Raw genomic sequence first — 57,671 nt, 5'->3', positions numbered from 1 at the left:
GAATGGCTCTTTCAATGATTGAATTGGTAGCATGTGTTGAAACCTCATGACCCACACTCGTTAAATACTCAGATAAGACCTCTTCATATTCTTCTAATGTGGTACATTCATCAACCTTTTCCCATACACTCATTGGAATATCTTTAAGCTCCTTTGAGGTTTGTTCACTTATACTTGCAAGGATTTGTGACAAGTAGTTTAATGTTTTTCGTGTGATATCGTCTTTTGATCCAAGACCATCAAGTAATATGACCTGTTGAAAGAAAACCTTTAACACTTGGCGAATGCTATCTTCATCCCTATTTATTACTAATGATGCTAAATGGCTAGCAGCGGTAAGATCTGTAGACATCAGATGATCAGTTTTTGCAAAGTCCTCGCGATTCGTTAAAGAGCTTATTTGAAATTCTTTTAGTGTAGAGCTGTATGCTGCATGCATCTCCTCAAATGACGATACTTTTGTGCTAATTCCTATTGCTAACTCGATATTTTGATATTCCTTTACCTCTTTGTGAATGGACCTAGCTATTTCCTCAGAATCTTCAATATTTGTTAATAATACCCATCTATTTTTAGGGTCTTTAAAAAGGAGTGAGTGCATATGATCTCGGATAACATCTTGCATAATATTTCCTATCACAAAAGTCTTTAAGTGATTTTCTTCTGTAAAAGGTTTCCCGTCAGGATAGCCCTTTACATCAAAAATAAGGAGTGAGAAGGATTTATTCGCTATCCAATCAATATTCCATAAACACAGTCTATGATAGAGATGTTCCTCAAGAGGTGTTCTTTTTAAACAAAATTCGACTAAATAGTTATCCCTCATAGAACGTGTTCCAATCTCTTCAAATGACTTCTGCTGTTCAGTATACTGAAGTTGTTCTTTTTCCTCTTTTATCATTGAAAGAGTCCTGTTTACTTTTTCTGTAAACTCCTTTGTGCTATATGGTTTCAATAAATAATCAACTGCACCGAACCGTATACTTCTCCTTGCATAATCAAAATCATCGAAACCGCTTACAACTATAACCTTTGGTTGGTAGTCACTATTTACAACCTCTTCAACTAAATCAAGACCAGATATACCAGGAAGCATAATATCAGTAATAATTAGTTCAGGATAGTGTTTAAAAATGACCTCTCTTGCATCTTCCGCATTATTTGAAGTATGCAATTCTACTTCAACATTTAGAGAATCAATAGCCTTTTTCATTCCCATTAAGGAATCTGGCTCATCTTCAATTAATAACAACCTCAATCTTTTACCCCTCCATTCAGTGGGAAATTACATATATATTAACTAGAACCGTTTTAGTGGTCAATTAAAATAAAAATATGTTCTAGAATTGATGAATTTGTGGGGAAATTTGGATGAAGAAATTCACTGATTTAAATAAGAATAACACTGGGGTTTAGTACTTATTAGAGAAGAACCAAGGCTTATTTAAAAAGCCTTGGATTCCTACAGAATACTATTTCTTAACAAACTTACTTTTTTTCAACTGCATGTCCACCAAATTCATTCCGAAGGGCAGCGACCACTTTCCCTGTAAAGGTGTCACTATCTAAAGAACGGTAACGCATCAAAAGAGACATGGCTATCACAGGGGTGGCTGCCTGTAAATCCAAAGCAGTTTCCACTGTCCACTTTCCTTCTCCTGATGAATGCATTATACCTTTAATTTTTTCTAAATTTGTATCTTTAGAAAATTGCATGTTCTGTTAATTCCATGAGCCATGAACGAATGACTGAGCCGTTATTCCATACTCTTGCCACTTTTTCATAGTCAAAATCAAAATCACTTTTCTCCAATACTTCAAATCCCTCGCCAATCGCAGCCATCATGCCATACTCAATTCCATTGTGGACCATTTTTAAGAAATGACCGCTGCCTGCTTCTCCAGCATATAAATACCCATTTTCCACGGCTGTGTCGCGAAAGATTGGTTCAGCAATATTCCATGCTTCAGCATCTCCTCCGACCATGTAACATTCTCCATTACCAGCACCTTCTACTCCTCCGGACGTACCAACATCCATAAAACGTATCCCATACTGCTTTAAGTGATGGTACCGTTGAATGGAATCTTTATAATGAGAATTACTTGCTTCAATCACGATATCTCCTTGACTTAGGTATGGAGTGATCCCATCAATAACGGAATCAACAACAGCATGAGGAACCATAATCCAGATCATTCTAGGGGCTTCTAACATTTCAATAAGCTCCTTCATACTCGAAGTTCCTATTGCTCCATACTTCACTAATTCTTCTACTACATGATGATTTAAATCAAAGGCAGCAACTTCACAATGATGGTCAATGAGGTATCTCCCCAAATTGAATCCCATTTTACCTAACCCGATTAATCCAACTTGCATCTTTTTTCCTCATTGAGTTTAACTTTGCAGAAAGTTCGATAAACCAGTCCTCATCACCAGTTGATAATGCCAAATCTATTAGAAAAAGAATTTGTTCCTTGTTTACCACTTTAGAAATCGACAATCTCTTAACCTGTTTACGTGAAATGGATATTTTTTTACCAATTGTTGTGGTATATACTTTGAAAAATGTAGTGAGTCCTGAAGTAATTTCATCTTGAAGCTGCGAATCTTGGATTTTTCCTTCTTCACTAATCGATGCGTCTGATGTGATTTCTGGTTTTTTGGCTGGAGGGACAAAATAAGGGACCTTATGAACAACATATGATTTGCCATCAGTTTTGACTGGAATAACAATATACTTTTCAAATGGTTCTGATTTTTCTTCTTTAGCCTTAGGGAGAGGTTTTTTATCTTTCTTTGCTTGCTCAACGGCTTTGGCATCTGGCGGTATGGATTTCTTTAAGGTGTGGTGTACTCGAAGGGTAATTAACGCTGTATTTTCTGACTTTTCTTCTATTTTCCATACTTGTGAATCCGATAACTCACTGCTCCATTCCATTCCTTCAAAAGTAAGACCTGCCTGTTCATCAAGTCCTTTGGCAAGGAATGACTGAAGGCGGTCGGCTCGTTTTTTTATTTCATCATCGGAATTCTCCCAATTGAAATACTCAACAGCAAAGTTCTCTGCAAAAGACTGTGCACCAACGCCTGCAGCAAAATTATCTTCTTTCATTACATCTTCATCTTGCTTATGCTGTATTGCACCCGCACCGGCATTTCCACTTCGTTCAATTGCCACTACTGACAGAAACAATACCAATATAAAAGCAGTCCAAAACATTCCTTTGATAACTTTTTTAAATAAGACTGTTCTAGGGTATTCACGTTTTTTCATAGTGCCTCCCTTCAAAGCTATAACTCTACTAAACTCTTATATTTCTCAAAATCTGTGAAGTACCCTCCCTATTAAAAGCAGGGGGTTTAACATTTTAGAGTCTTTACTATTTCATCATTTCATTCATGGCTTGCTTGGCGATCTTTTCTCTTTGCTTCTTCACCAAAAGCCCAAACCGCTATAAAGATGAATCCAAACATTCCGAGTGTTGCCCAGACCCCGTGTTCCGCGTAGAATCCTCTGACAAAAAATACGACATCATCGGCAGCTGCTGCAAAAGCCGGAAACGCATCATACGCAAATTGAAAAAGAAAATAACCGATAGCCGCCATTACGGCCATAATGATCATAACGACTGCAAGTCTTTTAATAAAACTTAACAACATCTCTTTTATGGAACTCTCCGTTGGTGTCGAACCGCGTTTCACCTTGTAGCCCACCTCTTATCACCTCCTCTCAAGTATCTTTTCTCTACCATTTTAGAAGTGTATTTTATTCAACTTTTTTATATAAACTGTATAATTTATTGGAATCTGATGAATTTTTCGCTTTCCAGATCTGACCGAACGGATCTGCAATAACGTCCTCATAAGTTCCAAACAATAAACTGCCGCCTATTTTTTCGATTTCACGAGAATCAGCTTTAAATGAGTTTTCCATGATTTTATTGCGCTCAGTATCGTTATTCGAGACGAATAATACACGGACGACACGTACACCTTCGCCAAAAATCTCATCATTTTCAAATGATCTTTTTTGAACATACTCGTTATAGCGTCTGATCTTGTTTAACGTGACATCCACTCGCTGCCTGCTTCTCTCGAGTTCTACAAAAAACAAAAACTTCACTTTCTGGCCGTTTATTTCTCTCTCCAATGTAAAAGCACCGTCTGGACGTATCACGGTTGTCGAAGATTGCTTTTTCTTTCCTTCCTTATCTTTGATGATTTCGCCATAATTGCGAAAGGCTCTGCGTTCTGAGAAAAACTCTTTAAATGTAAACTGATTATCTTTTTGCGAGGCATAGGCAGCCTGTATATGTGACATCCTCAATGAATGAAAAACATAAGTTGGGGTTCTCTGTGTCCATCTTGTATCCCAATCAGCTTCACCTAGAATTTCTTTTACTTCTTGAACACCTTTTGTATCAAGCGTATAAACGAGTCGGTCTCGCCCTTGCACGGCTGCTTTGGCAACCGGGAATGACTTGATATAGCCTTCTGCTTCCATCGCTCTCATTTGCTTTGAAATCCAGTACTTGCTGTAAGGCTTTCTATCCTCATGAACATATATATATTTTTCTAAATACTGAACATCTACAAATACTAAATCATGCAAAGATACAAACAATTCTTCTTCTAAATCGGTTATTCTTTTGGCCATATTTACTCCCCCTGCTACACCCATAAGTCATCGTTGCTGATGACTTTTTTTGTCTCATCCGTTTTTTTCTCTTTCTGCGCGTCTTCCTTTTCACTTGAAGATCGTTCACTATCTAAAGGGCAAGTTTCATGCTGCTTGGTTTTCTCTTTTAGTTCAACGATGTGATCAGCTGATTTCTCCGATCTATCATTTTCTTTAGGGTGATGATTTTGTTGATAAGATGACTTTAACTCCAGGGTATCTCCAAATGCTTCAATTGTTGCAGCGACTTCGTCTATCAGGCAATTAGGATGACTGGTATCTTGTATACCTTCTTCAGCAAGGTACGGTTCATAAGTTGCTTTTTCTTCGTCTTCAATTTGTTTCTCCTTAAACAAGGACCCTAAAGTAGTCTGCCTTTCAATTTCCATTGCATCTGCAATTGTTCTTTTCTTTAGCTCTGAAATTGAATCTGCATACAAAGCAGGCCCAGGTGCTTTCATACGAATTAGAAAAGGCCGGGTTCTCTCGTTTCCAACCTGCATTCTCATATACGCGTTATAAGGCTCAACTTGAAGGTAATCCGTTTCTTGAAGTACTTCAGACGACATGGAGCGATTCACATATTGGGCGTCATCAGGTTCTCCTAACCGGAAAGAAACAAAAGTTCCGAAGTTTCTGAATATAGCAGACGCAACTTCTCTCGGCAATTGATCTTTTATTCCCTGCATGCCTAAAATGATGGATGTTTTGTATTTCCTAAGCTCCGATGCAAAAGACTCAATCGCATCTATGCTGTGTTCCATCAAGGTTGGAGCCTCGTCCACCATCACAAAATGATAAGGTAGTTTGTGACGTTCTGATACGGGAGTGTCCGCCCTGCTTTTCCCGGCAAGTTCTGCATACGTCAAACACATCGAACCGATAAGCTTCTTCTCATCACTTGTAAGCTCAGATAAATCAAGCAGATTGATCATTCCCTGGTCCATGCTTTCATGAAAGCGCAGTCCATTCGTTTTAGCGCGAAGCATTTTCCCCAGCACGCCAGATAAGGTGATTTTCCGCAGCTTATTGAGTGTTGAATTCGTTTTTGCCTGCAGTTCACGATCTTGAAGCCCTTGCAGGTTTGCAAAGTACAGATAAAGATCATTCTCGATAGGATCGTCACGATTTAGACGTTCCAGGACATTTTCACGGTAGTCAGGATCACTGAGCAGCCTTTGCAAATTCGGAAGACTCGCTTCACCTAACCTCTGCAGAACAATTCCGCCATTCAGGAAATTATCATCAATATTCGGACCCCAAAAATCCTTCCAGGTCCTTTTTAATACATCCGCAACCGTCTGGGCAATTTTATCTTCTGCCGCCTGAAAATCAACATCATAAACGTTAAACGGTAACTCGCCTTCTGAAAATTTAATGTATCTGACAAGATACTGTTTTTCCGGCGGAATCCTTGCAGCGATATCCTGACACAAGTCACCATGCGGATCGATAATGGTACCGCCTATTGTAGTGCCGGCACCTTCAAGATTGATTAAATCCTCGACAAGGTTATACATGGCAGTTGATTTCTTCATACCTGACATTCCTATAAAAGCAGCATGATAACGCAAGGTTGCAAGATCAAACAAGACATCCGTCTGCTTTCCGTGATAACGGTGTTCTCCTAGACGAACGGATAAAGAAGGATCAAATTCCACATTCTTTAATTCTTTCGGAAGAGGCGTGGAGCGCATTTTTAGCCGGTTGAGTTTATTTTTCTGAACTCTTTCGCTTGGAAGCCGCATTATAGCAGCCATCTCTTCAGAACCTAAAATCACTCGCTTCTTCATAGGCCCTACGGAATAAATGCGATTCTTATACTCCCAGCGAAACAATGGCCGAATTGTACGGAACCACCACCATTCACGTCCCTTTAATTGATTTAACCGTCCGCTTGAAAAAGTACCGATAGACCCTTTAGCACTCTTAATCAACTCTTTGGAATCACGGTTGTCTCTACCAAAAGCAACAACTTTAACGCCAACCCTCGAAAGAACCCTCGTTGCCTTCCCCTCTATTGCGGATAAATACAGTTCATTATCCTTCTGGAGTGTCTCATCATACTCACCCTGTTTATGAAACTGGCGGACAATTCCCCGAAAGCTCTTTTCAGTATGATAAGCAGGCTGCACAAGAAATTGCATGTTAATCTCCTGGCCTTCTTCTAAACCATCTAGAAACTCTACAATTTCAGCCTGAGTATCCACTACTTCATTATGATACGTTTTTATGGGGATCGTCCAATGACTCTCGGTGAATAGCTTAGTACCCGCGTGAGGACGGCTAAAATCAACGGAGTAATAATCGGCCTCCACAATCTCTACATTCGAATGTTCGGTATAAAACTAGCTTTAAACGCTCTTCCAATATGTTCATCTGGGACCCAGACAAAGTACCGGATCTCATCTTTCGTAGCAGCAATCTCCCAGCTGATCCATTCCTGCTTAACCCATCTGCGATACCAGGGGAGCGTCAAAAAACTTAGCATCGTTGTCCAGGCAGTCTCATCCTTGAAATACAAAATCTTAGCATCCATCGTTGTCCTTAACTCATAAACCTTACCTTCTCTCGGAATCAAAAACGGCAACAAATGAAACCTCACACCCATTCACCCCTTCAAAACCAAACTGAAAAGTTTCTCAATTAATACAACAATTTCTCATTTAAATCCACCGCATCAAACTACCCCAAGAACATTCCCACTGCTCCTAAACCCTATCTGCTCCCTCTACCTTTACTGAACTTGAACTTAATCTTTGAATCTCTTGAACTACATCCCTTGAACTTACTCTCACTACTCACTTACTACACACTACTCACACTCTCTCTCCTCCTTACTACTACACTTACTTACTCTCTTACTCTTACTCTCTAACATACACACTCCTACCATCACACATTACACACTATATTTATTTAAGATGGGTAAGTGGATTAGTTATCTAAGGTCCAGCTAAATAGTCACGGAAAAACTCTCCATCATGCCGTGACCATTTAGCAGGACTGCACTTGACTTTTCAGGTATTCATAGTTGTATTTAATGTTGTATATTGAAATAACAGCTTTTACTACAGTAATTACAAGAGTTTTTACTACTTAATGCTACCATATTGGTAAATATATGGAAAGAGACTTTTTTCCTGTTTAGAGATCAAATGTTCTTATTTTGATATTTGCTGTATGAAATTTTCCCAATAATATTCATCATAAAATGAACTAAAAAACTTATTACTAATAATGAGTTGAAAATTTCCAGACTTCAAGTGATCCCCAATATAACTTACCTTCTTTAAACTTATTTTTAATTTTAAACCCTAAAGGTATGAGTTTGTAACATACCAAAACAGTAAAAAATAGCCAATGATTCATGAAGTAATTTATAATTATTATAATATAAAAAAGTTCTAAATATAGCTTGGTAACTGTATAGGACTATACAGCAGAATCTAGCAGCAGGAGAATATAGATATGTATTGGCAGACTGGCTTATTAATTTCAGCTTGTATTCTTTATCGGTGAAAATGGTCGTGAATCAATAAATATGTCTATTGCATCCTGTGATGAAAATGGTGTGTCGATCATGTTTATAACTAGCTGTATTTCTCGCCTTATTGTGGAAACACTGTCGACTAAAGTTCCAGCTGTCGATTGGTAAAGGTTTGTTTGCTTTTTACGCATATGCAGCAAACCTTTAAACAGCATACTCCTGCTGCTCAATTTTGTTACAGCTGCGCGGCCGCGGCCAACGGTTTTCTTAATAAGCCTGCTTGAACGATTGATCACCTCTTTTAAAGAAGAAACGGCCATACCAAAGGTTTCAGCAAGCATAACTAAAGAACCCTCTAGAAACGGCATTTCTGGGCTTTTATGCTCCTCTATGTATCTAATAATATCTTCTTCCCATTCATCATAATGAGATCGTTCTCTAACTTCACGCTCCTTTTTAAATTTATACCAGCCCTCTCTCCCCTGAAACCTGGCACTCCCATCAGACCACAGCTCAAGCAGACCTTCTACATAAGAGCGTTTGACGCCCTTGTATTTACCTGAGTAGGCGCTTTTTAACGTTTTCTCAAATTCAGACTTGCTTAATGGGTAATCTAAAAAGCTATTAAATTGATCTAGTTCATCATAAGCTTCTTCAAAAGAGCGCTCACTCGCGTAATTAGCAAGTGCAAGAGTCATTAATGCATTGTTGCGGCTCGCGCTGTTATGCCCTTTTTCAATATATGTTGCCTGGATCAATGCTTTGTACCAATCTGATGAGCAAAGATCCATTGATGAAGACTTGTTATTATAGACAACGCGTAGAAACTTCCTTTTTTCTTGTTCCTCGAATGTTTTTGACCAAGAAAGAAGCAGGTTTGTGTTAGCCGTTTCTTCATAGAAATCTAAAATGTTATCTTCTTTAGGAATCCGGTAAAAGCCAAAGGGAACACAATTCAAATCTATCGGAACATACTTGCATAAGGCTTTGCGAATATTATCAGATAGGCGTTCTGCTACTCTCAAAGACTTATAATCGTTTTGACTATGTACATAAAAAGGCGTTTCTAAAACAAAAAAGCACTGATATCCTCTTGGTGTCTCAAGAAGGAGGTTCGGCCTGGGTAGTTTCAGTTCTTCGCAGCCTAAATATAATCCGTAAAGATCCACTTCTTTTGTATCAATATCAAAACCAATCACATTGATTTGCTTTAAGTTTTCTCGTTTATGGCCTTTGATGATACGTTTTTTGAAATCATAATAGGTGCCGCCTCGATATGTGTTTGGCGTCCAGTGAGATAATTGCTGATACTTCTCCCCTAATGTTTCATAGGAAGTTACTACATAGCCTTTTCCCTCAACGAGATCATCTTTTGTTGGAGACACAAATACCGCACCTTTACGGTACGGATTTTTATTTTCTGTATTCTGATACACTGTTATTCTATCTAATGGGGCACGGGACCCTTTCTTCTTGTAGAGCAGCAGGCTGTTATGGGTCATGAATTGCATGATCTCAGCTGGTGAAACCACGCTCTTTGTCATTCTTTTAACTTCATGTTCTCCCATATCTAACACCCTCTCAAATCTCTTAAATTTATTGGAATATTTTGCTGTAATAAGTATATCGAAATCGAATATTGCCAAAGTCCGCTCTCTAAGCAAAATGCACCAAAATTAAAAATACCCCTGGAGCCTAGGGCCCCAAGGGATATAAAAAAAGTTTTATTTTTTTTGTTATGCAGGTTTCGCTCAACTTTTGCACCATTTTCTTATCAAATGCACCATTTTGAAGCATGTATCCTTTTTAAAATCTAGATAGAAAAGCTTTATCTATCAATTGATTGACAGAAACTCGAGTGAAAAATTTATACACAGGTTCCGCTCAACATACGCATGCGGTGGTGCATTTGTTGTACACAGGTTCCGCTTAAATTTCTTAATTACTTTACTTAATTTCACTATTTCATATTAATTTTTTAAAAGTGTCTGTGATAAAGACTGATTTATTGGGGTTTGTTTACTATACAGGTTCCGCTGATTATGAGTTATCTGAGAAACAATTGGTGCATTTTAATCTTATTTTTGTATACAAGTTCCGCTCAAATTATCATTTTGGACCATTTTGGACCATTTCTAACCATACATAGAGTAATCTTTATTGGACAAATTGAACACTAATTATCCGTAAATCATAATATAATTCAAAACTGGTGCATTTTCTGAATGTATACAACCTGTATTCTTTAAATTAGTCACTTTATTTCCAAAAATCCTTAAGTATTTTTTACAACTTAGCGGAACTTGTATGCTAACTGGTGCATTTTCTTTTATAAATTCATTTAATATAATTATAGTCTTCTAAAAAACCGATGTTTATGGTGAAAATCATGTCTTTTTAAGCAGATGTGGTGCATTTTATTGCTTTCTTGGCGGAACCTGTATGGTATTTGGTGCATTTAATATGTAAAAGAGCTTATTTTCTTGTTATAATGCTACTGAAGTGGTGCATTTTAAGGTGAAGAACTCGGTTTTCTTATACTGATTTAATTATCTTTATTATTTGCAACAGAATATGTATACATAAAAGGTGAAGTGGTGCATTTTTTACATATACGTTTTGATCTATCAGTATCAGAAAGAAAGGATGGTACTTTTAATGAATTATGAAGACATATCAGACCGCTTAATACTGAACTATGAATTATTAAAGATTGTTATATTCGAAGAATCAAAGTATTTATTTGAAGATCGGCCATATATTTTGGAAGATTGGAAAATGGAAGCCTATAAAATGAGTGATGAAGAGTTTAGGAGACAATCTCCCAGTGAAAAGATGAGGCCAAGCTTTCGAGCATTGTTCTTCTTATTTACTCAAACATTGTACTCTGAAAAACATATAACAAAAAAGATGATTAAAGACGCGGTAACTCAATATAAAGATACCATTAAGATACTATTAGCCGGTCATTTCTTAAATGAATACCCTAATGATGAGATTAAACGCAGTGTAAACGAAGAAAAAATTGATGAAGCGTTAAATCGTGATTATATATATGGAAGTATGGATATGGACTATCATTTAATGAGAGACATCGTTACCAAGAAAAAAGAGTTTAAAGAAAGTGAGACAGGACACTTGGCAACCGAGATCATAGACAACCGTGGAAAAGTGAAAGGCCTGGCAGAACTTAGACCCTATGAATCCCATGTTACTGAAGTAACATCAGATCAGCAGGCCATGTGGCTTGAAATGATTGGGTCTACGATAAACTCATTGGATGAAATGACAGCTGATCTGTTTGATTTAATTACATATTTATGGATGGTGACACCAAAAAGCAATGACGGTTATATCGAGTTTCACAGCAATGATGCCTTGAGATTAAGGAACTTGAAGAAACGGTCCTCTAACGGAAGAGAAATAGACTTCCGAGAAGAAGATCGATTCAACATTATGAAACGAGTTGCCGCGCTTTCAAGTATTTGGATTTCTCTTGGGGATCAAAAGGTAAAAGTGTTGAATACTCAGGAAATGAAGGAAAACGAACTCTATAACTTTAAAGATTTCCAAAGAATGTTTGAAATTGGAAAAATAAGAGTTGCATATGATAAAAAATCAGGCGAAGCCAAAGGAATTTATGCGGTTCAGGTTAAACCCACTTCTATACTTACTCCTTATCTGGTGGGACCTAACCGATCTATTGGCTTATTAGATCTTAAAGTATTTCAGTACAGTCATTACACACAGAGAGAACAAAAGCGATTAACAAGGTATTTGAATCTGCAATGGAAAATTAGAACGATTAAACGTTCCCTGCAGCAGCCATTTAAAGTTGCTACATTGCTTAAAGTAATGGATATTTCATCGCGTTACAATGGAGTTCAAGTAAGGGATAAATTTGAAACGGTATTAGATGAGCTTCAAAAAGATGATGTTGTAAAAAGCTGGGGATACACTGAAGAGATTCACGAAGAGAAAGTTGGCAAAAAGGGATGGCTTAAAAACTATTGGACCAAGTTAAGTGTGCTGCTTTTGCCGACTGACATCGTGATACAAGAAAACCAAAAAAACCTTTTGGCTGATACGAGCTATAGTGTAGAGGAAAAAATTATGAATAGCATGTATCAAATGACTCAGGAAAATACGGCAACACATTCAGCTGAACTTTCTTTTTCTCCCTTCTCAGAACTTGCACAAAATGAAACAGCAGCTGCTGTAGATATTGAATTTTCGCTGAACAAATCAGATCGTGAACCTATTCAGCAAGCATTCAAGTTCAATGATGATAGTTTTGATGAGGATAAAGAAATTACCCTTTCCCCTGAGGCGATGAAAGAAATGATAGATAAACTGAATGTGAGTATTCGTCAAACTGCCACGGATATAGGCATCTCTCACTCTACCCTCTCTCGATATATCAGGAAAGAGAATAAGCGACAAAATAAAAATAATGACCAAAAAATGCTTAATTGGTTAAAGGAAAACAAGAAAACTCTAATCTTAAAATGATTAGAGTTTTTTATCATTTTGAATACGGAGATTTCAAAATTAACATATATATACATATATAATAATATATACTACAACAACAAATATGTCATATCTGCTATTGCTAACATTGATAATATTTTAATGTTAATCTTACATTATATAATCGGAGGTTTTTTACTAAAAACTAACCCTCAGTAATTCAAACCAATTTAAATTAATCCTTATAAACTGATAGGACTTTTAGTGTTCCCTAATATATTTTCTTAGTCACCAAGCAAATTTAGTTTTTTAAAGATTTTAAAAGGGAGGCGTTAGGGAGACAATAGAGAAGTTGACATCAGAATTAGCTAATTTGTGGATGGCTAATCAAGAATAAACTATGATTCTCAAAATATTGGAGCATTTCATAGAGCACGCCAATGATGAAGAAAAAAAACTGTCACTGTCTCATTATAATGATGCTTCCATAAACGTAGAGATGAACCATTTATTGGACAAAAAAAACACGCATTTTCAGCGTGTTCAAGAATCCTTATCTTGATCGTGAAATTTCAAAACAGCGATTACAAACATGCCAAAACTAAGCATCAAGGACAGAACTTCGAATGTAGCCATTTATTAATCGCCTCCTTACTCCTATCCTTCCCTGAGCCAAGCTTGTCCCATACTATAGTATAAAAAAATAAATAAAACTGCTCACACCTATATAATTTTTTTAGCTAACGCTGTAAAGACGCTTAAAGATAAGCCGTTATTTAATTGAAGATCGTCCAACAATAATTTGCTGATTAGCTGAATAAAAAGTTTAATTAATGGATCCTTATCCATAAAACTTCACTTGAGAAGAGGCTACGCTTTGTTAAGCAATCGCACTCGTTAGTCAAACAAGGAAAAACCATACGTTAATTTAGCATCTAACGAGGCAATATAATTATGTGGGATATATGATAAGATGTTTTAATCAATATTTGGGGTTAGGGAGGATGTTACAATTGTCAGATGAAAACAAAAAAAATATAATTTATCTCATATCAGGTCCGCTCGGGGTTGGGAAATCAACAACTTCAAAAAAACTTGCTCAAACTGTTAAAAATTGCGTCCTTCTTGAGGGTGACTGTATACTACATATGTTTGAACACGGATCAGTTGCATCATGGGAGGACCGCTTAAGTCTAACTTGGGAGAATATCCTTGCTTTAACGAGGAATTTTATTCAACATGACTTCAATGTCGTGATTGACTTTGTTGTAGAAGATGAACTTGAGTGGTTTTGTAAACATATATCAGATTTACAGGTAACATTGAAATATATCGTATTAAGAGCAGATAAAGAAAAACTAAGCGAACGTTTACATATAAGGGGAGATTACGATTCATTAGAACGCTCATTGTTTTTGTTGAACAAACTGGAATCAACTCCCTCAAATAAACAATTTATATACGATAATACGCTAAGAAATACAGCAGAGATAGTAGATGTAATCATTAACGACAATGGATTTATTGTTAATATTAAAACCAGTTAGTCTTGAGCTAACGATAAAAAAATGATCATAAGAAAAAGGGGTACGGAAACGATTCGAGGAATAAGGGGCCACGTGTGAAAATATTTCCAATTACTATAAATTATTTTTTTCCATTTCTTTTAGTTTACGATAAAACGCTGCCTGACTTACCTTTGTAATTGCACAGATCTCTTTTACTGTTTTATCTGTTGTTTTTCGTAATTCCATAGCATGATTCATCCCTGGATGTTTATCTGTATATTTTTTTACCCTTCCTCGATATTTGCCCTTTTGCTTGGCCAATTTTATTCCTGAACGTTGCTTTTCTTTAATCATTTCACGATCTAGCTCACTAAATGCTGCCATTACCGTTAAAAAGAACTTACCAGTAGGTGTCCTTGTATCAATTCCTAAGTTTAGGATAACAAAATGAATGTTCCTTTCACGAAGTTGTTCAACTAATTACAGCAACTGAACCGTGTTTCGACCAAGCCGATCCATTCGCGTCACAACTAAGGTATCACCAGAAGCAATCTTGGAAAGAAGTTCATCCAATTGTTGCTTCTGTTTAGAAACACCACTGATTTTCTCCTTCACAATTTCATCTACTCCAAATTTTGTAAGCTGTTCAATTTGGGTATCAAGATTTTGATCTTGTGTACTTACCCTGGCATATCCATAGATCTATTTCTTCCTCTTTTAATATGTATTTTTGATAAGTGTTATTGAGAGTCTATCAAGCTAATGATATCAAGGAGCCAAGATAGTATCAATAAGGTGCACCTTATTGATAAAAAATAGACTGAACGATAAAAATCGATCAGTCCATAAATAATTGATTTGCTCCATTAAAGCCTTGAATAACTAATAAGTTTTTTATTAGCTAGTATTGAAAAGTTTGTTTATTAATCCTCATCAATCTCATCTTCAAATTCAGAATTTAATACAATAAATTCTTTTAAGTTAGAAGCTAATTCTTTACAGTTTCTGTTTCACAAGGACGCTAATCTCCGCAGCCGATGCCCAGCCGTTAACACCCGCCGTTGCTTCGAGCTTGACATATGATTCATCTGTCGGATCAAAAGTTGCTAATTTCTTCGAATTGTTGTTTGCCCAAGTTCCGCTTGCAACTTTAGTAAAGGTCACTCCATCTGTACTTACATAAACGTTATATCCTGTAATATTTCCGTTGATGCCTGATGGCCTTGGTAAATACGCGACCTTATCGATTGCGTAAGTTCCTCCAAGATTTAAGGTGATCGATTGGGAAAGAACAACAGATTTATCCCACTTTGTATGCCAAAACGTTTGAGTTTATAACTCAAGTCATGCTGTAATCCGTTTCCTCTATGCGGCAGAACATCATCGTTACCGCCCATAGACTTCAAATTCATAAATATTTGCTGTTCCTGTTTCCGCATAATTTTGCGGCGTCGTAATATAAAGCCTTACATACCTTGCGGTGGATTTCGTTATATACCTGTCTGTGCTGTTTGAAACATTTCCGGTTACTGAATCCAGATCAGTCCAAGTAGTTCCATCCAGGCTTCCCTGAAGCTTATAATTTTTTGTATTCAGGGATAAGGTATCTCCGCCTTCTCCTGCATGCTTTACTACCCACCTGGATATATCATAATTTTGTCTAAGATCGACCATCAGCCATTTGTCTCCGGTCGTATTGGAAGACCACTTTCGGCCGCTTTCAGCCGATCCATCTACTGCCTTGGACGGTTCGTATCCCGCCACACTTCCGTTGGCTGTAACCTTCTTATTCAGAACCAAATTTACCGGAGCAGGATCGAAAGCTAAAGTGGTAACTTTTAATGGGCTGCTGGCCGCTGAAACATTTCCTGCTGCATCCCTGGCTTTTACAGTAAATTGATAGGTCTTATTTGCTTTCAGTCCTGTCACTTTATAGTTCGTACGCCCTGTTGTGGATCCAATCAGTGTATCTCCATTATAAATATCGTAGCCTGTAACACCTACATTACCCGTAAAATTATCTGTAGCTGCATCCCAAGACAGAATGGCCATCTTGTTTGTTACTACTTTCGTTTTGATATTGGCTGGTGCGGTAGGCACTTGTTTATCTGCTGCAAGTGCATCCGCAGTATAATTATTTATGGTCCAGGTAGTTACCGTACTTTTTTTCGAGTAGTCCCTTCCATGTATTACCACCCTGTCAGCATAAACATCTAAAATCAAGCCTTGACTTGAATCCTTGATAGCTCCATCTCTCATCATTGTAAAGTACTGTTTATTATAGAAAGTACCCGGTAATGTGAGAGGATAATGTATATGTCCCGTTATGAAAACACTTTGAGGATATTTTCCAATAATGTCCTTTAACTTTTGATCTTGTACCTCGTCACTTTGATAAGGATCCCAAGGATATTCCTCATATACGGTATTATCTAGCGGCTGATGAAGGAAGATAAATATCGGTTTATCTAGACTTGCACTCTCCGCCAGCTTATCGCTTAACCACTTCATCTGGGTATCCGAAATATATGCACTGTCTTTATCATCAGCCTCCGTTGCCAAATAGATGAAGTGGTTTCCGTTTATCCACTTATCATAATAAACACCTGGCATACCAGTATGTGACAAAAATCTGTTTTTAGCAGTTTCAAATCCTCCCATCCACCTTACATCATGGTTCCCTAAAATATAGTTACGATCAAGTTGAGGATATTTATTCATTGTTTTCATAAATGCATTATATTCTGCATCGGTTCCATATTCAGTAAGATCTCCAACAACGCTAACAGATTGTACATTATTACTAATTGCGTCCTGCAATGCATTGTTAAGTGTCACATCGTTCTTATCACCTTGTGCATATGAATGTGTATCAGAAATGGACATAAAGCTGAATTTATAGCTGGTATCCTTCTCTGGTGCTGTTGAAGCAAGAACAGTCACATTGATGCTTGCTGACAATTCTATATTATTCGGATTTGTAACCCCTGCAGGCTTATCTACTGTTCCCGTAACCGTGAAACTCTGCTCGGTTTTTATGGACGGATCGTAGCCTGAATCAGCTATATCCCAGGTTACAGATGCATTTACATTACCGGCATCGGTCACAAGTACTACTGTGCTAGGCAGTCCAAGGGCCACCGCTGTAGGCGCTGTTCCGTTTACTACACCTGTAATCGCTGCAGGTGCTGTGATGCTGGTAAGTGTCTTTGGCTTTATTTCTACTGGATAAGTTACTGTTTTACCGCGTACTGTGACGGTTAGTATCTGGCTGGCTGCTGCAGCGGAACTGTTGAAGCCGCTTACGTCGGAAGCTCTAACTTCCTCCGCCCTAGTCGAACCGTCAATATATGTGCCAGTGACTTCCATACCCGTAATATCAAGGCTCTCTCCAATACGGTATACAGTCTTTGCTGGTTGTTTTGTAAGCTCAATGCTGTTCAATGTCTTTGAAAACTGAAACCAGTTGAGGTTGGCTACATATGTTTTTCCTGCCGCTACCTTGAATACAAGGTATACATCATGAATTCCGGTAACATTGGCGATATCGGTGGATTGAGTCTGATAGACACTCCAGTTGTCCGCTGCTGTAGCAGCGACGTTAAGTGTTCCCGCTAAAGGACCTGTCGGACTGTCAAGCCTGATTTCAATATTACCTCCTGCATTTGATCCCTTAACTGAAAGTCTTGCACTTAATTTCGTAGCGCCATTAACGTCGCTACCAAAGTCAATATTGTTATATACTAAATACTGGTTGTCATTAGTACCTCCTATACATTGTCCACCATCTGAGCAAGCTTCGACTTTAAGGTAGGCACCCGACTTGGAACTAAAGCTTTCTGCTTCTGTCAGACTATATGCATCGCTTGCTGCATGCACCGGCATATAGCCAACACTGATGCTGAGTAGGAATCCACCTATCAGGATAAATGAAAATAATGAGTTGTTAAACTTCGTTAAAGTAACCATAAACATCTCCCTTGATTTTTTTTATTTTTTCTTTCTCCCTTTGTTGCCTTGTAAAAATTTCGATTAAAAATACGCTATGAACATTGATCTATCAAAACGACGTAGTTTATTTTTTGAAAAAAGATTGATCAAATCCTTTAATCCTCTCATGTTGACCACATTTTTAGAATAAAGTAAGTTCGATAAAAAATATTCATAAATCTTGATTTATCAATGTTCTTATAAAATATGTACTATATTTTAATCAATCCTTTTTATAAACGGTGTAACTTTTTTACAAACAAACGGCCGAACATTATTTCACCCCCCTTCAGAATAAAATTTGCTTTTCTGCTTAATGGTAAGTGGTAAATATTAATAGAGTTTAAATCTAATGTAAACATTTTATAATATCGATATATTGATATTATGTTATAACAATATAATTCAAAATTTAAATCCTGTGTAGACAGGATTTAACGAATATTCAAAATAACAAACGCATTGTAAAATATGGACTAGTTCCCTTTATCTGCATTTTTTGTTCTCTGCTATTCGACATCATAATGTTATGACAATAGATTACCCAAAAAAAATATCTATTGCAATACATTTTTTGAAATTTTAGAATTTCTCCTTGGTCGAATTAAGGTCAATATAATAACGATATTGGTCTCCAATATAATAGCATTCTGTATATTCTGCAAAATCAATATCTTTACAAAAAGTTTTTTTTACCCGTTTTAGGACTGGAGTATCTTCTGCAATATTTAATTCCCTTATTACTTCTTCCGTTGGCTTTACTGCTTCTAGATATTCTTTAATCTTCGAAATGTGAATACCTTTTTCATTTAACATTTTGGATAACGATCCATAATAATCCTTTGGGTCTGTTGGTAAAATTACAGTTGTTTTAATAAACGTTTTAAAATAGACCATTACATTATTTTCGGTACCTCGTACCCGTCTTATCTCATATACATTTTCCCCTGCGGAAATATTTAATTGCTTCGCAACATGCTGGTCTGCTTGGACTATTGATATCTTTGCTCTTTTAGTAGTTGCTTTTTTACCTAGTTCATTCATTTCAAAGGTGAAGCCTCTAACATACGTATAATAGTTATTTTTTTCTTCAATCTGCTCGTTTTGATCTAATACGAAAGTACCTGTTGGTCTTTTTCTCACTAAGTACTCTTCCCAAACTAATTCATTGATGGCTTCCCTAACAGTAATTCTACTGACGTCATAGGTTTTACAAAGCTCTAACTCAGAAGGGATTTTATCACCTGGATTCCAAACCTTGTTTTCGATTTTCTTCTTGATATCATTCTTCACCTGAATATAGAGGGGTGCCGCCTCTTTACTTGTATCAAGTTTCATTTTCTGCAAATTCCCTCCCAAACATCAAATGCTTTTTACATTCTTTTCTTCACTAATATACGATAATTTTCAGCTCTAGTAAAATAAAGAGAAAGTGTCTCACTGAAAAATTCAGAAAGGCACTGCTGCAATTCTTTACTTATTATACGTAATTTTGAGCCTAACTCATTTGAATGGGAAACTTACGACTTGCGCCTGTTTTATTACCAATTAGTTTTCTTTCGCTTGGGGCTACACCAAAGTGTTCTATCAACTCATTGTTATTCCAATTTCGTTTCATAAATTACATTCCCTTAATAATAAGAACTGATTCCTTATTTGAGCCCTTATGTGACGGCACATGTTAACCGATTTGGGAAATATCGTATTGATCTCAATCGTAAACCCCCGAAACTTCCATTCGATGTGCCTGTAGCAAAAGAAAAAAGTATATCCTCAATATAATGAAAAGGAGTAATTCGAATGTTAGAAGTTGAAAAAATTCGATGGATGATGAACCGATGGGATTCAAGATGGTGGGACGAGGACTCATGGGAAATTTACACCAAACTTCGTGATGAAATGTATGCCACGATTTCACCTCTGGAATCTCATCAACTCTTTTAAAATATCCTAGCTTTTGTACGGATTTGATTAAAACTAATAAAGCTAATTGTTGTAAGGTTCCTTTAGATTTCGCCTCTGTCCAAGCTATTTCTGTTCGTTGTGGTATATAAACTTCATCTAATTCTTTAACTGTCAGGTTGCTCTTGATTCTAGGGTAGGTGGTATCCTGAATACTCGGCAATTTATACCCCTTCTTTTTGTAAAAATTTTTTGATAACTTCATTTTATACTAAAATAAAAAACCTATCATTGGAGATAGGTTATCTTAAATTACTATATTTTCCAGAGTGACCCCTCAAACAGCGAATCGTTTCCGTACCCCAAAAAGGTTCAAGTTTTGATTCTTTTGTACTTCTTTTTGAACTAATGCCCTGAGAAAAGAGCCAGTAAGGGCCAAAAATATAGTAACATTGTTTTAACCCTTTAGTCTTTTTTATAGGCAAGTATAGATACCAACGAGGTTATCTCTCGGCTTTTCATAGAATTTAAAATTACTCTTGATTCAATTTCTTCTCAAAAATATTATACTTTAAGTCTGCTACATTTTTAATAAACGCTTGATCATGGGATACAAATACGATTGTCCCTTCATATGCAGCTATAAATCGTTCTAATGCTTCGATGGCATGGATATCTAAAAAATTGGTTGGTTCGTCTAATACTAAAATGTTGTATTCTCCTAAGAACAGCTGACAAAGTTGGAGGCGAATCGCTTCTCACCACTTAATGACTTCACACTTTTCAGTATATCTGTGCCGACAAACTGCATCGAATGTAAAACACTTCGTAAAAATCCTTCATCATAATCGGAGCGACTTTTCAAAAATTGTAATACTGTTTCATCACTTGTAAACTGATAGCTCATTTGACTGAAATAGCCAACTTTTGCTTTGGGCGAAATGGTTAAACCCGCACCATCATTAACAATATGTTGAAGCAATGTCCTTTTACCACTGCCATTTGCACCAGTAATGGCTATTTTTTTACCGAGTGGCATCTGGAAACTCACTTCATCCAGTAACACTTTATCCTTAATTTGGAGAATTAATCGGTCTGCCATAATTGGGAACTTATTATGCAATTCCAATTTTTTTGACTGGCGGAACACGATTTGCCTTTCCTCTTGTACAGCTTCAACTTCTTGAAGTTTTTCCATTCTATGCTCAATTGCTTTCGCAGCACGTTGCATGGCTTTTTGGCTCGTCCCTTTTGATTTCGTCATAAACGTTTTGTTAGGTTTTGCATTCGCTTCTTTTTTTGACATGCTTCCAGCTTGAGCAATTTTTTCAGCCTTTTTCATTTTTTCCTGCGCTGCTTTTTCTAGTCGACTCTTTTCTTTAATGAATTGTTCATGAGCTTGACTCTGTTGTTCACGTTCTAACTGCTTCTGTGCCATGTAATCGCTGTAATTTCCTGAATATATGACAACCTTTTCATCATGTATTTCCCAAATAGTTGTGACGAGCTCGTCTAGTACCGCACGGTCATGACTAATTAACATAAGCGCTCCATAGTAATATCGTAATTCATCTACTAAAAAGGATATGCCATTTTGATCCAAATGTGTTGTCGGTTCATCAATTAGTAACATTTCGTAATAATGAGTAAACATTTGCGCAAGCTTCAGCCTTGTTTGCTCCCCACCACTAAGCTGTTCTGAATTTTTTGGAACTGACAATTTTCCAAGTAAAGCTAAATCAGCTGCTTCAGCAGCAGGAGCTTCAAGTTGCTCAAAATAACCACATTCTACGTGACGGTTTACCTTTCCGCTTGATGGTTGAATTTTACCTGCAATTAACTTTAATAGTGTACTTTTCCCTGCACCATTTTTACCGACGATACCGATTCGGTCAAATTGATGTACAGCTAACCGTTCAATCTTTAATATCTCTTTATCTAAATATGTCACTTCGACATTTTCTAATTCAAAACATATTTGTTCCATTTTTGCTACCTCCCGAAATTTTATGATTTCGTATCGATAGCTATGATCGATACGAGCTTCTATTTCAAGCTCGTATCAATAAAATAATAAGAATTGCAATGTTTTCATCCTCCTACTTCGCCTTAATTGCTACCACTGCATTAAGAATAATTAAGACACCTGTTAATGAAAATAGTATGGCTACACTTGTTAATTCCATAAATACTCCAGCTAGCACATACCCAATTGGTGTCGCCAGCAGAGATAGACTTGTTGCAAAACTGAATACCCGCCCAAGTAAATGCGGCTCTATTTCTGATTGAATACAGGCATAGAACGGAGCTGAAAATAATGGACCAGATAAACCAACTAAACCACTCAGCACAATAAATACATAGAAAAGTGACGGTGAGAGCAAACCAGAAATGAATAATGCAACGCCCATTAACATCATCCCAGTTGCCATTGTTTTGATTTTATCAAAACGTTCTCCTAGGACACCTATTATCGTCCCCCCACTATTAAGCCAATCGCAAATGCAATCTCGACTATCCCTGCTTCTACTACACCTTTTTCAAAATGATTACGTGTAATAAGTGGAAAGTAAGTGCCGAGAGGAATATATAGGACAGCTGCCACTGTCATTACAATTGTTAACTTTAGTAGAAGAGGATGCTCCACAATCGCAAAATACCCTTCTTTCATTTCAGTAATAAAGCTACTAGAAACCCTGTCTTTTGTTATTGACATTCTTGGAATACGAATAAACAGCAAAGAAGTACAAGCAATAGAAGCACCTAAAACATCTAGCAATAACACCCATTCAAGCGAGTGAACTGCAAGTAATGACATACCTAATGCTGGTCCTGCAATATTTGACACAGAACTCACCGTCTGTCCCCAGCCAGCAACATTTGTAAGATGCTCTTCAGGTGCAAGCAGTGGGACTGAAGCTTGCATTGCCGGCATATGAAAGGCAGCTGCCAGTGAACGAATGATTAAAACGAGTACGGTTAATGCAATACTTGGTTCGCTAAAATACATCGATGCAAATAAAAGTAAACTTCCAAGTGCCACAGTCATATCAGCCAGAATCATCAACATTTTTCGCGAGTAACGATCCGTCAATGTTCCAGCAAATGGTCCAACCAATGCTTGCGGCAAAAATCCAGCTAACCCTGCCAGTGTTAATACAAGAGGAGAACCTGTTGTATCGGTTAACCACCAAATAATACTAAATTGAACTGCAGAACTACTCAGTAATGAAAAGAACTGCCCTGTATAAATTGCAAATAATTTTCGTTTCCAGTTTTTATTTTCCATATTAATTGATACCTCCTAAAATTTACGTATCGATTCTTCACCGATACGAGCTGAAAACTAAAGAAAGTATTAATAGAAAAATAGCATCATTATATAATATCCCTCCAATTATTTTTTTAAAAAAATAAAAAATCACAGGCAATCTGCCTGTGATTTGGAGTAAAGGGAAAATGGCCCATCCTTTTGATAAGGATTAAGCAAAGGTAGCCGTCATCAAATAAACCTCCCGTTTGCTAAAAAAGAAAGGAAATCACAAAAAATAAAGAAAGGCAGAACGAACCGCCTTTCTTCACAATACATGATTGTATTTGATATGAAGATTATTAAAAAAGGACAGACTGATCCCGTTTACTCTGTATATACAAACAGAGTCTTTGAATGTATTAAATTACTGGTTCAAAGATGGGAAACGAAGTCTCATAGAGTGTGTCATTTTTTAATAATCCTCCTTAAAGTTTAAAAGTACAATGATTATTATAAATTTCCTCTTAAAAAAAGTCAAAGCTATATAACATATTAACTGATTCGATGGCTATAACATGTATCTAGCTTCATTTCTTTGTATATTATTAATCCCCTTTAAATTGGAGATAGTTATTATTCTTCTAAATACCTTTTTTGTAAATAGTATGGAAAAGACGTATCCCCCTAATTGCATTAATCAATGTGAATGACTATTTATTTCCTCTTCTTTTTTCAATTTCTTTTTTTACCAATGGTACTACCTTTTCTTTGACTGCTTTTTGTACCTTTGGATCACTTATTAATTTCTTAATTATATTTTTCAACTTAATCATCCCTCCGGTTTTGGATTTAACTAATATGGTGCGTATGTTCAACGCTAACTTCAAAAATCACAAGGATTTAATATAAAACCGTTCCCTATTGCTTTTATCATACAACTACAAAAACTGTACAGTCAAACGTTATGGTGTAATAAAGGCTAAAATTAGTTATTGTAAGAAAAAATATTGAAATTCCTTCGTTGCTTCGACACAAATTTTTATTTCTTCAATCTCCAATTCAGCAAAAAGAAAATGAAGCGCACTTTTGATAAGTTAGTTCCGATTACTTGTTTCCGTTGAGCAGAAGAAGCAGCTATATATTCGATATTCCCCTCTTTAATTTTAGGACTTCCTTCGACAGATACATATCCAGACAGGTCAGAATCATTCTCATTTTCTTATTATGATCATCTAATTTATTTATAATTTTTCTACCCAATAGTAGCCTTAGGGAACAATAATCTACCAAACTCCGGATCTTTGATTCAAGCGTTATCACTGCCGGTTAAGAATAGTTAGTAAGAATACTAGTTCAAATGAACAGAAAAGCCAGAACTGATATTATATTAATTTTCCTATGTTTATGCAGTTTTCTTTAGATATACATGTTTCATAGCAATATCCATTATTGCGTCCTCAAATTCCTCATCATACATTCCTTTAACCGATTCATATAACCCTGAAATAACATTAAGAAAAATCATATCTGTTAAATATTTACGATTAGTTTTGTTATCCAAATGAACGATTAGTTTACAGTTATAGCATTCAACATCCTTAATTGAATGAAATATCCCTCCAATCGTCAAATACTGCCTACCGTGAATCATTTCGCTCTTAACCAATTCAGCATTTGTAAACACAAAAACACCGCACTTTCTTATTGTTTTATATAATTTATGCGCGGCATTTCATTAATATGATTCTTCTAAATTTTTCTAAGTGAGATTCTTATTCTTCCATAGTTATACCTAGTCGAATTAATAAAAAAATGTCAAAGAGTCCTGGGACTTTGTTCTGCAGCGTCCAGATTAAAACAGAGGTTATCCAGTCGCCTCATCAATGGTTTTAGATTTGGCCTGGATGACAATCACTGGGCAAACCGATTCGATATATTTAAGAATCAGGAATGGTGATTACCGCTGCATCCTTGACAGAGGAGCGGCGAATTAAGATAACTAGAAGACCGCCTCCATGGTGATTTTAGCTCAAATGTGCTAAAAAAAGTTTAGTTATATCTTCCTTAGGGAACAAAAACTATGTAGTTATCATCTAAAAAAAGGAGGAAGTCGATGAATATGCATACTAAAGTAGTAGGCGTTTTCCGGACAGAAGATGATGCAATTGACGCGATTAAAGAATTAAGACACCAGGGTTACAGTGAAAATGAGATCTCAGTAATAGCAAAAGATAAAAAGGAAGTAAAACACATTCAAGAAGAGACAGGATCAAAAGCTTCAGAGGGAGCTGCAGTTGGTGCTGGTGCAGGAGGTATTCTAGGCGGATTGGGTGGCTTGCTGCTTGGTGCAGGTGCTCTCGCTATTCCTGGAATCGGTCCGATTGTAGCCGCTGGACCAATCGCAGCTGCTTTAGGAGGAGCTGCAGTCGGTGCTGGTGCAGGCGGTCTAGTTGGAGCTCTTGTCGGTTTAGGGATTCCTGAAAAAGAAGCGAAAGAATATGAGGAAGCCGTAGAGGGCGGTGACATACTTGTTCTTGTAGAAACAAATGAAGTAGAGCGTCACAGACAGGTAAACGATACATTCCGTACGTATCGTTCTACAAATGCTCATCGTTATGAAGATTCTTATTCCAAAAAATAGGAGGAAGATTAAAAGTGAAAAACGACATTATGGAAGGCAAGTGGAAACAGTTTAAGGGTGAAGCCCAAAAACAATGGGGAAACTTAACGGATGATGATTACGATCAGGCCCAGGGCAACCGTGAAAAAATGATAGGAAAGATCCAGGAAAAACACGGAAAAACAAAAGAAGATGCTGAACGTGAGTACGATGACTGGTATAGCAGAATGGGACAATATTAAAAAATCAAATTCCCGTCAATTATGAGCATGGCGGGGATTTTCTTTTTATAATCGTGTAATGCTTAAGTTTGTTTTGTCTAATGCTTTCACAAGCTCCACAAGCTATTTTCCGGATCACTTTTACTGATCATGGAAGCATAACTTTTTATATAACGGGAAGCCACTATACCTACAATGGTTGGTACTTCCATTTTGAAGAGATGGAATTTTTCAGCGTCCGTCCCTTCTCGCATTGAACAGATCTTTATCCAAAATAACCTTTAGCGTTTTCCCATATTTACAATAATAAAGATAAAGAAAGCAGCACCATTGTTTAAGGTTAGACACAAAAATGCTAACCATCAAATTGATGATTAGCATTTAAAAGAATTTGGATAGATATATAACCTATTTTAATATTTTTTAGCCCCTAAGTATCTCTCAGACCAATAGGAATTGTTCATTGACGTAATAGTTACACCTTTAGAAGAAGAACTATGTATGAATTGATTATTCCCTAAATATATACCTGCGTGAGAAGCCCCTGTCTTATATGTCTCAAAGAATACTAAATCTCCTGCCTGAGGTGAAGAAGTCTTAACCCCCTGCTTATAAATATCTGCTACTGTTCTAGGAAGCTTTTTACCTGCACTTTCATTAAAAACATAATTTAAGTATCCGCTGCAATCAAACCCTCTTGGAGACATTCCGCCCCAAGCATAGGGTACATTTAAATATTTTTTTGCAGTAGTCACGATATTGGACTTATTCTTTACTATTGGCTGACTTACTTGCTTCCCTAAAGCTTTATATGTATTTTTACCTGCTATTCCATCTGCTTTTAATCCTTTAGCTTTTTGGAACTTAATAACAGCGCTTTTTGTAATAGGACCAAAATATGTTGTTGTTGATTTATTAGTAAAGTAACCCTTTTTTTTCAATGATTCTTGTAATTGTTTTACATCTGAATGGTACATCCCACTTTTTAATGTCTGATCACCCAATGCAGCACTACCAACAACTGGACTGCTTAATAAAGCGCCTGTTAAGACAAACGATGCAATTAATTTTTTCATGCTTTACCCCCATATTACTAACTTGCTATTTTCTTAATATTAGCATCATTAAGTAACAGCAATATTGTAATTATATTTCAATTACTTTACAAAATAATGCAAAATTTGCGCGGATTATACATTCTTCGCTATTATTGGAATTCAGAATTAACCGAAAAAAGAACCCTCCAGATATCAGGAGAGTTCTTATTAACTCATTTTTTAGCCATGCTGTTGAACTTACTTAGTGATAAGAACTGCCTGTGTGGCCTCTGATAATACTTTTTGGCTGACACTGCCTAAGACCCACTTCTTTATTCCACTTAGTCCTCGGCTTCCCATAACGATAAGGTCAATGTTGTTCTTTTCTGTATACCCGCAAATGGATGCTGCTGGGTCACCATCTAATAGGACTGCAGTTACCTTAATATCAGGAGATACTGCTTCTTTAGCTTTTCTTAATATAGCCTCACCCTTACTTATCTCAACTTCTTCAGCTCTTTCTACTTCTTCCTGAATAATTTGAGTGCCTGCTGCACTTACGGGGTATACTCCACCATAAAGTGGCAGGTGGGTTTCATTCTTAACATAAATCAACGTCAAGTCTGCCCCATTGTTCCTTGCTAGCTCAGAGCCTTGTTGTAACGCTTGCTTACTGCCCTCTGAACCATCAATCGCTACTAATATCCTCTTATAAATCATAACAACCTCTCCTTGATCTGAATTATAGAGACATATTTTTTCTTTATTTAATTACCTTTACCCTATCTCTTCAGAACCAACACATATTGCCCTTAACTGTAAATAATAGTTATCTGATGGAAAAATAAACACTAAAAAACCTTCTCTTGAAAGAGAAGGTTATGATTATAGTTGCTTGTCAGCTTCAGATTGTTAATAAAGTACAGCTCCACTGATCGTCAAACGAGACCTGTCATACTATATACCGCAATGACGAAGAAAACCGCTACTGTCTTTATAATGGTGATCGCAAAAATATCGCGGTATGCTTGTTTGTGAGTCAATCCTGTTACTGCAAGCAGCGTGATGACAGCTCCATTGTGAGGCAAGGAATCCATTCCTCCCGAGGCCATCGCGACAACCCTATGCATGACTTCCAATGGAATGTTGAACTGTTCCGCAGCTTTGTAGTATTGATCACCCATCGCACTGAGCGCAATTCCCATGCCGCCGGATGCAGAACCGGTAATACCCGCCAGCACATTCGTTGTAACCGCTGAGTTGATGAGCGGATTTGTGAATGTATGAGAAATGCCGTCCCGGACAACGCCGAAACCCGGAAGCGATGAGATTACGCCTCCAAACCCGTATTCGGAAGCAGTGTTCATGACTGCAAGTAATGCGCCACTGATGCTCGCATTTATTCCTGTCTGGAAGTTCAAGACAACTCCCTTAAAATTATAGGCCATCGTTGCTATTATTCCAATGATTAATGCCATTTCAACGGACCAGATGCCAACTACCGCTGTCAAATCAATCTTGCCTAGTGCGTCGAGCCCGATCGCTGAAAAATCAAAGCCGTTCGGATACCATTTAGGCAGCGAAACAGTAAAGACTTTGTTCATCACTCCTACTAAAATAAGCGGAACAAAAGCCAAAGCCTGTCGCCATGGACTCACTTTTACAGGAGGAACATCAAGGGTTGGCAGCTTCATTTCAGCAGTCGCTGCCATTTCTTCATTCGCCTGAACAAAGCCTGTGTATCCCTCCCCCGCTGCCTTTGCTTTTTTGACCCTCGACTGCAAATATAAGATCCCTAAGACGAAGACAAAGATCCCGCCGATAATTCCCAAGGTTGGTGCCGCGTAAATGGTTGTCTTAAAAAAAGTGGTTGGGATTACATTTTGAATTTGCGGTGTTCCCGGCAGTGCGTCCATCGTAAACGAAAGTGCCCCAAGAGCGATTGCTCCCGGAATCAGACGCTTCGGAATATTCGCTTCTCGAAAAAGGTTTGCTGCAAAAGGATAGACCGCAAAGGCGACCACGAACAAACTAACGCCGCTATAGGTCAAGATCGCACACATCAATACAATAGCCAGCACCGCTCGTTTTGCACCAACGAAGTGGACGATCGTTTTAGCGATAGATGCTGCAATCCCGGACATTTCTACAAGCTTTCCAAAAATAGCCCCGAGCAGGAATACCGGAAAATACAGTTTGATAAAGCCGACCATTTTCTCCATGAAAATATTTGAGAAGAATGGCAGAGTATGCGATGGATCAGTAAGCATAACTGCGAGCAATGCACAAAGAGGCGCGAATAATATAACCGAAAACCCCTTGTAAGCGACAAACATTAGCAATCCTAGGGATAATAATATAATGAATAGTTCCATTTCGTCACCCTGCCAATTCATGAAAATTCTGTCAATTTACTTGTGATAGATGCCTTGCCTCCAGTGAAGGCAGGCAAGACTTTCAATGACAGTTAATTTGTTACCTTACTGTAGCGGCGTACCCGAAGCAGCGCTTGCTCACGGTGTCCGGCAAAATTCTCAATCCCGCATAGCCGTTCAGCGTATTGACCAATGAACACACTCGCTTCTGGAGTACATTCCTGGTATGTGCACGTTTTTAAGAATTTACCAACCCAGAGGCCGCCTGTGTATCGGGCTGCTCCTTTTGTCGGCAAGGTGTGGTTCGTGCCAATGACCTTATCCCCGTACGCCACATTGGTTTCCGGACCGAGGAAAAGTGCACCATAGTTATTCATCTTATCCAAAAAGTAACGCGGGTTCTCAGTCAGCACTTCTACATGCTCGTAAGCTAGTTTATCAGCCTCCACGACAGCCTCATCCAGGCTATCTACTAAAATAATTGAGCCGTTTTCTTCCCAAGCGATACGGGCCACTTCTGCCGTTTCTAATGTCTCTAACTGGCGCTCAATTTCTTTTACCGTTTCAAGAGCCAGTTTTTCCGAAGTCGTGATCAACGCCCCAGGTGAGGTTGGACCATGCTCGGACTGTCCTAAAATGTCACAAGCGACCATCTCGGCATCCGCGGTCTCATCGGCAATCACCAGCACTTCAGTGGGACCAGCTAGAAGGTCAATGCCGACACGACCGAATAATTGGCGTTTTGCCTCTGCTACATAGGCGTTGCCCGGTCCTACAAGCATGTCCACTGAGCCAATCGTTTCAGTGCCAATCGCCATCGCGGCCATTGCCTGCACACCTCCAAGGATATAGATTTCATCTGCACCCGCTAATGACATCGCTGCAACTGTGGCTGCAGGGATGTCACCGTTTATTGGAGGGGTACAGCCGATCACCCTTTTCACACCTGCTACTTTTGCTGTCAATATACTCATGTGTGCGGATGCCACCATCGGATATCTTCCGCCTGGTATATAGCAGCCAACGCTTTCAACAGGGATATTTTTATGTCCAAGAATTACCCCAGGAAGCGTTTCTACCTCGACGTCTCTGATGCTTTCTCTTTGCGCTTGCGCAAAGCGCCGAATTTGTTCCTGTGCAAATTGGATATCATTGATTGTTTCTTCGGGCACTAAGGCGATGATTTCTGCGATTTGCTGCTGTGAAAGCTTAAAATTCTCCGGTGACCATTTATCAAACTTCTCAGAGTAAGACCTTACGGCAGCATCGCCGTTTTTTTCAATATCCCCAATTAAATTTTTCACAGTTTCATATACTTGCGCTTCATACGCAGCTATTTCTTCTTTGCTCTTCCCTATCTTTAAAAACTTTGCCATCCTGATTCTCCCCCTTTAATCGTCTATTAATAACGTGCTGTCAGCACTTTTTTGCGCGTATAAAATTCGACACCATCACGGCCGTTTGCATGAAGGTCCCCATAAAATGACTTCTTATATCCTGAGAATGGGAAGAAAGCCATTGGAGCTGGGACGCCCAAGTTAATGCCAAGCATTCCTGCATCAATGTCATCGCGGAACTGGCGCACTGCCTTCGCGCTGTCTGTATACAGGCAGGCACCGTTTGCAAATTCCGATTGATTGGTAATTTCAATAGCTTCTTCAAGTGTGCTGACTCGAACGACCGATAACACTGGGGCAAAGATCTCTTCATTCCAGATTTTCATGCCTGGCTTCACTTCATCAAAAATCGTCGGCCCAATGAAATATCCATCTTCATTAGGTGATTCATCGGTGCGGCCGTCGCGGATCAGGCGGGCTCCTTCCTTTTCACCTGCTTCGATGTATTGAATCGTTTTTGCTTTATGGGAGTCACGGATAACCGGACCTAAAAATACCCCTTTTTCGATCCCGTTGCCAATTTTGATTTCATTCGCTGCCTTCACTAAAGAATCAACAAGCTGATCCCCAATTTCACCGACTGCCACTACGACCGCACAAGCCATACAGCGTTCACCGGCTGAACCAAATGCAGCGCCGAGAATGTTCGTGACGGCAAGGTCAAGATCTGCATCCGGCAATACAATCGAGTGATTTTTCGCACCTGCAAGAGCTTGTACACGTTTACCGTTGGCTGCAGCAGATTTATATACATATTCTGCAACCGGCTGTGAGCCAACGAAGGAAACGGCTTTCACTTTTTTATGGTCAAGAATCCCGTTCACTACTTCGTGTGCTCCGTGCACCACATTCAGGACACCATCCGGAAGCCCTGCTTCCTGAAATAATTCTGCCAATCGATTGGCGAGTAATGGCGTACGTTCGGACGGTTTTAATATAAATGTATTTCCGCATGCAATGGCGAGCGGGAACATCCAGCAAGGGACCATCATCGGGAAGTTAAATGGGGTAATTCCTCCGACGACTCCGATTGGATAGCGGTACATGCCGGATTCGATGCCAGTTGCGATATCCGGAAGCTGAGTGCCCATCATCAATGTCGGAGCGCCGGCTGCAAATTCAACACATTCAATCCCGCGCTGCACTTCACCATAGGCTTCGTCATAGCTTTTTCCATTTTCCTTAGTAATCAGGCGGGCTAGTTCCTCCCAATGCTCGATGAGGAGCTGCTGGTAGCGGAACAGAATCCGTGCACGCTTTGGCACGGCTGTCGTTTTCCAAGTCTGGAACGCTTCTTCTGCAATGGCGACCGCCCGATCCAGATCCTCGCGGTTTGAAAGTGGTACAAGGCTAAGTATTTCCCCTGTCGCAGGGTTGGGTACCGTCTCTGTTTTATCTGAAGTGGAAGCCAACCACTGTCCTCCAATAAAGTTTTTTAGAATTTGAGTAGCTGTATTCGAAGTCATTTTATGATCCTCCTTATTAGTAAAAGTGTTTATAAATTTATCGTTTGAGATGGCTGAAAGTCATAGTTATAGCAATGTTGGTATAACTCAATCATTTCCAGAAGTTTCGGAACCCTTGGGTTATTGCCAGGGCTACCGCTTGCAAGGGCATCGGTAGCCATTTTTTCAACGACCTGTTCGAATTTTATTTCATCTACTCCCCATGCCTTCATGTTTGGAATCTTTAAATCAGCGCAAAGCTGCTTAATTTCCTTGATTGTCACATCAGCAAGCTCTTCGTTCGATAGCGCTTTCAAATCTGGTGCAATAATACGTCCTAGTTCTGCCAATGAATCGATTGCATATTCTTTTGTAAATTCCAGAACGGCCGGAAGCAGCATTGCATTGGATATACCATGAGGCACATGGAATAAAGCCCCTATTGGACGGGACATCCCGTGCACCAGCGTTACAGAGGCGTTGGTAAACGCAAGACCTGCCTGCATTGAGGCAATTGCCATTTTCTCTCTTGCTTCGAGATCATTACCATTCTGATAAGCAGTTCTTAAGTATTTCATGACACTTTCTATAGCTGCCGCCGCCATATTTTGTGTTAACGGCTGGGAAAGGCGCGATATATAAGCCTCAATTGCATGGCACAGGGTATCAATCCCCGTTGCAGCTGTTACATGGGACGGCGTTGAAAGCGTAAGTGTCGGATCAACAATCGCCACAGATGGAAGAAAGGCATGATGTTTAATCATCATCTTTATATCTAGCTGTGTATTAGTGATAACGGTTACATTTGTTACCTCTGAACCTGTACCTGCAGTCGTCGGAATGGCAATCAGCGGTAGTGGATTTTTATTAATGGAAGTTTTCCCTCCCAAATCGCCTATATAGCCCTCATTTGTGGCGAGCACAGCCACCGCTTTCGCTGCATCAATGCAGCTGCCGCCTCCAATTGCCACGATTACATCACATTTTTCTCTTATGCAAAGATGAAGTGCCTCGGTGACATGCTGATCAGTTGGTTCACTGTTGACATCCAAATAGGAGACAAAAGTTAGATTGTGCTGTTCGAAATACTCGATACAGCGTTTAACATGGCCCAGTTGTTCCATGATCCGGTCACTTACAAGAAGCACCTTGCTTCCATGTTCTGCTGTTAGCCTGCCAAGCTGGCTGAGTGAATTTTGACCGTAAAATACAGCTTTAGGCATACGAAACTCTGAAAATTCTTTCACATTTTTCCCTCCTTGCATCTGCTTACTACATAATGATGCAAGAAGCGTGCCAACTAAAAAATCTGGTTAAATAGGCGGTTTTCACCTCTGAGTGTTCGCCGTTCTGGACACTTATGTCCGGATTATGTCCGAATTTCTGACACTTTACCTCATTAGGTTGTACTTTTTTAATTTTTCATAGAGAGTTGACCGCTGAATGCCAAGTTTTCGTGCTGCCGACGCTTTATTTCCATTCGTCTCAGAAAGTGCTTTAATGATGGCATCTCTTTCACTGCTCAAGATCCTTTCTTTCAATTCATCTAGCACATTCTGCTTAGTATCCAATTGGCTGGGCAAATCTGCTGAAATAGGATCGCTGAGAAAATGGACAGGCAGATCGTCTGCAGTAATTTCCTGGTTTTCTGATAAACTGACGAGCATTTCAATCGTATTAAGAAGCTCCCTAATATTCCCTGGCCAACCGTATTCACATAGTAATTTCATGGCTTCTGGCGATAAAAACTTTTGAGGCATGCTGAACTTTTCACAAAACGCGCCAAGGTGATGCGAGAGCAAGGCGGGAATGTCTTCTTTTCTTTCTCGCAGCGGCGGAAGGTTCAACCGGATAATATTCAGGCGGTAATACAGGTCTTCTCTGAAGGTCCCTTTTTTGACCATGTCTTCGAGATCCCGGTTGGTTGCTGCGACGATGCGTACGTCCACCTGCTGCAGCGATACTCCGCCAACACGTTCCACTCCGCGATCTTGCAGCACTCGGAGAATTTTTGCCTGCATCGGCATTGGCATGTCCCCTATTTCATCGAGAAACAATGTCCCTTTGTGCGCCACCTCGAATTTCCCGGGCTTTCCACCCTTGCGCGCGCCTGTAAATGAACCTTCTTCATAGCCAAATAACTCTGCTTCAAGCAGGTTTTCTGGGATAGCCGCGCAATTTACGCTGATAAAAGGACCTTCCGCAAAAGGACTTAACTGATGAATCGCTTCAGCAAAAAGCTCCTTTCCCGTGCCGCTTTCTCCTGTAATCAAGACTGTAGAAGGAGTGGCTGCTGCTTTCTTTGCAGTCTTTTTTACAGAAAGGATCGCTTTACTGTTTCCAATGATTCTTTCAAAATACCCGTTAATCTTGAGATGTTCCTGGGAAAGCAGATTGTTATTTGCCACTTTACGCGATAATTCCTGCATACGACCTAAGATGTTATATAGCTCGCTTACCCCTTCAAAAATAAGCATCCCGATTGCTCCGATTACTTTTCCATCTTTTCGGATTGGAATTCGGTGAACGACCATATCCTGACCTTGTATGCGCTGGATATAACCTCTTTCCTCCACTCCGGTAACACTAACAATATGTAAGCGCGTATTATCAATGACCTCGGTCACATGCTTTCCAATCACTTCTTCTCTGCTTTTTCCGATAAAACGGCAATAAGCGTCGTTAAATTCATGAACGACACCAGCTGAATCAATAACAGCGATTCCTTCGTAAGCGCTTTCCAAAATAACACTTAATGTTTCTGCTGTATGAACAGTCTCTTGCAGTTGTGCCAGGCAATGAAAATATGAATGAAGAATATCTGTCCTGGTTAAAATCCCGACTAGACACCCTTGTTCATCCACAACAGGCAAGCGCCCAACAGGAATTTTCCAAGCATCCGAAATCGAATGTTTGGGCCCTATCACCACAATGGACGTTTTCATTACTTCAGCAACAACCGTATCTGGGGATCTTCCTTCTGCAAAGCATTTCATCAATCCAGACTTTGTAATCAGTCCTATAACATGTCGGTCCGGCGATATGACAGGCAACCCGTCAATGTTATGGGTATCGAGCAGGGTAATTGCCTCTCGTAATGTTTGGGATTCCAACAAGGTAATCGGATTAGATGTCATCCATTTATAGACCGGCTCTTCATTTTTCACTTTATCGTAATTGGCTTCCGCATTTTTTTTATAATCTAAAAGCATTTCTCAGACCTCCAAAATCGGCAGCCTTCCTAAAAACAATCTGCCAGGTTGGCTTCATTATACACGAAATATTCAGAAAATGTATTGTTTTTAGACACCTGTCCATTACATGGACACTTTATCCAACATCAGGTGTGCTAAAGAACAAAAAGAGGCATTGCGGAATTCGCAATGCCTCTATTCTTCAGAAGACCTAGAGTACAGGTTCTTTTTCTTCTTTAGTTGTTTTATAGCTATATCCATAGCGTCCATAATACGAGCATAGTCTCTTACTCAAAGCAAGCAATATGTCATTAACTGAGGCTACTCCATCAGATAACTAATAAAGTTTTGATCATTTGGGTTTGTTAACCTTAAGCTTGAAATGGTTATTGGCTGCATTAATAGCTTGGGATGTAAAACCTCATGTTGACACAAATAATCCATTTTCATCAGAAGGGTTTGCTCCCAGCAGCAGTTTAACTTTGGACACAGAAGAAGTTGATTTACGATGTTTAACTTAAACTTTAATAATGTCCATTTACTAATAGATTTCCTTTGCATCTGGAGGTAATTTTTTTACATGATGCAGATATTCCGTTATGTTCTTATCGTCATCAGCTGGATAAGTGAAAGAAAGAGATTCTGCCACATCTCTTGCTAAGGCCCGAAACAATTCACAGGTAATAAATAGAGAATCCCACATATTTTCGCAACTGCCATCGGAATATGTTTTTTGATACATTTCCCAGTATGATTCGGGAAGAAATTTTTTGAAGTACTTTCCCATCTTCCCAGTTGATACTTGGAAATCATATTCAATTCCAATCCACCAATTGACCATCTCATCCAAAGACTCTCTTGTCGTATATTTAAACATTAGCTTTGCATATGGCAGCTCATCACGCCATATGCCTTTTGCAACGTTTTGTAAGCACCACCAAAAATCATTTGTACAACTATCGAATTGGCCTTCGGTTGGCTTTTTTACATGATAGTCTATATCTGATGGTGAAGGGATTGATGGTAAAAATTCATCTTTATCTAATAACGGAACCGTAAGTTTATCTTTTCCATACTCTTCAAGCACCGTTTCTTTTGTTTGAAGTGTTAGGTCAATCCGGTTGCCATCTGTAAATAACATTAAATATGCATATCGGCGTTCGAAATTCATATTTAATCCAATCCCGTGATCAAGCTTATCTGGTTCTTGAACCATCCGCAAATCACCAAATAGATTAATCCAATTCTCGTCTTCTATGAAGGTAGAAGTTTCTGTTACCACATAAACAATATCGTAATCCTGAAAAATATCTTTTGGAACATTCGGATTGGTTCTCGAACCGTTCATGTATACGGCCCGAATACGTTCATCTTCAATGGCAGTGTTTATTATTAGGTCCATCATTTCTTGTTCATTTCTCATTAATTATCCCTCCGCATGTCATAATGAATTTTGAATGGAAAGTTGATTCACAATGGAGGGGCTCGTGAATGATGTAACCCTAACCCGTTAAATATAGGTTATAATTTATTAAATCTTTTTTTCATTCCAGCCTTCCTTTCTTAATTTAGAAATATCTTTGTTATTTCAACATATGCACACCAATTCCTTCTTTAAGTTTCGCCAAACGTGTTATTAACCTGCTGAGTTACCTTATGTACTTTCTTCATAACCGCCCATAAAATCTATCAAATTATCCATTTATCTTTAAAATGAGTTACTCCACAATATGGCCCTTACATAAAGATAGAGTACAATTCTTGTTGCTTAATTGCGCCCATTAATGAAATATAAACCTCATGAACGATATCTTCTTTATAAAATGCCCTATAAGGTATGCTCTAAGACAGCACAAAAGAGAACTCCAATCTTATCTGGGTTCCCTTAGTTCTTCATTTATAGCCCCGTTTGATGAATGAATGAAAAAATCACTTTCTTTCTCATTATTTTCAATAATGGAGATAATGGAAGCAGCACATTGTATATGGATAGACACAAAAAAAGCCTTTCTGTAAGGAAAAGGCCAAATCAATAAAACAAAACCTCAAAATGTAGTTGAATATCAATATTCTTTCATTTTGTAGTTTTATTTGGTAGAAAAGTTGTCTAGTAAATAAATTGGGTTATATTATTAAAATTCTCCATTGTATCCATTTAAGAAAACGATCTCCAGCTCTACCGTGTACATCTGCCCGTAAATTTGGGTGGGCTGCTCATATAAACATGTTTTATTTAATCATATTCATACAATCAAACATTTTTCTAAGTTTTGATAGCTCCCTACCATTATCTTGAAGTTTGTACAGCAACAGAAGCTTTTCGGACTAATCCATAATAGGATAGAAAGGCCATAAAGCTTGCTGAAAAGATAGTGACACCCATTGGAATGGCTGAATATTCTCCTGCTATTCCGACGAGTGGAGCTGTTAATGAGCCAAGTATAAACGGGAGTACACCTAATAGTGCCGAAGCGCTTCCCGCAATATGTCCTTGTGATTCCATCGCTAATGAAAAAGATGTCGTAGCAATAATTCCGATGCAGGATACTAAAAAGAATATAGGAATGGCAATAGCAAATAACGGTGCTTTTATAAGAAGTGCCCATAGTAATACAGCACCTGCTGTGTTAGAAAGAATTAAACCTATCTTCAAAAAAGTTTTCTCTGGTATGACATCTGAATAACGGCCAACAAGCTGGCTTCCAATTATTAAGGCAATTCCATTCACTCCAAATAAGAGACTGAATACTTGAGGTGATACACCATAAATATTCTGATAGACGAAAGGAATACCAGATACATAAGCAAAGATTCCTGCAATGATAAAACCTTGAGTAAATGCGTACCCTGTGAATTGACGATCTTTTAATAAGGAACCAAAATTCTTCAATACTTGAATAAAGTTACTTGGAATACGCTTTTCAATTGGTAATGTTTCTTCCAGTTTCAATGAAATAATCAAAAACAAAACCATACCAATACAAGCCAATACAATAAATACTCCCGTCCAATTTGTAAAGGAGAGGATACTGCCTCCTGCTATAGGTGCAATAATAGGACCCAAATTACTTACGGCCATCAATAATGCAAAAAACTTGGTCAGTTCCCTTCCACTATAAACATCACGCACAATGGCCCTTGAAATAACTAGTCCACCTGCAGCTGCAAAGCCTTGTAAAAAGCGGGCCCCGATGAAGAAATAAATATTCGGTGCAAATGCACATACTACGGAAGCTAGCAAATACATGATGAGAAAAATAAGCAGTGGTTTACGGCGTCCGAGAACGTCACTCATTGGACCAATAATTAATTGCCCCAAACCAAGACCTAATAGGCACGTAGTTAAACTAATTTGTACTAAAGATGCAGTCGTACTATATTCTTTTACAATAGTAGGGAATGAAGGCAAATACATATCAATTGTAAAAGGGCCTAAAAGTGCAAGTGATCCTAAAAGTAAAGCAAGTTGTAATCGTTTTTTTTCAGTAAATTGGTTCAAGTTTTTCTCGCCTTTCTATAAAAACAGTTATATTCTATTAAACTTTTCTTTTTTCACAACCTATTGCAAAATTTCACAATTTCAGAAGCATCTTCAGCTTTTCTTTTGTATTTTAGAAGAAATGTAATATGACTTAATTAGAAACCATAATTTCTCATGAGAATGGATTTTCAACTTATTCTCTCTATGATTTCAAGAACTAGCGTCGCAATAGACACTGGTGCTTGAACTGCCTTTCTATCTTAGTTTTTGATTATTTGTTTAAAATACATCTTCTCCTGCCTATCATGGAATCCCAAGAACATACTCATTCGGTTATCCGTTTCTTTATACTGAATCAGAAATTCGCGAAACGTACAATTCGAGATGTCAAATTGCAATATTTCAGCCATGCCAGATAAATATACTGCGAGGAATGTTTAAATAATAAAATATATATTATCATTTATCAATTATCTAGCTTACGATACCTCATGCAGGCTAACTTTATTACATAGGAGAATAATTGTAATAAGGTGTTGAATGACACTGAGAAGGTCAATTAACTCCCATTTATTAAATATATAAAGGTATTAAATGAATACCATATTACAATATTTTTCTCGGCATATAGGAAGGTACTCCTTTTTCAATGCCCTTAAAACTTTGGTGATTACCGGAAACAAGTGCTCTATCGGCTAAACAGATTAAAAAAAGTTTATAACAAAAATAAGCGACCTTGTTAATTCTAATTAGAATAACAAGGTCGCTTATACTATTTTCTTTACTATTTTTCCCTTTAAGTTTACTTTATTGGTCATTCTATTATTTTACCATTTTATCTTCCGACTGATCCTGAACATTACCATAAAATTGATGAAACAAATATGTAAGGTAATCGTTTAGTTCAAATTGATCTTTATTAACAAATTCAGACAACGTTAAATTGTTTTCTGACATTGTTTTACCTCCTCTATATTCTTCCTTATATATATGATTCCCAATCTATCATTCTTTTAAACATATAAATTAATATATATATTCGAGTATGATTTCCCTAATAAAACGTGAAAAAAGCCCTTTTAAGAGCTTTTCAGGGTAAGCCTAGCGTTCTTGTGAGAAAAAAATCAAGATGAGTTATAATTTAATATTAACATATAAATATATGTTAATATATGTGTTGTTTTTGTATTTATTGTTAAAATTAATATCAATATCAAAAAGGATGTCTTTTATCAGCTTATTTTTAGACAATAACCTTTTTTCTATACAAGCATTTGAACTCTTTAGCTTACTTAGTGATAAGAACTGCCTGTGTGGCCTCTGATAATACTTTTTGGCTGACACTCCCTAAGACCCATTTCTTTATGCCACTAAGTCCTCTGCTTCCCATAACAATCAGGTCAATGTTGTTCTTTTCTGAATACCCGCAAATGGATGCTGCCGGGTCACCATCTAAAAGAGCTGTAGTAACCTTAATATCAGGAGATATTTCTTCTTTAGCTTTTCTGAATATAACTTCACCTTTAGCTATCTCAACTTCTTCAGCTCTTTCTGCTTCTTCCTGAATAATTTGAGTGCCAGCTGCACTTACAGGGTATACTCCGCCATAAAGAGGCAGATGGGTTTCGTTCGTTCTGCCCCTGACTACCGTTATAATAAAACAATATAAAAAAAATGTGGGGTATGACCAAGAAATCCTGTGCACTGATTAACCAACAACGTTCGATATTACTTCGATATTGCCGCGAGTTGCTTTGGCATAAGGGCAAACCTTATGAGCTTCCGCAACGATTTCCTCAGCCACGCTTGTTTCTACGCCTTTAATAGTGATGTCCATAGTAATTGCCAGAACATAGCCGTCGTCCGCATCCTTGCCGAGCGTAACATGAGAATCAATTGATATACCTTCTGCTTTAATATTCTTTTTTCTAAGAACAGTACCCATCGCACCTTCGAAGCATGCCGCAAATCCTGCAGCGAACAGTTGCTCCGGATTGGTTCCAGCTCCGTTACCACCTAATTCCTTGGGATATCTCAAGTCCACATTAAGTTTCTCATCGCTGGAAACCGCTTTGCCATCTCTTCCGCCTTGAACGTTTACAGTAGCTGTGTACAATTTCTTTTCCATTTTAATCATTTTTTGAACTCCCCTTTTTATACTGGATTATTTTGTACTCTTTTTGTGCTAATTAACCAACTACGTTCGATATTACTTCGATATTGCCGTGAGTTGCTTTGGCATAAGGGCAAACCTTATGAGCTTCCGCAACGATTTCCTCAGCCACGCTTGTTTCTACGCCTTTAATAGTGATGTCCATAGTAATTGCCAGGACATAGCCGTCGTCCGCATCCTTGCCGAGCGTAACTTGAGAAGCAATTGTTATACCTTCGGTTTTAATATTCTTTTTTCTAAGAACAGTACCCATCGCACCCTCAAAGCATGCCGCAAATCCTGCAGCGAACAGTTGCTCCGGATTGGTTCCAGCTCCGTTACCACCTAATTCCTTGGGATATCTCAAGTCCACATTAAGTTTCTCATCGCTGGAAACCGCTTTGCCATCTCTTCCGCCTTGAACGTTTACAGTAGCTGTGTACAATTTCTTTTCCATTTTAATCATTTTTTGAACTCCCCTTTTTATACTGGATTATTTTGTACTCTTTTTGTGCTAATTAACCAACTACGTTCGATATTACTTCGATATTGCCGTGAGTTGCTTTGGCATAAGGGCAAACCTTATGAGCTTCCTCAACGATTTCCTTAGCCATGCTTGTTTCTACGCCTTTAATAGTGATGTCCATAGTAATTGCCAGGACATAGCCGTCGTCCGCATCCTTGCCGAGCGTAACTTGAGAAGCAATTGTTATACCTTCGGTTTTAATATTCCTTTTTCTAAGAACAGTACCCATCGCACCTTCGAAGCATGCCGCAAATCCTGCAGCGAACAGTTGCTCCGGATTGGTTCCAGCTCCGTTACCACCTAATTCCTTGGGATATCTCAAGTCCACATTAAGTTTCTCATCGCTGGAAACCGCTTTGCCGTCTCTTCCGCCTTGAACGTTTACAGTAGCTGTGTACAATTTCTTTTCCATTTTAATCATTTTTTGAACTCCCCTTTTTATACTGGATTATTTTGTACTCTTTTTGTGCTAATTAACCAACTACGTTCGATATTACTTCGATATTGCCGTGAGTTGCTTTAGCATAAGGGCAAACCTTATGAGCTTCCGCAACGATTTCCTCAGCCACGCTTGTTTCTACGCCTTTAATAGTGATGTCCATAGTAATTGCCAGGACATAGCCGCCTTCCGCATCCTTGCCGAGCGTAACTTGAGAAGCAATTGTTATACCTTCGGTTTTAATATTCTTTTTTCTAAGAACAGTACCCATCGCACCCTCAAAGCATGCCGCAAATCCTGCAGCGAACAGTTGCTCCGGATTGGTTCCAGCTCCGTTACCACCTAATTCCTTGGGATATCTCAAGTCCACATTAAGATTCTCATCGCTGGAAACCGCTTTGCCGTCTCTTCCGCCTTGAACGTTTACAGTAGCCGTGTACAATTTCTTTTCCATTTTAATCATTTTTGAAACTCTCCTTTGAATATTGGATTATTTTATACTCTAGCCATACTGGTGACCGCTTTTGCTCACCGGGTAGGCTGAATAAAAGGCTCGTAAAAAAGTTCGACCTGCTTACTTACTAGAAGGTAAGTTTTATTTATAAAATAAACCGTTCTTATGATTTTCTTAAGAAACGGTCTAACTGGTTTAGTACATCGACTAATACATCCTCACCCAGAACACGTCGATATAATAATGCACCCTTAATGCTGGATAATATAGTTACAGCTAAAAACTGAAGGTCTTCAGAATCATTTATGCTTCTTTCATTCTGTGCCTCTGCAACAATTTCTTTGAGAATTGAGATTTCTAATTTACTGACTTCCTTAATTTTATTTTGAACAATATATGGCAGAGATTCATAATCCGTCTGCAAAGATGAAATCGGGCATATTTCAGTAAACTCGAACCGTTCAGCCTGTTGTTGAATGAATTGTTTTAACTTCTCTTCTGCTGAAACCGAAGAATCTTTAATTGACAACAAAGAGTTTTGCAATCTATTAGTAATCCGTTCGGTAATGGCAACCCCTAAATCCTCCTTTTTTTCAAAATGATAATGGATACTTGCCTTGGTCACGCCTAGTTGTTTAGATATGTCATCATAGCTAAATCCTACATACCCTTTTTGTTGTACTAACTTTATTGCTAAATCTATGATTTGTTTTTTTCTGTTTTCCATATCCACATATTAACTTACTAATAGGTAAGTGTCAAGTTGAAAGTTCACAGGCATTACATTATTTCATTATTTAATACCTAATAAATCATTAAAGACACCCACATTGCTTCTATTCACATGTGAAATCAATAATTCAATAAAACCTTTTGCGGCTGTCCCAATGTATTTTTGTTTATGGTGCACAATGGTGACTTCCCTAATAATAGCTGGATTTTTAATCTTTATTGCCTTCAATACCCCTTCATTTTCCAGAGAAAAAAGTGTACTGGATATAATAGTAGCCCCTATCCCTTTCTTAACTAAATTCAATATTGACTTTGAATCAGTTGATTCAATGATTGGTTGGATTTGAATTCCTTCAGCACTGCACGCAGCATCAAGTGATTGCCTAAAACAGTGACCTTTAGGATTTAATATTAAGGGTATGTGCTGAATCTCTTTAAAATCTATGGCATTTCTATCTGACCAAACATGATCCCTTGGTACGACTAAGAAAAATTCTTCTTCGTATAATGAAATATTTGTTAACCTTTCATCTTTTCCTGGCATAAGCGTCAAGGCTAAATTAAATTCATTCTGTATAACCTTTTCAACCACATCATCTAAAGAGAAAATCTGTATTTGTACATCTGGATATATGGAATGAAACTCCAACAATACAGTGGATGCAATATGATTTAAATCTCCTGACAAGGCTCCGATTACTAGTTTTCCTCTTTTGACATTTTGAAGCTCTTCTATTTGTTCTTTAGCACTTTCTAAATTAGCGAATACCTTTTTGCAGTGTTCAAGGAGAATTTTACCAGCTTCTGTAATTGCTATTTTCTTCCCTAAACGATCAAATAAACGAACACCAAGTTCGTCTTCTAATGCTTTCATTTGGTAGCTTAAAGTAGGTTGCCCAATTCTTAGTTTTTCAGCAGTCTTTGTAAATTGCATTTCTTCACAAAGAGCCATAAAATGTTCTAATTGTCTCAATTCCAATATTCCCCACACGCCCCTTAGATATCTGTAAATCCATTTTAAAGTTAAACACATATAATATACTATTCGAAATATTTTACAAAACTACTATTAAATTCTTTTTTTCATAACAAGGATTTAATAAGTTTATGAACTCCATTTGATAGTAGATAATAGAAAAGTTCAAACAGTCTAAAACTAACGATCTGATTTCTAATTAAAGAGACAGTTCACCTATCCTTAAATATGTGAACTGTCCCAAATCAAACTATAACTTTCCCTTTGACTTAATAAATTTTCAAACTGTACAACAATCTATTTGACTTGAACGTGAATCGTTTTTCTCTCCATGTTCCCTGCTTTATCGATTTTTATTTTTCATATGAAACGACGGAGCGAATCATCGGATTGGCTGCATCTAAACCTGCTGCAAATGGTCCAATCACCGACCCTTCCTCTACTTTAAGCCACTCGCCTTTGTAAAGCTTCCAAAAGCGGTCTGAGAACGGGCTGTTCAGATCAAAACCAAGGGTCGGCACATATGGATCTGGATATTGGGTGCTGAATACAAGGAAATATTCCTTCGGTACGTAAATGGAGTAAGGGCTAAGATCTACTCTGACCCAGCCAGGAACGACATCCGATTTTGCAGCAATGGATTCCGTTAACTTCTTTCCAGGCCCTCCTTCAGGTCCAGTGGCATCATATACATCAACTTGAAAATTTTCCCCGCCCGGATTATGCCAGCGTGGGTCGATATAAAACAGGCCGGCGGTCAGCAATGCTTGTTCCTGTCCATCCTTCAATGACATTTTTACTGCGGCCTCGTCCGCACCAGAGACCAACAAGACATTTTCAGCCGAGCCATCATCATAGCTGATTTCATCTTCTGTACCGATATAAGGCTTTAAGTGTATATCATCAATTGATCGGATGGAATTGCCCTTAATTTCAATCCGTTCCCGGTAGGTATGAAAATAGGGGGCACTCACTTCAAGCGTATATGTTCCTATAAAAGGGTTAAGCGAGTATTTGCCGTTTGCACCTGTTCTTACCGGGGCGACAGCGGAGTCTTCAATGAGTTTCACCGTTGCTCCCTTAATCGTTTTTTTGGATTTGCTGTTCTTGACTGTTCCTTTGACGACGCCTTTATCTAATGGGGATAACTGTATATTTACATTGGTCGATGCATCTTTCGTTACTCTCGCCGTTTGAATCTTTTGTTTAAAGCCATAGGCCTCGGCCAGCAGGTGGTATTCATCGGATGGCATCTTCATGCTGAAGCTGCCATCTGTTGGATCGGTCGGTAAAAGCCTTCCATTTTCAACAATCTGTATTTGCGCGCTAAGTGGGATAAGAACTTGTTTTTCGTGGGTGCCTTGCAGCCTTGCAGCCTCCCCTAGTGGTTCAAATGCAGTCGTTGATTGGGAGGGGTGATATACGTCGCCGGAAGGCTTGGCTTCTATGGCAACATCATCTAAGTACCACCCTAAATTTGTAACCGCACTGTCCGAATGGAAACGGTAAGCTACATAAGCCGTTTTCCCTGAGAAGGAAGACAAGTCGACAGAAATGGCTTCCCATTTTGTCTCTAAATGCTCTTCGTTTGTTTTAGCCACATGCCAGTTCTTCATGTCTTCAGAAACGAGCACTTGACCGTAATCATCCGTCCCTTTGAATAAAGTCGGTTTGCCAAAGGTCTGTTTAAAGTTAAGGAATACCGCTTTTCCTTTCTTGACTTGGATAGGAGGCATAGTTAGCATGGAATCCTCGTTATTGTGATAACTCCAGTTCACATCGGTATTTCTCCAGTCAGGGTTCGCGGTTGCGTACGCATTGGTCCCAGAAGGCACTTTCAGGACGGGCGTCAGGACCTTTCCCCAATTCCACGAACTGTTTCTACCGGTACTGTACCACCCTACAGGCGCTGTTTCAAAGTCTGTTGCATACCCGACCGACAGCCCTTCCTTCAGGGGTAGGCGAACAGGGACGGTTTTCGTACTGTTTCCTGCATAGTCCGTAATTTTCCAGTAATACGTAATTTCTTTCCCCCTTACTTGTTCTAAAGGGAGTTCACTGGAATAGGAACCGCTTTTAAAGTTGCCTTTAAAAAGTGTGCCATTTGATGTTTGCTCTCGTGCTCTGTCGACTTGGTAATGAAGTTCCACCGCGGAAACTGCAAAATCGTCAGAGGCTTGTACAGAGAGTTTTAAAGGCGCATTAGCATAAGCATATGGAAAAGGCTCATGGCTTGCTGCTGGTTTCTTTTTATCGACAGCTTTATAACCTACTTTTCCTACTAGACTGCCGACGCCGTTAGAACCGCTCTTAACCATACATGTCAGGTCAAGAATACCTCTCCCATAGGCGTCATTTGGGGAAGATGGATAGTTTGAATCGGATAACGGAATCAATCCGGCATACAAGGTTTCTTTAAGCTTGTCGATCGGCATGTTTGGCTGCATTTGCTTTAAGATGGCAATGGCGCCTGACACATGTGGTGCAGCCATGGAGGTCCCATTTGACAACCCGTATTCGTTATTTGGGAGGGTTGAAAGAACATCTTCCCCTGGTGCAACCAAATCCGGCTTTATTTCACTGCCGCCATAGGGAGAAGGCCCCCTTAAGGAAAACCATGAGATTCGGTTGGCTGAATCCGTTGAGCCAACTGCAATGGCTTCAGGATAATTAGCTGGATTGGTTATAGAACCTGGCCCGACGGGCGTCAAATTGCTGTCGTTTCCTGCGGCAAAAACCGGTGTAATGTCGGCAGCCGTCCATGCCTTCACAACCGATCGAAACCAGTCATTCAAGGTAGAACTGCTACTCCATGAGTTATTAATAATGTCCGGTGCCATCTCTGGATGAGGAGTTCCCTTTTCATCCAGTGGGGCGAGAAGCCATTCTCCTGCTTTTAGCAAGTCTGTATCCAGCGCGCCGTTTTCTGAAAATGCGTTAACTGCAATCCAGCGTGCCCCCGGAGCTACTCCGGTACGCGTGCCTGTTTCCGGGTCATAGCCAACCATTGTCCCTGTCACATGTGTACCATGTCCAAGTGAATCAATTGGAGCAGGACTATCCCCAACCAAGTCCAGCCAATTGAAGGTGTGTGTAAAGGTGCCATCCGCATTGAGTCCTCGGTATTGCTTCTTAAGCGACGGGTGGTTTACGTCCACCCCAGTATCAAGCGTTGCGACCACTACGCCCGATCCATCCAACCCATTTTCCCATGCTTTTTTTGCCTGAATTTTTTCCAGGTTCCAAGGTAGCTCACTTGTTACTTTTTGGACTTCAGATGCCTTCGGTTTAGGCAAAGCGTGCCGTTCGTTTAAGTAAATATGGCTGACTTCCGGAAAGGCTGCTATTTCCTGCAAAACTTGTTTTGTGGATGTAAATGAAACCGCGTTTACGATGTAGTAAGATTGATCATCCTTCAGTTTGCCTTCAGCTTTCTTTTGACGGATAAAATTCTTGATATGATACTGTGTTTGTTCAGCGTTCGTTTGTAGTCCTGACACGACAGTTGAACGGACGCGGAGTTTCTCTTGATAGCGGGTAGCCTTCACTTTCTTAGCCTCTTCCCGAGCTTGATTAGCGATTTTTCCAACATCCGCTTGGTTTTTCAACTCTACAATCACAGTCGTGTACTTGTTTTTTTCAAAGGCCTGTATGACCTTCGGATCCACCTTTCCTTCCATTGGGGTTGGATTCGATCCTCCGTTTTGAACCGCACCGCCTTTTAGAGGAAAGATTGTTCCTAGTAAAAGAAAAATCATCAAAAAAGCTACTAAATTCCGTTTTCTCCTTTTTAACCCTTTCATTTGAATCCTCCTTTTATAAACGTTATAAACACATCATTTAAATTACTATAAATTCTGAAAATTAAAACCATTCACTTTCTTCTTTTACTAGCCAGCCAGCATTTTTTAATACTAGATAGTTATTTGTCTACAAATATCTGTTTTAATAGAAAACACACTGCCTCTTAGTTCAAATATTCCTGAATAAATCAATTCCTAATTTGTAAAACATCGCTGCCTATACTGATATCTTTCATTCTCATACTCAACCTGTTCCTTCCAATTAACCAATAGCAAAATTCCGAAGAGAGAAAGCCAGGATCTAAGATGGTGTGAACTCCTCTCAATATTAAATTTGTTAAATCTACTAAATAGTTTACAACTTGATTAAAATCCCTCCTTTAAAATTTATAAACTACTAGACACAATAGTATTAGTATTCTGAATTGTTAACAATACAACTTTTTTGATCGTATCAATCAAGAATATAAATGGATAATAAAGGATGAGCGGTCCATATAAGAAATAAGCTTTTTACTATTACTAACGATTTGTTTTTCTTATCCCTTAACAGCGTTATTAAACAACTATATTTGTAATGGAACATCTTATGTGATTCAACAGCAGCAGCTGACATCAGACTTTCAACAATCGAAAAGAGCAGTTCTCACTGCTCTATTAAAATATATTTGCTGTTTATAATCTGTATTATGAAAACTAAATGATAAGGAATTGTTGAACAACTGAAGGCAGAGAAAGAGCAAAATCGATAGGTAAACACATGGGTCGTCCTTCACAACCAAGAAAGAATAGAGAAGAAGCCTTACGACTATATAATAGTAGAAACACGAATGGATTAAGTGTGAAAGACATTGTGACACCCTAAATTGGGATTGTGCCCGATTGTTGAAGATTGGAAAATGCGAAAAGCTGTAATAAAAGTAACGGGTTCTGTTTTCGAGTACAAAACTAAAAATTACACATCAAAAGGGGTGCCAAATCGTATTGATTTTGTCACTCCTTTTTTCTTGAATTAACGGCGTTTTTGCCGATAAATCTTCATAATTTGTAATACAAAATGCACCCTAAAATGCAGATGACAGAACTTTCTGTTCCTCAAATTATGGGATGCAATTTCTTATACATTTAAGGCACATAAAAAAGGAAAATAAAGGTAGTATGTATGATAAAATACAGAGAACAGAATCTTCAATTAAAGGGCAGTTTAACGGAATAAGCTGATTCAAAAATTCTTCTACATAAGGTCCAGATAATGGAATAAGGTTAATTGATCTGGCAGGTTCAGTTTTGTATGGTAAAATATAGAAAAAGGAGGTCTTCATTAAATGAAAAAAATTGTTACTACAATTTTAATCCTTTTCCTAACAGCGTGTAATGGTAATGGTGCTGTTGAACAATTAAAAGATGAATACCCAAAAGTAAAAGAAGTTGCTGATCAGCTTTCTGAAAGTGTTCAAGAAAAATTAGGAGCTCCTAGTGAATTGCCGTTTAAACCCAAAAATGTTGTTTTAACCTACGCAGGAGATCCTCCTGAAGATCCGAAGGGAGATATTGTTCATACGGAGTTTATATATGGTGACGGAGTTGGCGTTAATCTTCATATCACCACTCATCACAATAAAAATACATCTTGGTCTTCTGATGATAAACAATTCAAGACTGTTAAATTAAAGAACGGCACTAAGGCATTAATTGAAAGTGATAATAAAAATACCAAACAAATCCGATGGAAAAAAGACGGTTTATATTATTCAATTATGCTGATAAAATCGGACAAAATTGAGAAGGAATACACGATTGAAGATGTAGTTAAAACAGCCGATTCAATGGAGTATTAAGTAAGAAATGCAAAAGTCCCCATAATTAGGTGGCTTTTTTTATTCAGCAATTGAGGGTGAATGGAAGTAAAGGGAAGGATTGCTGAACAATATGACATATGAAAAAATAGAGTTGGTGGGTGTGAATGTGAACAAGTTTATTGATGATTTGTCTGGTGCAATCTATGATTTCATTAAGTTTATTTTCAAAAGTATATGTTACCTTTTAGCTGGAATGTTAATTGTCGGAGTACCGCTTTATGCAATCGCATTTGCTTTTAGGTTATTCCATTAAAGGGGGCGTTTGCGGAACAAAACATACCCTCTTTATTTAGTAAGGTCTCCTCAAGTTTGTTACGGCTGAATAATAACTTCTTTTCTAATGTGAAATATTAGTAAAGAGGTGAATTATGAAGAAATCAGTCGTTTTTACTTTATTACTGCTACTTTTAAATCCAGCATCTATTTCAGTAAGTGCTCAACCAAAAGAATGTCCAGAATTGGATAAGTTAGAAGATACATCAATTAAGGATAAGAACGATGTGGTTAATGCGTTAAAAACACTTATTCCTGAGACTTATGAGGTAGGAATTTACCCTGATATCTATTCACAGTGGAAAGTCTTATCGGCACTTCCTTTTTTAAATGTGGGGGGAAATGAAGAGGAAGAGAATTATTACGGTATGGCTAAAAATTTTTGCGGTAAACGTATTGCTGATAAGTCTTGGCTAGTACGTTTAGAATTTCCACTTTCTAAAGGAGCAAGTTCAAGTCAGGGTCAAATTTTTTTAGCAAAAAGTAAGAAGCAAGGTTGGTTTGTTTGGTTTAGGTACCATTAAAGGATTACAGAAATTATGCATTAATGTTATTCCATTAAAGGGGGCTTTAATTGAAGTAATCGCCATAAAAAAATGGTCAGGGGCACATCAGCCACTGACCATTTTTAATACAAATTTAATTGTTTATTTTCCTGCAAATAACTCTACAATTTTGTTTGTTTATTAGAAGTTTGTACTTCAAAACAGAACCCGTTATAATAAAAGCACCTTTTTTAAAGGGCCCCCATAGTTTAAGTACACATAAAAAAGAGCTGCCCTCAGCAGCTCTCGCATAGATTTTTTTGAAGTTAATTATAGTAAAAATATAGTTGAGTCATTCATTATGTGCAACAATTATTCTAGGTTGTTTGCACGTTTCTTTCTAATTTCCACATATAAAGTTGCTTTAGACACACCAGTGACGAATCACTCACTTCCCGAAAAATCGCGATTAAATTTGACGGAATACATCAGCACATAAACAACAATGAGTGCCGCAAACAAGTTTAGCACGATCAGCGAAAGGTTCAAATTGAAAAATTGAGTAAGCGCTCCGACTCCAATAACCGGAACGATAAATCCAGAGTAAGCGCAAAAATAAAAAGCCGAAATGACTCGTGGCCGTGCTTCTGGTTCCGGTAACTGTCCGGCAAATCGTAATGCAGTTTGAAAAGTCCATCCGCCGCCGATAGCCTGGATGAAAATTCCTGTCCAGAGTAATGGCAAACTTGATGTAAAACCAGAAGAAACAATAATCCATGACCCGATCGCAAGAAGCAGGGTGCCCAATCGGATACGTGTAACTGGATGACTCGGCCAAGGTATGAACTGTGCTAAAGCAGCTCCACTGAGAAGCACGAAAATGATCAATCCAGAAACAGAGAGATTAGACGTGTGAATGACATTTTTGACGAAAGTAGGAATAAGGGAAAACGCTATTCCTTGTATTGTGAAAACAGTGAAGATAGGCAATCCGACCATTGACCAAAAATGAGAACGAATATTGCTAGGTACACCAAGTGTTATCTTCGTTTTTACACGTATTTGCTCAAGGGAAACAACATCTTTTGGTATTGTTTCCAGTATAATGAGCGAAATGATGAGCAGAGCGAGCAGAATCCAAAATGGCAATCGAAGTGGCTGAAGCTGTAAATATTGCAAGATTAATCCTGCGATAGCTGGTCCCAGACCAAAACCAACGAGGATCGTGACTCCTGATAACTTGAGAGCTGTGCTCACTTTATTTGGAGGAGTTTGCTTCATGAGAAAAGCAACAGCTGTACCCGTAAAGGCTCCGTAAGCGATGCCTTCCAGTAACCTGGCGACATAGAGCATCCAGTCATCTATGCTTCCCAGGAAGCACAAGGTAGATATAATAGAGATCCATATGCTGCTGCGAACAACCCTTTTTAATCCCCAAGTGCTACCTTTGTTTCCAGTGACAAGCAAAGTCGGCAACAGGAAAGCAGCATAAATGGCAAACAAAATCGTGATTTGCAAACTGTTTAGTTGATAAGTCTCACTATACAAAGGAAATAATGGAGTAATAAAGGTAGCCCCACTCGACATCAAAAGAGAAACCAATAGCATCCTTTTCATTACAGTAATCCCTACTTTCTATAATTTTATTAATTACCTTAATAAATTTTTTTATAATCAATTAATACTTACACAAAATTTTTATTATGGTCGATAATGGAACAAAAATGTAAACATTCAAAACGCCCATTAAACTTATACCCATCATTAGTTTTCTAACTTACTAGTAGATAAGTTTTTCGCAATAACCGGTTCTCACGAGTTTTTAAGAACCGGTTTTACACCTGAACCGTTCAGCCTGTTGCTGAATGAACTGCTTAAGTTTCTAATCCGCCGATACCGGCGAATTATTAATTGTCAATAAAAAGCCCTCCAAGCTTTTAGAAAGACACTTTGTAATAGCTAACCCTAAATCCCCCTATTTCTCAAAGATAATGAATACTTTGTTGGATTAACTTTAATGCTAAATCGAAGATTTTTTTCGGTTTTCCATGAATGGATAATAACTTACTAATAGGTAAGTGTCAAGTTAACAAAACGTCCACTCCTATTTTATATTTAACTAACTAGTTACTTTCGGGGTACACCTATATGCTATGTTGTAAGGCTTTAATATTTATATTTTACTGCTTTACATTTTCATTTTTCACCTCAACATTACTAGTATCAGACCTGTATGGTTCGATACTAATGCAGCAAGTGTTTCTCTTTGCAGTGTATCCAAAATAAAATCAAATTCATTTTGGACAGGTTTTTCCTTGGATTAGGTTAAATACTTTTTTATCATATGCATAGCCAAATCCCCTATATTATAGGCTGTTGTTATGGATTTTAAAAATCCTGTGTCTTAGCTCTTAATATATTACTTAAATAAGAAAACAAATATTTTATATGTTGAAATATATATTTACATATATATTAAAAATAACAACAACATATTAAATGTTTTCAAAAATAATGTTAAGTAGAACGAGATTAGAATATAGATAAAAACCTCCAAGCAACAGTATTAAAGCCCCAATGTTTAGGCTGTTAATACTGCATGCATGGAGGTCATAAAATCATCTTAAGTAAATGGGATGGTCATTAAGATATTCTTAATTCTTAATTACCTCAAAGAAATCATTAAAGCACGTGCATCTGCATCTAATTTCTTTTTAGCATTTTTTGAAATGTAGCTTTGTGATGACTTACTGTGCAAATGCTTTAGGAAATGATCCAAATATTTGACACTCTTTTGATTGTCGTCTTTTTCTGTATAACTCTGTTTTGAAAGCTTTAAATCATTATCCAAAAGATCCTTCAGCTTCCCTTTCAATTCATCGGTTTTTGCAAAATCATCCATCGCTTTTTGGATTATATCAAAATCGGAAGAAAGGTCCTTTCCGAGAAACTCTAGTTCTGCCAATGAAGTACTTGAATGGCCGCCATTTTCAGTAATTTCCACCTTATAAAAAGCGAATTTTCCAGAATGCTTAATCGTAAAGGCGCGGGTATAGAGACGCCATTCGAACTTTTCATTTTTTCTTTCATCAAGGACAGTCCATGACTTGCCATCATTCGAGCCTTTTACCACCCAGCTTTTTGGGTCTGCTGCCTGTGAATTAGCATCGTTGGTAAGGCTTGCTCCAGAAGTAAAGGTGTACATTTTGGCCTGTTGCTTCCCTGCCTTAAATTGATATTGAACAGACGGGTTTTGACTGTTAAACGTCATTCTCGTTTGAGAGGTATTGTCGAATAACGGATCTACTCTATTGTTTTCTCCATCTGTTGCACTTCCTGGTTCTGGCTTCGTCAGGTCTTTCAATGGTTTTGGTGATAAGGATGATCCATCGGTATTACCAGGAGTGATGGAGTTTGGTATGTCTTTTTCTCCGCTGCCCCACTTCGAAGGCTTGGAGCCCATGTCAAAATCGAGTCTTGCACCATTAGACAGGTCAGTGTGCATAATGTAATTTTTGGTATGGTTTTTGCCATTTAATTTTAAGCGTTGGACATATTTATTGTCCTTGCTGTTCTTTGGTGCGTTGATAACGATTTTTTTCCCATTCTCTAAATGGATCGTCGCTTTCTTGAACAAAGGTGCCCCTATGGCATATTCCGGGCTACCCATCTTCAACGGATAGAAACCAAGTGCACTGAAGATCTGCCATGCGGACATCTCGCCATTATCTTCATCACCAGCATATCCCTGCCCGATTTCACTTCCAATGTATAGGCGGTCCAATGCTTCACGAACCTTCTCCTGTGTCTTCCAAGGCTCTGCAGTATAATTGTACATATACATGATATGGTGAGATGGTTGGTTGCTGTGTCCATACATTCCCATACGGACATCTCTCGCTTCCCTCATTTCATGAATGACACCGCCATAGTGACCAGCAAACAATCCTGTTTCTGGCGTATTGAAGAACTCATCAAGCTTGCTGCTTAATCCTTTTTTACCACCATAAAGGTTAGCAAGTCCTTGCCCATCCTGAGGTGCATGGAAGGCCATATTCCAGGCGTTTGTTTCTGTGTAATCCCCGCCCCATTCACGCTCATCAAATTCTTCTGCCGTTGATCGCCACTCACCTGATGCATTTCTTCCCATGAAGAAGTCTACTTCTGGATTGAACATATTGACATAGTTCTGGGCTCGGCTGAGGTAATAGTTAGCATCAGCTTGATAATTAGATAAATATAGGTCTTTTTTGTCTGCTTGCTTATCAAGTGCCTTTGCAAGATTTGCAATAGCATAATCGTTGATATATCCATCCATAGCCCAAGACATTCCTTCACCTGTAGAGGTATTGGTATAGCCATCAAACACGGATGTAGCCATTCCTTTTCGACCCGTACCTGGACTTGGGCTTACAACTGCAGCGTTTCGGACAGCTGATTGGTAGAAGCTTTTCACATCAAAATTTTTGACCCCTTTAAGATAAGCATCCGCAAATGCCACATCTGAACTAGTTCCTACCATAAGGTTGGCATAACCAGGGGAGGACCATCTTGAAATCCAGCCTCCGTCCCTGTATTGCTGGACGAATCCGTCAATCATCTCCCCAGCCTTCGTAGGAGTTAATAGAGAGTAGGCCGGCCAGGTGGTCCGGTACGTATCCCAGAAACCATTGTTCACATACGTTTTACCGTCTACAACTTTAGCTCCGGTTTCTGTTGGTGTGTTTTGTCCGGATGCTGGGGAAAACGGGCTTGCATACTTATATTCAGGGTTTTTCGCTGTACCCACGTTTTCGTACCCTGAGTTTGGATACAAGAATAGACGGTACATATTTGAGTATAAAGTGACTAATTGATCTTCACTTGCGCCTTCGACTTCAATGATTTTTAATTTATCTTCCCATTTCTGTTGCGCTTTTTCTTTTATTATTTCGAACGTGTCTGAAGACTTGATTTCCTGTTCCAGGTTTTTCTTAGCTTGTTCCACAGAAATTAGCGAAGTTGCAATCTTCATCGTGACGGCCTTATCACTTTTTCCTTTTGTATCAAAGCGGATGAACCCAGTAACATTATCTCTGCCTTCTCCAGAAAGCTTACCGCTGTCAATAAACGGTTTATCAAATTTAGAATAAACGAACATCCGGGTGGCTCCTGCAGAAAGGCTGCCGCTTATCACATCAGAATAGCCTGTGATTTCCCCTGTATCTGCATTGATCGTTAAGCCGCCATTATTATTGACATTGTCAAAAATAAGGCTTGAGGTATCACCTGTAAATGTGAAACGCTGCATGGCCGCATGATCGGTCGGCGAAATTTCCGTCCGAATGCCGTTTTCGAATTTTACGCTGTAATAATGAGGCTTTGCGATTTCATTTGAATGTTTAAACGCTAATGCGCGTGCTTTCTTATTCGCGCTAGGCTTTGCGTCCGTAGAATTAGACGGCATCACTTGGAACGTCTGGCGGTCACCCATCCATGGACTTGGCTCATGGCTTAAAGAGAATGCCTGAATTTCCGGAAGGTTATCCGCATTATTATTTTGATTATAGCTGTAGAGCCAGCTTGTGGAATCTGCATTTGTTGCAGGAGTCCAGAAGTTAAATCCATGAGGCACCGCTACAGCAGGAAAATTGTTTCCTCTTGAGAAAGTACTGTTTGATTGAGTTCCTCTCAAAATATCCACATAATCCGTAAGACTAGTGTACTTTTTCTTTACTGGATTTCCAGTAATATTTATATCATCGACAGTGCCCTTAAAGGCTGCAGGCCCTTTAGGATTATCATAAGCTACGAGAATCCGGTCAATCGTTTTACCTGCAGCTACCTCACCTATATGGGATTCTTTGTAATTCCACTGATTGACATACAGTGTTTTCGATTTCCCCTGATCTTGTGGATTAAGCTTGATGCCATGCTGATCCACCGCATCAAGATCGTGAAGATAGGTCCCATCTGTAAACACAAGGTCTACCGATGCATATGTGCTTGAATAATCCGTCTGTTCGCTGTCTGTAAACTCCGGATGAATGTAATATGAAAGTTCAGTATCGCGGGTGATTTTAAGATTTACATCGTACACTTTGTTGTAGGAATATGCTCTTTGATCCGTTAAATGAGTACCGGCATAGGTGAACGCTTTCGTCCCTGTCCATCCAGCTTTCGTTTTAGCAGTATATGAGCTTGCCGGGCCATCACTTATTTCTGATTTCATGTCTGCAGGAGGTGGTGGTGGTACGTCAATTCCGTTGGAGAGGGCAATTTCTGCAAGTTGTGTAATATCATCTCCAGCGTTTTTAGTAATATCAATCCGGTAATAGGAGTATTTATTTTCATTCTCGAATTCATAAAGGTTTCGCTGAAAACGCTTATTAAAGACTTCATCCGTTCTCTTATCCAGGTTTACCCAATTCTCACCATCGTTTGAGCCTGAAAGTGTCCAATCTTTTGGGTCTCTGCCATCAGCATCATTAGCAGAAGTTAAAGCATATTTTACAACAGTCTCAGGTTCAGAAAGCTTTAGTTCGATTGATGCTGTCGGTTCAAAAGCTAGCCATTTCGTGTTCACATCTCTGTCCGTTAATTTTTCATCCGTTTCATTCGGCGGGTTATTTGCGCTGGCGGTTGCTTTCACCACTTTATGTGTAATATCACCCTGAATGCCATCGTATTGAATGTTACCATCAATACCTAGGGACATTTTTTTTCCTTTTGCATCGGTTTCTACCAGGTTTTGCCAGGTCGGCTGTGGATTCTCTTCCTCAAATGACGTGAAGAAGTCGGTTGCAGTTTTTGTTTGTGATTCGGCAGAAACCTTTTGAGCAGTCGGATTATATAAGATTCCTGCCAGTAATGCCGAACAGGTCAGAACATATAAACCTTTCTTAACGTTTTTTCTGTTCAA

General features: G+C 38.5%; 40 protein-coding genes and 4 pseudogenes (1 of these 44 running past the window's edge). 7 read left to right on the top strand and 37 right to left on the bottom strand.

What is annotated here, in order from left to right; all coding sequences use genetic code 11:
• From K8L98_RS25090 to K8L98_RS25055, 8 genes and pseudogenes are all read right to left on the bottom strand, one after another.
• On the bottom strand, positions 1-1,258 hold the 5' portion of the coding sequence (locus tag K8L98_RS25090) for a response regulator (protein WP_243551457.1). Its footprint begins 290 nt before the window's first position; 1,258 of the gene's 1,548 nt are visible here — the first part of the coding sequence; its start codon is at positions 1,256-1,258; the stop codon falls past the left edge of the window.
• A gap of 230 nt (positions 1,259-1,488) precedes the next feature.
• A pseudogene (gene gnd / locus K8L98_RS25085) lies at positions 1,489-2,383 on the bottom strand (phosphogluconate dehydrogenase (NAD(+)-dependent, decarboxylating)).
• Positions 2,355-3,119 (bottom strand): conjugal transfer protein, encoded by a 765-nt coding sequence (locus tag K8L98_RS25080; protein ID WP_243551667.1) that lies wholly within the window; start codon positions 3,117-3,119, stop codon positions 2,355-2,357. Before K8L98_RS25080 ends, gnd begins: the two are co-directional and overlap by 29 nt.
• 281 nt (positions 3,120-3,400) lie before the next feature.
• The gene (locus K8L98_RS25075) at positions 3,401-3,721 is read right to left on the bottom strand and encodes a hypothetical protein (RefSeq protein WP_243551455.1); all 321 of its coding nucleotides are present in this window, start codon (positions 3,719-3,721) and stop codon (positions 3,401-3,403) included.
• A 52-nt stretch (positions 3,722-3,773) separates the two neighbouring features.
• A complete protein-coding gene (locus tag K8L98_RS25070; protein WP_243551453.1) occupies positions 3,774-4,664 on the bottom strand; it encodes a replication-relaxation family protein in 891 nt (296 codons plus the stop codon).
• A gap of 14 nt (positions 4,665-4,678) precedes the next feature.
• Positions 4,679-7,003 carry an ATP-binding protein gene (locus tag K8L98_RS25065; protein WP_243551451.1) on the bottom strand — a complete coding sequence of 775 codons (2,325 nt, stop codon included), beginning with the start codon at positions 7,001-7,003 and terminating at the stop codon, positions 4,679-4,681.
• 5 nt (positions 7,004-7,008) lie between these two features.
• A complete protein-coding gene (locus K8L98_RS25060) occupies positions 7,009-7,290 on the bottom strand; it encodes a hypothetical protein (protein WP_243551449.1) in 282 nt (93 codons plus the stop codon).
• 893 nt (positions 7,291-8,183) lie between these two features.
• A complete protein-coding gene (locus tag K8L98_RS25055) occupies positions 8,184-9,743 on the bottom strand; it encodes a primase C-terminal domain-containing protein (RefSeq protein WP_243551447.1) in 1,560 nt (519 codons plus the stop codon).
• Positions 9,744-10,833: 1,090 nt separating this feature from the next.
• Between K8L98_RS25055 and K8L98_RS25050 the strand changes: the two genes are divergently transcribed.
• On the top strand, positions 10,834-12,687 hold the full coding sequence (locus K8L98_RS25050; protein WP_243551445.1) for a hypothetical protein: 1,854 nt from the start codon (positions 10,834-10,836) through the stop codon (positions 12,685-12,687).
• 504 nt (positions 12,688-13,191) lie between these two features.
• Here K8L98_RS25050 and K8L98_RS25045 read toward each other — a convergent pair.
• On the bottom strand, positions 13,192-13,284 hold the full coding sequence (locus K8L98_RS25045) for a putative holin-like toxin (RefSeq protein ID WP_243551443.1): 93 nt from the start codon (positions 13,282-13,284) through the stop codon (positions 13,192-13,194).
• A 377-nt stretch (positions 13,285-13,661) separates the two neighbouring features.
• Here K8L98_RS25045 and K8L98_RS25040 point away from each other — a divergent pair, with 377 nt between their 5' ends.
• Entirely contained in the window at positions 13,662-14,195 is a 534-nt protein-coding gene (locus K8L98_RS25040) for a P-loop nucleotide/nucleoside kinase family protein (protein ID WP_243551441.1), read from the top strand.
• A 93-nt stretch (positions 14,196-14,288) separates the two neighbouring features.
• Here the strand turns inward: K8L98_RS25040 and K8L98_RS25035 are convergent.
• The 4 genes and pseudogenes from K8L98_RS25035 to K8L98_RS25020 form a co-directional block, all read right to left on the bottom strand.
• A pseudogene (locus K8L98_RS25035) lies at positions 14,289-14,858 on the bottom strand (recombinase family protein).
• Positions 14,859-15,152: 294 nt separating this feature from the next.
• A pseudogene (locus K8L98_RS25030) lies at positions 15,153-15,473 on the bottom strand (discoidin domain-containing protein); the annotation flags it as partial.
• Between the two features lie 69 nt (positions 15,474-15,542).
• Positions 15,543-18,125 (bottom strand): carbohydrate-binding protein, encoded by a 2,583-nt coding sequence (locus K8L98_RS25025; protein WP_243551439.1) that lies wholly within the window; start codon positions 18,123-18,125, stop codon positions 15,543-15,545.
• Positions 18,126-18,728: 603 nt separating this feature from the next.
• A complete protein-coding gene (locus K8L98_RS25020) occupies positions 18,729-19,484 on the bottom strand; it encodes a GntR family transcriptional regulator (RefSeq protein WP_243551437.1) in 756 nt (251 codons plus the stop codon).
• Positions 19,485-19,946: 462 nt separating this feature from the next.
• On the opposite strand from K8L98_RS25020, the gene K8L98_RS25015 reads away from it, so the two are divergent.
• A complete protein-coding gene (locus K8L98_RS25015; RefSeq protein ID WP_243551435.1) occupies positions 19,947-20,090 on the top strand; it encodes a hypothetical protein in 144 nt (47 codons plus the stop codon).
• Between the two features lie 491 nt (positions 20,091-20,581).
• Here K8L98_RS25015 and K8L98_RS25010 read toward each other — a convergent pair.
• From K8L98_RS25010 to K8L98_RS26945, 4 genes and pseudogenes are all read right to left on the bottom strand, one after another.
• Positions 20,582-22,035, bottom strand: a pseudogene (locus K8L98_RS25010) (Msr family ABC-F type ribosomal protection protein).
• A gap of 112 nt (positions 22,036-22,147) precedes the next feature.
• Complete coding sequence (locus K8L98_RS26635; protein ID WP_275976780.1) at positions 22,148-22,465, bottom strand: MFS transporter; 318 nt, start codon at positions 22,463-22,465, stop codon at positions 22,148-22,150.
• 53 nt (positions 22,466-22,518) lie between these two features.
• On the bottom strand, positions 22,519-23,337 hold the full coding sequence (locus K8L98_RS25005) for an MFS transporter (protein ID WP_275976778.1): 819 nt from the start codon (positions 23,335-23,337) through the stop codon (positions 22,519-22,521).
• 388 nt (positions 23,338-23,725) lie between these two features.
• Positions 23,726-23,770 carry an erythromycin resistance leader peptide gene (locus K8L98_RS26945; protein ID WP_169095632.1) on the bottom strand — a complete coding sequence of 15 codons (45 nt, stop codon included), beginning with the start codon at positions 23,768-23,770 and terminating at the stop codon, positions 23,726-23,728.
• 1,644 nt (positions 23,771-25,414) lie between these two features.
• Between K8L98_RS26945 and K8L98_RS25000 the strand changes: the two genes are divergently transcribed.
• A complete protein-coding gene (locus K8L98_RS25000; RefSeq protein WP_243551433.1) occupies positions 25,415-25,942 on the top strand; it encodes a general stress protein in 528 nt (175 codons plus the stop codon).
• 14 nt (positions 25,943-25,956) lie between these two features.
• Positions 25,957-26,163, top strand: coding sequence for a CsbD family protein (locus K8L98_RS24995; protein WP_243551430.1), 207 nt, complete (start codon positions 25,957-25,959; stop codon positions 26,161-26,163).
• A gap of 392 nt (positions 26,164-26,555) precedes the next feature.
• Here the strand turns inward: K8L98_RS24995 and K8L98_RS24990 are convergent, their stop codons facing one another.
• The 18 genes from K8L98_RS24990 to K8L98_RS24905 form a co-directional block, all read right to left on the bottom strand.
• The gene (locus K8L98_RS24990; RefSeq protein ID WP_243551428.1) at positions 26,556-27,218 is read right to left on the bottom strand and encodes a C40 family peptidase; all 663 of its coding nucleotides are present in this window, start codon (positions 27,216-27,218) and stop codon (positions 26,556-26,558) included.
• Positions 27,219-27,437: 219 nt separating this feature from the next.
• Positions 27,438-27,899 (bottom strand): universal stress protein, encoded by a 462-nt coding sequence (locus tag K8L98_RS24985; protein WP_243551426.1) that lies wholly within the window; start codon positions 27,897-27,899, stop codon positions 27,438-27,440.
• A gap of 218 nt (positions 27,900-28,117) precedes the next feature.
• Positions 28,118-29,554 carry a GntP family permease gene (locus tag K8L98_RS24980; RefSeq protein ID WP_243551424.1) on the bottom strand — a complete coding sequence of 479 codons (1,437 nt, stop codon included), beginning with the start codon at positions 29,552-29,554 and terminating at the stop codon, positions 28,118-28,120.
• 92 nt (positions 29,555-29,646) lie between these two features.
• The gene (gene hisD / locus K8L98_RS24975) at positions 29,647-30,930 is read right to left on the bottom strand and encodes a histidinol dehydrogenase (protein ID WP_243551422.1); all 1,284 of its coding nucleotides are present in this window, start codon (positions 30,928-30,930) and stop codon (positions 29,647-29,649) included.
• A 26-nt stretch (positions 30,931-30,956) separates the two neighbouring features.
• Positions 30,957-32,417, bottom strand: coding sequence for a CoA-acylating methylmalonate-semialdehyde dehydrogenase (locus K8L98_RS24970; RefSeq protein WP_243551420.1), 1,461 nt, complete (start codon positions 32,415-32,417; stop codon positions 30,957-30,959).
• Positions 32,418-32,446: 29 nt separating this feature from the next.
• Complete coding sequence (locus K8L98_RS24965) at positions 32,447-33,643, bottom strand: iron-containing alcohol dehydrogenase (RefSeq protein ID WP_243551418.1); 1,197 nt, start codon at positions 33,641-33,643, stop codon at positions 32,447-32,449.
• 144 nt (positions 33,644-33,787) lie between these two features.
• On the bottom strand, positions 33,788-35,608 hold the full coding sequence (locus K8L98_RS24960) for a sigma-54-dependent Fis family transcriptional regulator (RefSeq protein ID WP_243551416.1): 1,821 nt from the start codon (positions 35,606-35,608) through the stop codon (positions 33,788-33,790).
• Positions 35,609-36,131: 523 nt separating this feature from the next.
• Complete coding sequence (locus tag K8L98_RS24950; RefSeq protein ID WP_243551413.1) at positions 36,132-37,013, bottom strand: aminoglycoside 6-adenylyltransferase; 882 nt, start codon at positions 37,011-37,013, stop codon at positions 36,132-36,134.
• A gap of 864 nt (positions 37,014-37,877) precedes the next feature.
• Positions 37,878-39,089, bottom strand: coding sequence for a multidrug effflux MFS transporter (locus K8L98_RS24945; RefSeq protein ID WP_243551411.1), 1,212 nt, complete (start codon positions 39,087-39,089; stop codon positions 37,878-37,880).
• An 804-nt stretch (positions 39,090-39,893) separates the two neighbouring features.
• A complete protein-coding gene (locus K8L98_RS26630) occupies positions 39,894-40,028 on the bottom strand; it encodes a hypothetical protein (protein ID WP_275976777.1) in 135 nt (44 codons plus the stop codon).
• A gap of 331 nt (positions 40,029-40,359) precedes the next feature.
• Positions 40,360-40,776: a universal stress protein gene (locus K8L98_RS24940; RefSeq protein WP_243551410.1), complete on the bottom strand. Its 417-nt coding sequence runs from the start codon at positions 40,774-40,776 to the stop codon at positions 40,360-40,362.
• 3 nt (positions 40,777-40,779) lie between these two features.
• Positions 40,780-41,208 (bottom strand): organic hydroperoxide resistance protein, encoded by a 429-nt coding sequence (locus tag K8L98_RS24935; protein WP_243551408.1) that lies wholly within the window; start codon positions 41,206-41,208, stop codon positions 40,780-40,782.
• Positions 41,209-41,260: 52 nt separating this feature from the next.
• Positions 41,261-41,689: an organic hydroperoxide resistance protein gene (locus tag K8L98_RS24930; RefSeq protein ID WP_243551406.1), complete on the bottom strand. Its 429-nt coding sequence runs from the start codon at positions 41,687-41,689 to the stop codon at positions 41,261-41,263.
• A 52-nt stretch (positions 41,690-41,741) separates the two neighbouring features.
• The gene (locus K8L98_RS24925) at positions 41,742-42,170 is read right to left on the bottom strand and encodes an organic hydroperoxide resistance protein (RefSeq protein WP_243551404.1); all 429 of its coding nucleotides are present in this window, start codon (positions 42,168-42,170) and stop codon (positions 41,742-41,744) included.
• 52 nt (positions 42,171-42,222) lie between these two features.
• A complete protein-coding gene (locus K8L98_RS24920; RefSeq protein WP_243551402.1) occupies positions 42,223-42,651 on the bottom strand; it encodes an organic hydroperoxide resistance protein in 429 nt (142 codons plus the stop codon).
• 154 nt (positions 42,652-42,805) lie between these two features.
• Positions 42,806-43,369 carry a TetR/AcrR family transcriptional regulator gene (locus K8L98_RS24915; RefSeq protein WP_243551400.1) on the bottom strand — a complete coding sequence of 188 codons (564 nt, stop codon included), beginning with the start codon at positions 43,367-43,369 and terminating at the stop codon, positions 42,806-42,808.
• A 66-nt stretch (positions 43,370-43,435) separates the two neighbouring features.
• The gene (locus tag K8L98_RS24910; protein ID WP_243551398.1) at positions 43,436-44,347 is read right to left on the bottom strand and encodes a LysR family transcriptional regulator; all 912 of its coding nucleotides are present in this window, start codon (positions 44,345-44,347) and stop codon (positions 43,436-43,438) included.
• A 356-nt stretch (positions 44,348-44,703) separates the two neighbouring features.
• Positions 44,704-48,153, bottom strand: a complete 3,450-nt coding sequence (locus tag K8L98_RS24905; RefSeq protein WP_243551396.1) for a S8 family serine peptidase — start codon at positions 48,151-48,153, stop codon at positions 44,704-44,706.
• 1,325 nt (positions 48,154-49,478) lie between these two features.
• Between K8L98_RS24905 and K8L98_RS24900 the strand changes: the two genes are divergently transcribed.
• Together K8L98_RS24900 and K8L98_RS24895 are read left to right on the top strand one after the other, a co-directional pair.
• Positions 49,479-49,991, top strand: a complete 513-nt coding sequence (locus K8L98_RS24900) for a hypothetical protein (protein ID WP_133312356.1) — start codon at positions 49,479-49,481, stop codon at positions 49,989-49,991.
• A gap of 389 nt (positions 49,992-50,380) precedes the next feature.
• On the top strand, positions 50,381-50,809 hold the full coding sequence (locus K8L98_RS24895; protein WP_243551394.1) for a hypothetical protein: 429 nt from the start codon (positions 50,381-50,383) through the stop codon (positions 50,807-50,809).
• A 405-nt stretch (positions 50,810-51,214) separates the two neighbouring features.
• On the opposite strand, the gene K8L98_RS24890 is transcribed toward K8L98_RS24895, so the two are convergent.
• The gene (locus tag K8L98_RS24890) at positions 51,215-52,387 is read right to left on the bottom strand and encodes an MFS transporter (RefSeq protein ID WP_243551392.1); all 1,173 of its coding nucleotides are present in this window, start codon (positions 52,385-52,387) and stop codon (positions 51,215-51,217) included.
• Between the two features lie 1,048 nt (positions 52,388-53,435).
• Positions 53,436-57,671 (bottom strand): GH92 family glycosyl hydrolase, encoded by a 4,236-nt coding sequence (locus K8L98_RS24885; RefSeq protein ID WP_243551390.1) that lies wholly within the window; start codon positions 57,669-57,671, stop codon positions 53,436-53,438.

Origin of the sequence: Metabacillus dongyingensis, from assembly GCF_019933155.2 — a bacterium.
GTDB classification, from domain to species: Bacteria; Bacillota; Bacilli; order Bacillales; family Bacillaceae; genus Bacillus_P; species Bacillus_P dongyingensis.
This window is presented reverse-complemented; position numbering and strand designations above follow the sequence as displayed.

Bases quoted from the DNA above. Each gene is read 5' to 3' on its own strand.
- K8L98_RS25080 (WP_243551667.1), bottom strand. From the start codon at position 3,119: ATGAAAGAAGATAATTTTGCTGCAGGCGTTGGTGCACAGTCTTTTGCA.
- K8L98_RS25070 (WP_243551453.1), bottom strand. From the start codon at position 4,664: ATGGCCAAAAGAATAACCGATTTAGAAGAAGAATTGTTTGTATCTTTG.
- K8L98_RS25055 (WP_243551447.1), bottom strand. From the start codon at position 9,743: ATGGGAGAACATGAAGTTAAAAGAATGACAAAGAGCGTGGTTTCACCA.
- K8L98_RS25050 (WP_243551445.1), top strand. From the start codon at position 10,834: ATGAATTATGAAGACATATCAGACCGCTTAATACTGAACTATGAATTA.
- K8L98_RS25045 (WP_243551443.1), bottom strand. From the start codon at position 13,284: ATGGCTACATTCGAAGTTCTGTCCTTGATGCTTAGTTTTGGCATGTTT.
- K8L98_RS25025 (WP_243551439.1), bottom strand. From the start codon at position 18,125: ATGGTTACTTTAACGAAGTTTAACAACTCATTATTTTCATTTATCCTG.
- K8L98_RS25020 (WP_243551437.1), bottom strand. From the start codon at position 19,484: ATGAAACTTGATACAAGTAAAGAGGCGGCACCCCTCTATATTCAGGTG.
- K8L98_RS25015 (WP_243551435.1), top strand. From the start codon at position 19,947: ATGTTAGAAGTTGAAAAAATTCGATGGATGATGAACCGATGGGATTCA.
- K8L98_RS26635 (WP_275976780.1), bottom strand. From the start codon at position 22,465: ATGTTAATGGGCGTTGCATTATTCATTTCTGGTTTGCTCTCACCGTCA.
- K8L98_RS25005 (WP_275976778.1), bottom strand. From the start codon at position 23,337: ATGGAAAATAAAAACTGGAAACGAAAATTATTTGCAATTTATACAGGG.
- K8L98_RS25000 (WP_243551433.1), top strand. From the start codon at position 25,415: ATGAATATGCATACTAAAGTAGTAGGCGTTTTCCGGACAGAAGATGAT.
- K8L98_RS24990 (WP_243551428.1), bottom strand. From the start codon at position 27,218: ATGAAAAAATTAATTGCATCGTTTGTCTTAACAGGCGCTTTATTAAGC.
- K8L98_RS24985 (WP_243551426.1), bottom strand. From the start codon at position 27,899: ATGATTTATAAGAGGATATTAGTAGCGATTGATGGTTCAGAGGGCAGT.
- K8L98_RS24980 (WP_243551424.1), bottom strand. From the start codon at position 29,554: ATGGAACTATTCATTATATTATTATCCCTAGGATTGCTAATGTTTGTC.
- hisD (WP_243551422.1), bottom strand. From the start codon at position 30,930: ATGGCAAAGTTTTTAAAGATAGGGAAGAGCAAAGAAGAAATAGCTGCG.
- K8L98_RS24970 (WP_243551420.1), bottom strand. From the start codon at position 32,417: ATGACTTCGAATACAGCTACTCAAATTCTAAAAAACTTTATTGGAGGA.
- K8L98_RS24960 (WP_243551416.1), bottom strand. From the start codon at position 35,608: ATGCTTTTAGATTATAAAAAAAATGCGGAAGCCAATTACGATAAAGTG.
- K8L98_RS24950 (WP_243551413.1), bottom strand. From the start codon at position 37,013: ATGAGAAATGAACAAGAAATGATGGACCTAATAATAAACACTGCCATT.
- K8L98_RS26630 (WP_275976777.1), bottom strand. From the start codon at position 40,028: ATGTCAGAAAACAATTTAACGTTGTCTGAATTTGTTAATAAAGATCAA.
- K8L98_RS24935 (WP_243551408.1), bottom strand. From the start codon at position 41,208: ATGATTAAAATGGAAAAGAAATTGTACACAGCTACTGTAAACGTTCAA.
- K8L98_RS24930 (WP_243551406.1), bottom strand. From the start codon at position 41,689: ATGATTAAAATGGAAAAGAAATTGTACACAGCTACTGTAAACGTTCAA.
- K8L98_RS24925 (WP_243551404.1), bottom strand. From the start codon at position 42,170: ATGATTAAAATGGAAAAGAAATTGTACACAGCTACTGTAAACGTTCAA.
- K8L98_RS24920 (WP_243551402.1), bottom strand. From the start codon at position 42,651: ATGATTAAAATGGAAAAGAAATTGTACACGGCTACTGTAAACGTTCAA.
- K8L98_RS24915 (WP_243551400.1), bottom strand. From the start codon at position 43,369: ATGGAAAACAGAAAAAAACAAATCATAGATTTAGCAATAAAGTTAGTA.
- K8L98_RS24905 (WP_243551396.1), bottom strand. From the start codon at position 48,153: ATGAAAGGGTTAAAAAGGAGAAAACGGAATTTAGTAGCTTTTTTGATG.
- K8L98_RS24900 (WP_133312356.1), top strand. From the start codon at position 49,479: ATGAAAAAAATTGTTACTACAATTTTAATCCTTTTCCTAACAGCGTGT.
- K8L98_RS24895 (WP_243551394.1), top strand. From the start codon at position 50,381: ATGAAGAAATCAGTCGTTTTTACTTTATTACTGCTACTTTTAAATCCA.
- K8L98_RS24890 (WP_243551392.1), bottom strand. From the start codon at position 52,387: ATGAAAAGGATGCTATTGGTTTCTCTTTTGATGTCGAGTGGGGCTACC.